We start from the raw sequence: 55,017 nt of genomic DNA on the forward strand, positions 1-55,017 counted from the left end.
ATCTTTTTGCGGTGAGTATGAGACAGCGACACGCCGACGCGACGGCGTGTCGCTGTCCCATACTCACCGCAGATCTCGGCGCCGCTCTGCCCGCATCCGCAGCCGCTCCGCCGTGGCCTCATCCGCGGGGAGAAACGCCTCCAGGTGGAGTTCGGCGAGGGTGATGTCCGTCGCGGTGGCGAAGGAGGTCAGTGTGGTGATGAGGCGTAGTTCGCCGTCTGCCGATGCCAGCCGCATGGGGACGGAGAAGCCGAGGTGGTCGGGGCTGATGGGGGTCTGGGGGACGTAGGCGGCCAGTTCGTCGGTGAACGCGTCGAGGCGGGGGTCCGGGCTGCGGCGGGCGCGGGCGCGGAGGTTTTCGATGACGTGGCGGCCCCACTCGGGGAAGTTGCGGACGCGGTGGGCCATCCCGTCCGGATGGAGCATGAGGCGGAGCATATTGACCGGGGGAACGAGCAGTTCGGGGGCCGCGCCCTCGGTGAAGACCTCGACGGCGTCATTGGCCGCCACCACGCGTCCGTACGGCGCGATGACGAGCGCCGGGTAGGGCAGGTGGCCGTGCAGGATCTGCTCAAGGGCCGTACGGACAGGCCGTAGCGCCGACTCGTCCAGGCCCGATTCGGCGAACACGGGGGCGTAACCCGCCTTGGCGAGCAGGTCGTTGCGTTCGCGGAGGGAGAGCCTGAGCGACTCGGCCAGCCGGATGAGGATCGCGCGGCCCGGCTGGGAGCGGCCGCTTTCGATGAAGCTCAGGTGGCGTTGGGTGGTGTCGGCCAGCGCGGCCAGTTCGAGTTGGCTGAGCCGGCGCGTCCGGCGCCAGCGTCTCAGCTCGGCGCCGACACCCGTTTGCTCGATTCTGCTGCTCACCCTCGTAGTTGTATCCGGAGGTCCTGGCAGGCGGCGATTCCCTCCAGGGAATTGCCGCGCGGCGGGCCGCCTCGCAGGATCGCTCGGCACAACCACTGAGCGACTGTGAAGGGCCGTTTGATGAAGAGCTACCACCTTGTTCCGGGCCATGGCCTCGCCGGGCTGACCGTCCAGGACCGGGACGAGCCCGAGCCGGGACGTGGACAGGTCGTGGTCAGGATGCGCGCGAACTCGATCGGTTTCCGCGATCTGATGGTGCTGGCCGACAACTATCCGCTGCCGATCACGCCCGGCGTGGTGCCCGGCTGTGAGGGAGCCGGGGAGGTCGTGGCCGTCGGCGAGGACGTGGGGCGGGTGAAGGCGGGCGACCGGGTGGCCGCCGCCGTCTTTCCGCGCTGGCACGACGGCCCGTTCCGGCGCGAGAACGCCGCACAGCTCGGCACCATGATCGACGGCATGCTGACCGAGTACGCGGTGCTGAGTGAGGACGGCGTCGTGCCCATCCCGGAGCATCTGTCGTACGAGGAGGCCGCGACGCTGCCGCTGGCGGCGGTGACCGCCTGGAACGCCCTGACCACGGGCGGCGCGCCGCGCCCCGGCTCGACCGTGTTGACCCTCGGCTCGGGAGCCGTCTCGCTGTTCACTCTGCGGTTCGCGAAGCTGGCCGGCGCCCGGGTGATCGTGACCACGTCCAGCGCGGCCAAGGCCGAGCGGCTGAGGGCGCTCGGGACCGATGAGGTGATCAACTACCGGGAGCGCCCGCAGTGGTGGCAGGACGTACGCGCTCTGACCGATGACCACGGCGCCGATCGGGTCGTCGATCCGTCGGGCCCGCTGGAGCAGTCGCTGAAGTCCGTCGCGGTCAGCGGCGAGGTGGCGCTCGTCGGCCGCTGGCTGTCCGGGGCCGAGGGGGCCAGGCCCCTCGACCCCGCGGTCCTGTTCGGCGCGGGCGCGGTGCTGCGGCGGGTCGCCACGGGGAGCCGGGCCCATTTCACCGAGCTGAACCGGGCGGTCGCGGCGCATCGGGTGCGTCCGGTGATCGACCGGGTGTTCCCGTTCGACGAGGTGCCGGATGCCTTCCGGTACGTCCAGTCGGGCGGCGGCTTCGGGAAGGTCGTCATCAGCCACGGCTGAGATCGGTCGGCGGACCCATTCGAGTGAACCGTCGTCCATGGGCGCCCGGGCCCGGCGGCGCGCCCGTACGGTCGCCGATATGAGTCTCGAACACGATCACGATCCAGGGCGAGACTCTGAGCGCCACACGAGCGATGTGCTCACTTTCATGTGCGACGCCCGCCCGCACCTGCAACGGGCCGCGAAGAAACCGAGCCGCCCGCGCTGTCGCCGCAGCCACCGCGAAGGATCAGTAGTGCCGCAGAAGAAGCGCCAGCCGCCGCAGCCGGGGACCGACAGGTACCTGTGCCCCGGCCCCGTGTCCGGAGTCCTCGGAGTCAAAAGGCATGTCATTGCCGAGGCGATGCGCCAGACCGGACGACAGCACCCGCTCACCGTCGCCGAAGCCAAGTCATGGCGCAACCATCCGGAAAAGGCCCCGGAGGCAGGCATAGCCGTACTGGCCGCCGTCGCTGCCGCCAAGGCGGAGCGGGAGCACAAGGAGCGCCAGGCGGACATCGAGTACGAGCACCGCATACTCAACCTCACCGAGAAGGTCAGCCGGCGTCTACTCGCCGGGGCGAAGCACTTCCGTAGCCCGGACGCCGAGCTGATCGCGCAGGACATGGCGTTCCGCGCCAGTAAGGAACTGTGCCGCGCACACACCGACGTATGCGGAGAGCTCAACCCCGAACTCCTCTCTGACCTGGACATTGCTGCTTTGCGGTGGGCTGGGATCGACCCGTGCGACCACTCCACGTGGATCGTGCACCGGGGAGACTGCCCGGAATGAGCGAGGTCCTGAGCGTCTCGGCCTCGCTCTCGCCTGCGGCCGAGCGTGCGGCCAAGATCGAGGCGGGGCTGATCGCGGCGGAAGAGGTGCTGGCGGAGATCGGTCCATGCACCTTGGATGAACTGGCGTGGGTGGACGCGTTCATGGACACGGTCACGCGGCCGGTCGCGAACGATGACGCCGACGCTGGCGCGGGGGGAAGTGACCGATGACCGTACTGCGGCGTGCGGCGTGCGGCGTGCGGCGTGCGGCGTGCGGTCAGCGCAGCGGGCGGAAGAACGCCCGTACGTCGCCGATCAGCAGCTCCGGCACCTCCATCGCCGCGAAGTGCCCGCCCGCCTCGAACTCCGACCAGTGCGTGATCGTGTGCTGTGGCTCCGCGAGGCGGCGGATGGCTCCGTCTCCGCGGAATACCGCCACACCGGTGGGGATCTTGGAGCGCTCCGGGGGTGTGCCCCACACCGACGCCGCCTCCTTGTAGAGCCGGGCGGCCGATCCGGCCGTATTCGTGAACCAATAGATCGAGACGTTGGTCAGCACGGCATCGCGGTCGAGCGCGTGCGGCTTGTCGCCGTGGGTGGCGAACCAGTCGAGGTTCCAGGCGAGTTGACCGGCGGGGGAGTCGGCGAGGCCGTAGGCCAGGGTCTGGGGGCGGGTGCCCTGGATGGCGGCGTAGCCGGACAGGTCGCGGTGCCAGCGCTGGGTCCCGGCAAGGCGGGTCTGCTCCGCGGGGGTGAGCCCCTCCAGTTGGGCGGGGTCGCCGGAGGGGATCGTCACCAGCGCGTTGACGTGCACGCCGATGACCTCGGACGGGGCCACCCGCGCCACCTCGGGGGAGATGAGCGAGCCGAAGTCGCCGCCCTGCGTCCCGTAGCGCTCATAGCCCAGGCGCCGCATCAGCTCGTGCCAGGCGGTGGCGATGCGGCGGATGCCCCAGCCGGGCTCGCGGGTCGGGCCGGAGAAAGCGAAGCCGGGGAGGGAGGGGATGACGAGGTGGAAGGCGTCGGCTGGGTCGCCGCCGTGGGCGCGGGGGTCGGTCAGCGGGCCGATGATCTCCGTGAACTCGGCGACCGAGCCGGGCCAGCCGTGGGTGATCAGCAGCGGCAGGGCGGCCGGCTCGGGGGAGCGGATGTGCAGGAAGTGCACCCGCTGCCCGTCGATGTCCGTGGTGAACTGCGGAAACGCGTTGAGCCGAGCCTCCTGCGCCCGCCAGTCGAATGCCCCGGCCCAGTATTCGGCCACCTCGCGTACGTAGTCGAGCGAAACGCCGTAGGACCAGCCGACGCCGGGCAGCTCATCGGGCCAGCGGGTGCGAGTCAGGCGCTCACGCAGGTCGTCGAGGTCGGGCTGGGGGATGGCGATGCGGTAGGGGTGGATGGCGGGGCGGGCGCCGCGTGCGGTGTCGTTCATGGGGCGCACCGTAGAGCTGGTTGCGGTCAGTCAGTGTCCCCATCGGTCCCGTGGCAGCGCTGACGGACCCTGACGGCGGCAGCACGACGGGCTTCGGGCCGGATCCACGGTGTCGACGTGGAGCGCCGACAGCCCCCTCGACGCCGCTCGCACACGGATGGCTGTCGTGCGGATGCGGTGTGTCATGTCATGGGATGTCATATGGGCCTAAGCCGGAACTCGGACCCGCTGGCCCTCGGGAGGCACCCATGCGCATCGCCGCGCGCGCTCGGTGTCTTCGGCGTGGATCGCGGGCCGTCTGTGTGCCGGTGGGCCCCGCCCTGCCGGTTTTCGGCCTGCTGGTCCTCGCTCTGGCCGCGACCGGCTGCGGCGGCGGCGACGCGCCCAAGGGCGTCGTACGGTCCTCCTGGGGTGACCCGCCGAACCCGTTGGAGCCGGCCAATATCAATGACGTCCAGGGCGGCAAGGTCCTGGACATGATCTTCCGGGGGCTCAAGCGGTACGACCCCGCGACCGGCGAGGCCAGGAACGCCGTCGCCGACCGGATCCAGTCGGCCGACCAGCGGACCTTCACTGTCACCATCAAGGACGGCTGGCGGTTCGGCAACGGCGAAAAGGTCACCGCCAAGTCCTTCGTGGACGCCTGGAACTACGGCGCGCTGCTCGACAACAAGCAGCGCAACGCGTACTTCTTCGAGTACATCCAGGGCTACGACAAGGTCCACCCGGCCACCGGCCGCCCCACCGCGAAGACGCTGTCCGGACTGCGGGTCAAGGGCGAGCGGACCTTCACGGTGAAGCTCACGCAGAAGTTCTCCAGCTGGCCCAAGACGCTCGGCTACAACGCCTACGCGCCGCTGCCCCGCGCCTTCTTCGACGACCACGCCGCCTGGCTGCGCAAACCCGTCGGCAACGGCCCGTACGAGGTGGTCTCGTACGCCAAGGGCTCGGTGATGAAGCTGCGCGCCCGCGATGGCTACCCGGGCCCCGACAAGCCCCGTAACAAGGGCGTCGAGCTGCGCGTCTACACCGACAGCAACACCGCCTACACCGATCTGCAGGCGGGCAATCTCGACCTGGTGGACGATGTGCCCGCCGCCCAGCTGAAGTTCGTCCGCTCCGACCTCGGGAGCCGGTACATCAACCAGCCCGCGGGCATCATCCAGACCCTCACCTTCCCGATGTACGACCGCCGCTGGCGGGGGCCGGGCTCGGCGAAGCTGCGGCGCGGTATCTCCATGGCGATCAACCGCCCGCAGATCACCGACCGGATCTTCCACGGCACCCGGACCCCGGCCACCGACTGGACCTCCCCCGTGCTGCGCCACCAGGGCGGCTACCGGCCGGGCCTGTGCGGCGACGCCTGCTCCTTCGACCCGGTACGGGCCAGGGCGCTGATCAAGGCGGGCGGCGGGCTGCCCGGCGGCCGGATGACCATCACGTACAACGCCGACACCGGTTCCCACAAGGACTGGGTCGACGCGGTCTGCAACAGCGTCAACAACGTGCTGCGCAGCGACCGGGCCTGCGTCGGCAGACCGGTGGGCACCTTCGCCGACTACCGCAACAAGATGGCCAACAAGCGGATGACCGGGCCGTTCCGGGCCGGCTGGCAGATGGACTACCCGCTGATCCAGAACTTCCTGCAGCCGCTGTACTACACCGACGCCTCCTCCAACGACGGCCACTGGAGCGACACCGCCTTCGACCGGCTCGTCGACCGGGCCAACGGCGAGTCGGGAGACGGAGCGGCCATCGCGGCCTTCCAGGACGCCGAGAAGATCCTCGCCACGCAGATGCCCGCCATCCCGCTGTGGTACCAGAACGGCAGCGCGGGCTACTCGTCGCGGCTCGCCGGTGTGGCCCTCAACCAGTTCAGCGTTCCGGTCTACGACCGGATCAAGGTCGGCTGAGCCATGGGCCGTCATGCGCTCCGGCGGCTGCTTCAGATGATCCCCGTGTTCCTGGGCACCACCTTCCTGATCTTCTTCATGGTGTACGCGCTGGGCGACCCCGTCGCAGCCCTCTTCGGCGACCGGGCCCCCGATCCGGCCACCGCCGCGCGCATCCGCAAGGACCTCTACCTCGACGAGCCGCTGTGGCAGCAGTACGCGCACTACATGGGGCAGGTCTTCAGCGGCCACTTCGGCACCGCCTTCGACGGCCGGCCCGTCACCGACCTGATGGCCGACGCCTTCCCCGTCACCCTCCGGCTCACCCTCGTCGCGGTGGTCTTCGAGATGGCCCTCGGGCTCACCCTCGGCGTCGCGACCGGGCTGCGGCGGGGGCGCGGCCTGGACACCTCGGTGCTGCTGCTGACCCTGGTCGTGGTCTCCGTCCCGACCTTCGTCAGCGGCTCGGTGCTGCAGTACGTGATCGGGGTGAAGTGGGGCTGGACCACGCCCTCGGTCGCGCCGGACGCGCCGCTGGGCCAGCTGGTGCTGCCGGGCGTCGTGCTGGGCCTGGTCTCCCTCGCGTACACCACCCGGCTCACCCGCACCTCCATCGTCGAGAACGCCCACGCCGACTATGTGCGCACCGCCGTCGCCAAGGGGCTGCCGCGCCGCCGGGTGATCGTCCGCCATCTGCTGCGCAACTCCCTGATCCCCGTGGTGACCTTCCTCGGCACCGATATCGGCGCGCTGATGGGCGGCGCCATCGTCACCGAGCGGATCTTCAACATCCACGGCGTGGGATACCAGCTCTACCAGGGCATCCTGCGCCAGAACTCCCCGACGGTCGTCGGCTTCGTGACCATCCTCGTGATCGTCTTCCTGCTGGCGAACCTGCTTGTCGACCTCCTCTACGCCGTGCTCGACCCGAGGATCCGGTATGCCTGAGCCGTTTGACACCCCCCAAGCCATCGCCCCGGCCGGCGGCGGCGCACAGGCCCTGGCCGCGACCGACACCCAGGCGCTGCGGGGCGCCCCCGCGCCCACGCCCGTGGTGCCCGCGGGGCGCCGCGGTCCGGGCCGCCCCGCCGGGCGGGCCGCGGCGCCGCGCGGGCTGTGGTCCGACGCCTGGCGGGACCTGCGCCGCAATCCGGTCTTCCTGGCCTCCGCCCTGGTCATCGTCTTCCTCGTACTGATCGCGATCTGGCCGCAGCTGATCACGGACGGCAATCCGTACCGCGGCGATCTGTCCAAGGCGCAGGACGGCCCGGCGCCCGGCCACCCCTTCGGCTACGACCTCCAGGGCCGCGACGTCTACACCCGCACCGTCTACGGGGCCCGCGCCTCCATCGCCGTCGGTATCTGCGCCACCACGGGCGCGGCCCTGCTCGGCAGCGTGCTGGGCGGGCTGGCCGGGTACTACGGCGGGTGGTGGGACACCCTGCTGTCGCGGATCGCCGATGTCTTCTTCGGCATCCCGATCCTGCTGGGCGGGCTGGTCTTCCTGTCCGTGGTCACCAGCGGTTCGGTGTGGCCGGTGGTCGGCTTCATCGTGCTGCTGGGCTGGCCACAGATCTCCCGTATCGCGCGCGGGGCCGTGCTGACCGCCAAACGGCACGACTACGTCCAGGCGGCGCGGGCGCTCGGCGCGAGCGACACCCGGACGCTGCTGCGGCATATCGCACCCAACGCCGTGGCCCCCGTGATCGTCGTCGCCACCATCGCGCTGGGTACGTACATCTCGCTGGAGGCCACGCTGTCCTTCCTCGGCGTGGGGCTCAAACCGCCGACCGTCTCCTGGGGGATCGACATCTCGTCCGCCTCCGTCCAGATCCGCAACGCCCCGCACATGCTGCTGTGGCCGGCCGGGGCGCTGAGCGTCACCGTGCTGGCGTTCATCATGCTCGGCGACGCGGTACGCGACGCGCTCGATCCGAAGCTGCGCTGAGGAGCGGGGAATGAGCCGCGCTGATGAGCAGCCCGCCGTACCGCGGCTGCTGGACGTACGGGATCTGCGGGTCGAGTTCCGCACCAGGGACGGCGTCACCGAGGCCGTGAGCGGGGTCGGCTACGGGGTGGACGCGGGCCGGACGCTCGCGGTGCTGGGCGAGTCGGGCTCGGGCAAGTCGGTGACCGCCCAGGCGATCATGGGCATCCTGGACTCGCCGCCCGCCTTTGTGACCGGCGGGCGGATCCTCTTCCAGGGGCGGGACCTGCTGGAGCTGGGCGAGGAGGAGCGCCGCCGGGTGCGCGGCGCCCGCATGGCGATGATCTTCCAGGACGCGCTCTCCGCGCTGAACCCCGTGGTGTCGGTGGGCGCCCAGCTCGCCGAGATGTACGAGGTGCACCAGGGGCTGTCGCGCCGTGCCGCGCGTGCCAGGGCCGTCGAGCTGATGGACCGGGTGCGCATTCCGGCGGCGAAGGAGCGGGTGGGCGACTATCCGCACCAGTTCTCCGGCGGTATGCGCCAGCGGATCATGATCGCCATGGCGCTGGCGCTGGAGCCGGACCTGATCATCGCGGACGAGCCGACGACCGCGCTGGATGTCACCGTCCAGGCCCAGGTGATGGACCTGCTCGCGGAGTTGCGGCGCGAGTACGACATGGGTCTGATCCTGATCACCCATGACCTGGGTGTGGTCGCCGATGTCGCCGACACCATCGTGGTGATGTACGCGGGCCGGATCGTCGAGACCGCGCCCGTACGCGACCTCTACCGCCGCCCGGCCCACCCGTACACCCGCGGGCTGCTGGACTCGGTGCCGCGCCTGGATGCCCGTTCCGAGGGCCGGGAGCTGTACGCGATCAAGGGCCTGCCGCCCGGTCCTGCGGACCTCCCGCCCGGCTGCCCCTTCACCCCGCGTTGCCCCCGCGCCCAGGACATCTGCCGCACCGAACGGCCGCCGCTGTACGAGGTGACGTACGGGGACGGGCCCGTGGGCCGGGCCAGCGCCTGCCACTTCTGGAAGGACGAGCTCGATGCCCGCGACGCCATCGCAGCCCCCTGAGCCCGCCCGCGAACCGGGCGAACCCGTCCTGGAGGTGCGCGACCTGGCCAAGCTCTATCCGCTCACCCAGGGCGTCGTCTTCAAGCGCCAGGTCGGCGCGGTCAAGGCCGTCGACGGCGTCTCCTTCGAGCTGCGGCGCGGCGAAACCCTGGGTGTCGTAGGCGAGTCCGGCTGCGGCAAGTCCACCCTCGCCCGGCTGCTGGTCAACCTGGAGCGGCCGACCGCGGGGGAGATCCGCTACCGGGGTGAGGACATCGCCAAGCTGTCGGGGAGGGCGCTGAAGGCCGTGCGGCGCAATATCCAGATGGTGTTCCAGGACCCGTACACCTCGCTGAATCCGCGGATGACGGTGGGCGACATCATCGGTGAGCCCTTCGAGATCCATCCGGAGGTGGCTCCGAAGGGGGACCGCCGCCGCAAGGTGCAGGAGCTGCTGGATGTGGTCGGGCTCAACCCCGAGTACATCAACCGCTATCCGCATCAGTTCTCCGGCGGTCAGCGCCAGCGCATCGGCATCGCGCGCGGTCTTGCCCTCAACCCGGAGATCATCATCTGCGACGAGCCGGTCTCCGCGCTGGATGTGTCGGTGCAGGCCCAGGTGGTCAATCTGCTGGCGCGGCTCCAGGAGGAGTTCGCCCTCTCCTACCTCTTCATCGCCCACGATCTGTCCGTCGTCCGCCATATCTCCGACCGGGTGGCGGTGATGTATCTGGGCCGCTTCGCCGAGCTCGGCACCGACACCGAGATCTACGACCACCCGACCCATCCGTACACCCAGGCCCTGCTGTCCGCGGTCCCGGTGCCCGATCCGGAGCCCCGCGAGGGCCGTGAGCGCATCCTCCTGGCCGGCGATGTCCCCTCCCCGGCCAACCCGCCCTCCGGGTGCCGCTTCCGCACCCGCTGCTGGAGGGCCGAGGACCGCTGCGCGGTGGAAGTGCCCCGGCTGGTGGTGCCCCCGGAGTTCCAGGTCCCGGGCGGCCCGGCCGCGCACCCCTCGGCCTGCCACTTCGCCGCGGAACGGCTGCCCGCGCCCAGCGGCTGACGACCCATCCTCCTGACCCCGCGCCGGGCACCTACGATCCCTCCATGCCATCGAACGATCTCCACCGCGCCACGGCGTTCCGGCTCTCCTTCGCGCGCCGCCAGGCCGCCGAGGTGAGGGAGGTGCCCGGCGGCTTCCTGGCGCTGGACGACGACTACGACCGCTCCCACGAACACAACCAACTCCACCTCGACGGGCCGGTGTCCCCCGCAGAGGTCCCCGCCCTCGCCGAGGCGGCCATGGCCACCCTGCCCCACCGCCACCTCACCATCCACGACGACGCTCTGGGCGCCGCCTGCGCGCCTCACCTCACCCGGGTCGGCTATGGCCACGGCATCGAGCTCGTCATGACCCACACGGGCCCTACCCCACCCGCCGCCCCGGCCCGCGCCGAGCCCCTGGACCTGCCGGCACTCGCCCCCGCGCTCGCCCGGCAACAGCGCCGCTGGATGCCGCACGCCGACGACGAGACGATCCGCCAGCTCGTGGAGCGGCGCACCGCCCGGCTGCGCGGGGCCGAGCGGGTGCAGTTCCTCGGCGTGTACGCCGCGGGCGGCGACCTGGCCTCCTGGGCCGACCTCTATCTGGCTCCCGGGGACGGCATCGCCCAGGTCGAGGACCTGGTCACCGCCGACCTCCATACCCGCCAGGGCCATGCGGACACGCTCCTGGCCGACGCCCTCCGCCGCTCCGCCGCCGCGGGCTGCACCCTCCGCTTCCTGGTCGCGGACGGCGACGACTGGCCCCGCCGTTGGTACGCTCGCCGGGGTTTCACGGTGGTGGGGCGCGTGCACACCTTCACTCGCTACACCGCATAGCCGGGCACGGAGGGCCAGCGGACCGTCAGCACCACCGACTCCTCCTCCGCGATCCAGGAGTGGTCGACTCCGCGCCCCCAGACGACGTAATCGCCCTGCTGTTCCAGGAGAACGCTGCGGCCGGGCAGCTCGACGCGGAAGCGGCCGCTGATGAGGACCAGGAGCGCGGTCCGCTCCTCGCCGCGCACCCACTCAGCTCGCTCGTCACCCGGAGGGTGCACGCCCCATTTGATCTCCACGGCATCGCTGTGGCGGGGATCGTCGGCGTCCTTGAAGTGCCCGAGGATCCACCCCCGGTCCAGTGCGGCGTCCTTGCCTGCGTTGCCCACGTACACGCTGTCGTTCACGCATGTGGACGCTAGCAGGGTTCAGTCCTTGTGGACCTCCTGGTGGATCTCCTCCGCCGCGATCAGCGCCGGGTCGAGGATCACATCCTGCTCGCGGGCCGCGATGCTGGGGGCCTCGGGGAAGTGGCAGGCGGACAGATGGCCCTCGTGGTTGCCTTCGAGGCGGATCAGCGGGGGCTCCTCCCGTGCGCACTTGTCCTGGGCCTTCCAGCAGCGGGTGCGGAAGCGGCAGCCGGAGGGCGGGTCGATGGGGGAGGGGACGTCGCCTGCGAGGCGGATGCGCTCGCGGCGCGCGGTGCCGCTCGCCTCGGAGGCCGCGGCCTCGCCGTCGTCGGGCTCCTCGGCCAGCAGGGCGGCCTCGGGGACCGCGGAGAGCAGGGCGTGGGTGTAGGGGTGGCGGGGGCGGAGGTAGATGGAGTCGCGGTCGCCGACCTCGACGATCTTGCCGAGGTACATGACCGCGACGCGCTGCGAGAAGTGGCGCACGACGGCGAGGTCATGGGCGATGAAGAGGAAGGCGATGCCCAGCTCGCGGCGGAGCTCCTGGAGGAGGTTGACGACCTGGGCCTGGATGGAGACGTCGAGCGCGGAGACCGGTTCATCGGCGATGATGAGCTTGGGTTCGAGGGCGAGCGCGCGGGCGACCCCGATGCGCTGGCGCTGGCCGCCGGAGAACTCATGGGGGAACCGGTTGTAGTGCTCGGGGTTCAGGCCCACGGTCTCCAGCAGCTCGCGCACCCGGGCCTCACGGCCGCCCGGCGGCTCGATGCCGTTGATCTCCATCGGCCCGGAGATGATCGCGCCCACCGTCTGCCGGGGGTTCAGCGAGGAGTACGGGTCCTGGAAGATCATCTGGATCTCGGAGCGGATCGGCGCCAGCTGTTTGCGGTCCGCGTGGGTGATGTCCTGGCCCTGGTAGCTGATGGTCCCCGCGGTGGGCTCCAGCAGCCGGGTCAGCAGGCGGCCGGTGGTGGACTTGCCGCAGCCGGACTCGCCGACCAGGCCGAAGCTCTCGCCCGACCGCACGGTCAGATCGATGCCGTCCACCGCCTGGACGGCCCCGACCTTCCGTCTGAAGGGGAAGCCGCCCATGATCGGGAAGTGCTTGGTCAGCTTCTCCGCGACCAGGAGGGGTTCCCCGGACGCGGCCGACGCGTTGCTGCTCATGGTCCGTGTCTCCTAGGCCAGCCGGGGCTTGATCTGCTCGATGAAGATGGTCCGCTTGCGGTCGGCGGCCAGATGGCAGGCCGCGCCCCGCCCGTCGGGCAGCGAGGGGCGCTCGGTGGCGCACCGGTCGCCGTCGACCTCCTGGGTGTGGGCGCAGCGCGGGTGGAAGGGGCAGCCGGGCGGTGGGGACAGCAGGCTGGGCGGGGCGCCGGGGATGGGGCTCAGCGGCTCGTCGACGGCGGAGTTCAGCCGCGGCATGGAGCCCAGCAGCCCCCAGGTGTACGGATGCTGGGGGGCCCGGAGCACTTCGCGGACCGTGCCGCGCTCCACGGCCCGGCCGGCGTACATGACCAGCAGATCGTCGGCGGTGTTGGCGACCACCCCCAGGTCGTGGGTGATGAGGATGATCGCGGAGCCGAACTCCTGCTGGAGGTCCTTGAGCAGGTCGAGGATCTGGGCCTGGACGGTGACGTCCAGGGCGGTGGTCGGCTCGTCGGCGATGAGCAGATCGGGGTCGCAGACCAGGGCCATGGCGATCATCGCGCGCTGCCGCATACCGCCGGAGAACTGGTGCGGATAGTCGCGCACCCGCAGCTTGGGGTTGGGGATGCCGACCTTCTCCAGCATTTCGACGGCGCGCCCCCACGCCTCGCGCTTGGAGGCCCCGGTGTGCTTGCGGTAGGGCTCGGCGATCTGGCGGCCGACGGTGTAGTACGGCGAGAGGGCGGTGAGCGAGTCCTGGAAGATCATCGCCATCTTGTTGCCGCGCAGCTTCTCCAAGGTGCGCTCGGGCGCCCCGGTCAGCTCCTGGCCGTCCAGCAGGATCTCGCCGCGGATCTCCGTGTTGCGCGGGTCGTGCAGCCCGAGGACGGCGAGGTTGGTGACGGACTTGCCGGAGCCGGACTCGCCGACGATGCCGAGGGTGCGCCCGCGCTCGAGGTTGAAGGAGAGGCCGTCCACGGCCTTCACGACGCCGTCCTCGGTGGCGAAGCGCACATACAGGTCGCGCACGGACAGGAAGGCGTCGCCCGCGGCGGGGGCCGGGGTGGCCTCGGACTTGGTCAGGGTGGTCACGTCGGTCGTACTCCTAGGCGAGGCGCACGCGCGGGTCGATGACGGCGTACAGCGCGTCGACGATGATGTTGGCGATGACGATCGCCGTGCAGCTGAAGAGCATCACGCCCATCAGCATCGGGAGGTCCTTCTCGGTCACCGACTCCACGGCGAGCCGGCCCAGGCCGTGCAGGGTGAAGGTGAACTCCGTGATCATCGCGCCGCCGAACAGTGAGCCCAGGTCGATGCCGACGATGGTGATGATCGGGGCGATCGCGCCGCGCCAGGCGTAGCGGAAGAAGACCGTACGCCCCGACATCCCCTTGGCCCGCGCGGTGCGCACATGCTCCTCGTTGAGCTGCTCGACCATCTGGGAGCGCGTCATACGGCTGTAGTTGGCGATGAAGATGATGGAGAGCACCAGCCAGGGCAGCAGCAGCCCGCTGAACCACTTGGCCGGATTCTCGGTGATCGGCGTGTACTCGGGCCGGTCGATCAGGCCCCAGGTGTCGACCAGCAGCCACAGCGCGATGACGCCGACGAAGTAGATCTGCAGCGAGTTGCCTATCAGCGACAGGGAGCTGAAGAACTTGTCGGTGAAGGTGCCGCGCTTGGCCGCCGCGATCATGCCGATGGACACCCCGATGATCAGGAACACGACGGCGCCGCCGACGGCGAGCGAGAGCGTCGTGGGGTAGCGGTCCAGGATGGTCTCCCAGACCGGCTGGGAGTTGCGGAAGGAGTAGCCGAAGCAGGGGGCCGGGCAGTGGCCGATCTCGAAGTCCCGGCCGGCGAAGATGCCGACCAGATAGTGCCAGTACTGCAGCGGGACGGGCTCGTCGAGGCCCAGGTTCTTGTTGATGAGGGCGATGGCGTCCGGGCCGCAGTTCTTGCCGCAGGCCAGCTGCGCCGGCTCGGAGGGCAGCGCGAAGAAGAGGAAGAACGTGATCGCGCTGATCAGGAGGATGATGACGATCGCGCCGAGAGAGCGGCGTACGAGGAAACGAAGCATGGCGTCGCGGGTCTTCCGGTACGGGCGCCTTGGGCGACCAGGGCGGATCGGACGGGCGGCGCTGTCCGCCACCCGCGGAGGGTGGCGGACAGCGTGCCCTGGGGGCTGATGGGGTAACCGACTGCTACTTCACATACACCGCGGTCGGGTCTGCGGTTCCGTACACCGAGTGGTACTTGATGCCGCCGAGGCCCGAACCCCAGATGTTCCACTGCCGGTTGTAGAAGAGCGGAACGGCCGGCACATCGTCGGTGAGGATCTTGTTGGCCAGCGTGACCCACTCACCCGACGCCTTCTCCACGTCCGTGATCTTCAGGATGCGGGCGATCTCGGAGTCGACCGTGCTGTTCTTGAGGTGCCAGTAGTTCTGCGAGCCGTCGGCGACGTTCTTGCTGTCGAACAGCGGCGGGACCACGGTCGAGCCGACCGGCCAGTCGGCGCCCCAGGAGGCGCGGTAGATGTCGAAGCCGTTGTCGACCTTGGCGATCTCGGTGGTGTAGTTGTTGGAGTCGATCTCCTTCTTCTCCACCTTGAACCCGGCCGCCTCCAGAGCCTTGACGACGACCACGGAGACGTTCTGGTACTCCGTGGTGTTGGGGTAGGCGTAGACGATCTCCTGCCCCTCCTTGCCCGCCTCCTTCAGCAGTTCCTTGGCCTTCTTGGTGTCGCCGCCCTCGTTCCCCTTCTTCGTCTTGCCGAAGGGGTCGAAGTTCTTCCACCCGGCGAGCGAGGGAGCCAGCAGGTTGCCCGCCACCTGCCCGGCCCGCTTGCCGCCGAACTGGCCGAGGATCTGGTCGTTGGGCATGGCGTAGGCGAGGGCCTGCCGGACCTTCTTGTCCTTGATCCGGTCCATGTTGATGGCCATGTAGTCGACGTACGGCTGCACCTCCAGGAAGGTGCGCGACTTGGCGCCCGCGTCCTTGGCGACCTCCTGGGCGGCCTCAACCGTGACCGCGTTGGTGAAGCTCATCGCCTGCTTGTCGCTGCCCCGCTCGGCCAGCAGCCGGCGGGCGGAGTCGGGTTCCTGGATGCCGAAGCGGATGTCGAACTTGTCCGGGTACTGGTGGCGGACCGCGTCCGTCTTCGGATCCCACTGCTCATTGCGCACCAGGGTCAGCGACTTGCCCGGGTTGAGCTTTTCGATCTTGTACGGGCCGGAGGAGACCGGGTGGTTGGTGTACTTGTCGGCGGTGTCCTTCTTGCCGTCGGAGGGCACCGCGCCGACGTTCGGCATGGCGACCGCGTACGGGGTGTCCGCGTGCGGCGCCTTGAAGTGGAAGACGATCGTCTTGTCGTTCGGGGTGTCGAGCACGTCCTTGGGCAGGTGCTTGCCCTTGTACGGGCCGTCCGGCAGCGCTTTGCGGAAGCTCTGGCCGTCGCCCGAGAGCCACTGCGGGATGTACAGCGGACCGTCGGTGGCCCACTTGGCGTAGAGCCGCTCGACGGACTGCCGGACATCGGCGGAGGTGATCGGGGACCCGTCCTCGAACTTGAGGTTGTCCTTGAGCGTGTACGTCCAGGTCTTACCGCCGTCCGAGGACTTGCCGGTGTCGGTGGCGAGGTCGCCGACCACCTTCACCCGGCCGTTGTCGTCGACCTTGTAGGTGGTCAGCGACCGGTTGTAGAGCATCTGGACGGTCAGCATGTCGCCGTAGTAGATCTGTGCCGGGTCGAGATAGGTGAAGGCGTCACGCTGCAGGACGTTGACCGTCCCGCCCTTCTTGGCGCCGGGCATGTCGGCCGCCGGGCCGGTGGAGTCGGTCGCGGTGCCGAGCGAGTAGTTCTCGGCCCTGGCCTTGTCGGGCTTGTTCTCGACGGGATCCTCCTCGTTGCCCCCGCCGCTGCTGCAGGCCGAGAGCACGAGGGCCCCGATCGCCAGAGAGACGGCCGCGCGCCGCCCTCTGCCCCGTGTGGATGAGGTCATGTGTCGTTGCACCTGCCTAGCGCTTAGTCTTCGGATCGAATGCGTCCCGGACCGAGTCCCCGAGCAGGTTGAAGGCCACCACGAAGATCACCATGGCCACGCCCGGGAAGAACATGTACGTGATGTCGTTCTGGTAGTGCCTGGCGCCGGTGGCGAACATCCGGCCCCAGTCGGGGGTCGGCTCGACGAGCCCGACTCCCAGGAAGGAGAGCCCGGCCTCGGCGGTCACGAAGGTCGGCAGCATCAGCGTCGACTGCACCAGGATCGGCGTCCACAGATTGGGCAGCAGCTCCTTGCGGATGATCCTCCACGGGGAGGCGCCGGTCACCTTCGCGGCCTCCACGAACTCCCGCTCGCGCAGGCTGAGCACTTGTCCGCGCAGCAGCCGCGCCAGGCCCATCCAGCCCAGCGCCCACTGGACCAGGATCAGGGTGATGACCCGTAGATAGGTGGGCGTCTCCTTCTCCGGATTGACGAAGAGCGAGTAGACGACGGGCGTGAAGGCCACGAACGAGAGCTGGGCCGGGAAGGCGAGCAGCAGATCGATGAAGCGGCCGAGGAAGTAGTCGGTCCTGCCGCCCATATAGCCGGCCGTGACGCCGACGAGGATGCCGGTGAGGGTGCACAGGAGGGTGACGGCGACCGCGATCAGCAGCGAGGTCCGTATGCCGTACAGGAGTTGGGTGAACACATCCCGGCCGAGCTGGGGCTGGAGGCCGAACCAGAACTCGCCGTCGATGCCCCCGTTGGGCTTGATGGGGTAGTAGAACTCGTTGAGCAGCCCGGGCCTGTCGAGTCCGTAAGTGGTGTACGGGTTCTTGCCGTACAGCCAGGCGATCACGGGCGCAAGTAAGGCGATCAGAAAGAAGAAGATCACGACGTAGGCCGAAATCACGCCTGTCTTGTCGCGTTTGAAGCGTCGCCACATCAACTGGCTGGGCGACCGCCCCACTAACGGCGCCCCCTGCTTGCCGACTTCGGCCGTCGGGACGGCATCCGGGCCGGGCGCGTTCGCCCCGGGCGCGGCGGCCTGGGAAGGACTCGTCATCGCGTAGCGCCCCCCGCACTGATCGCTGTGTCTGTTTCGCGCTGGTCTACTCGCGTCATGTCGTTCCCGTCCGCCGGTGGTCGTGCGCGGTTCGGGATGAGCGGACTTTCGCAACCGAATAACAGCTCAGTCAAGGGGCCAGCGGAAGCGGAAGGGGCGCTCGCGGCAACCTTGAGCGAACATTTTGCAGATCGAGGTCCCGGCGTGCTTGACAGAGATCACTGGATGGCGACAAAGGGTGAGCAAGGCGCATCAAACGCGTTAACACGCAAGCAACTTGGCCGACGCGATACCGATATACGGACGCGTCAGGCTGAACTGCGTACGGCCGTGCGGGTGCCGTAGACCGGCCGGGGCGCGCCATGTCGCCCCGGCCGGTCGCTTGTGTTTGCACATTGCCGGCGCCGGGACGGTTGATCAGGGGCCGGGGCGGGGCAAACCTACAGCCATGGGGCAGGGACGGATACTCAACCGCGGCGCGCGCACCTTCGGAGCGCTGGTATGCGCTGTTCTCGGGCTGATCTCACTGGCGTGGATCGTCCGGGACTTCAACAAGGCCGACGAGGCCAGCCATGTCTGGTGGACCTGGGCCGGGATACCGTACCGGCTCCCGGACAGCATCTTCGGCACATCCCTCGCCGATCCGGTCCTGCTCACCGTGTACGTGGCCGCCGGGATCGCGGCGCTGCGCTCGTCGGCCGCTGCCGGGGCGCTGGCCTCGGCCGCCGCCGCCACGGTCGCGCTGCGCCTGCCCAGCCTCTGGAATCTGCACGCCGACTGGATGCAGGGCATCCCCGACGGGCTGAAGACCCGCGCGCAGCTGAGCGCGTGGACGGCGGTCGTGCTCGGGGGCCTGCTGCTGGCCGTCGTCGCCGTCGGCCGGCGCCCGGCCGACGGGACCGCCCCCGACCACGCCGTCGCGCCCGCCGACAGCCCGCCCGGCCGGCCGAGGCCCGGGGTCGCCGTCACGGCGGCGCTGTTCCTGGGGGCCGTCGCGGTCGTCGAGGCCGCCTGGCAGATCTATGCGGCCCAGAAGCGGGGCTGGGACATCTACGAGCACCAGCTGACCGGCAAGTACATGCTCACCACGCTGCTCGCGCCGCCCGGGGCATGGGCGTCCTGGACGGTGATCGCACTGGCCCTGACGGCCGCCTTCGCGGCGCTCGGCCGGGCGCCGCTGGCCCGGCCGCTGGGGATGACGGCGGCCGCCCTGGTGCTGGGCGACGGGATCACCGCGGTCTCCGCGTACATCAAGTTCGACTACCTCGAGCACCTCGACGACCTGCCGACCGTGGGCGTGCTCCTGGTGCTGACCGCGTTCTTCGAGGGGATCGTCGGCCTGGTCGCGCTGATCGCGCTGGCGCAGCCCGCCGACCCCGCGGACGGCGTTCCGCTCGCCGGATGGGGTCAGCCCGCGGCTCAGCCGTACGGGGGCTACGGCGGGTACGGAGGCTACGGCGTGGCGGGCGGCGGGTACGGCGGCGCGGCGAGCGGCGGCTATGGGGCAACGGACGGCGGTTACGGCGGCGCGGCGGGCGGCGGTTACGGGCCGGCGGACGGTGGGTACGGCTACACCCCGCCGCCTCCCGCCCCGCCCACGGCCCCGCCCGGCCCGCCGCCCGCGACCCCGCCCGCCGCCCCGCCGCCCTCCTCGCCGCCTCCGCCGCCGCCCGGCTGGTAGGCGGACTCGTAGGCAGGCCCCGCTCAGCTCAGGCCGAGCGAGCGCCTGAGGAAGTCCACCTGGAGCAGGAGCAGGTTCTCGGCGACCTGTTCCTGCGGGGTCATATGGGTCACCCCGGACAGCGGCAGCACCTCGTGCGGACGGCCGGCCGCGAGAAGGGCCGAGGAGAGCCGCAGGGTGTGCGCGGCGACCACATTGTCGTCGGCCAGGCCATGGATGATCATCATCGGGCGGTGCGGCTCCGCCGCGCCGTACAGCCCCTCGTCGGTGACCAGCGAGTTGGCGGCGTAGACCGCCGGCTGCTCGTCGGGGTGGCCGAGATACCGCTCGGTGTAGTGGGTGTCGTACAGCCGCTGATCGGTCACCGGGGCGCCCACGACGCCCGCGTGGAAGACATCGGGGCGGCGCAGCACCGCGAGCCCCGCCAGAAGGCCGCCGTAGGACCAGCCGCGGATGGCGACTCGGGAGAGGTCGAGCGGATAGCGCTCGGCCAGCGCCGCCAGCGCGTCGACCTGGTCCTGAAGGCTCACGCCCGCCAGGTCGTCGCGGACGGCCTTCTCCCAGGCGGGGGAGCGGCCGGGGGTGCCGCGGCCGTCGGCGACGATCACCGCGAAGCCCTGGTCGGCGAACCACTGCGAGGTCAGATGGGCGTTGTGGGACGCCAGCACGCGCTGGCCGTGCGGGCCGCCGTAGGGGTCCATGAGGACGGGCAGCGGCCCGTCGTCCGCGGTGTGGCCGGCCGGCAGCAGCACGGCGCAGGGGATATGGCGCTCGCCCGCGTGGACCAGCTGCGGGCGGGCGGTGATGACGGGCCGCTCGACGTACGAGGCGATCTCGGCGAGGCGGTCGGCCGAGCCGTCGGCGGTGAGCCCGAACACCTCCACCGCCGCGCCGGGCCGGTCCGGTTCGGCGCACGCCAGGACGATCACCTCGCCGCCGCGCACCGCGGACCGCACGGCGGGGCCGGGCCGCTTGTCGACCGCCTCCCAGCCGCCCTGGTCGCCGCTGCCGCGGTACCACGCGCGGAAGACCCCGATATCGCCGGGCTGTTCGGGCAGTTCGGCGTCCGCGCCCGGCGAGGCGGAGAAGAGCACGTCCTCCTCACCGATGTCGAGGACCGCCCGGACGTGCAGCGCGCCCGAGGTCAGCTTGCGGTCGCCGACCATCAGCACCCGTGCGCCGCCCTCGTCCGCGATGCGCACGAGCCGCCCGTCCGGCGTCCACCCCGGTACACCAGGGAAAAGATCAAGCCAGACCGCGTCCTCGTCCACATGGACGGTACGGGTGCGCCCGGTGGCGGTGTCCACGGCCAGATAGACCTGGCTGCGCTGGTCGCGAGCCTGGACCAGCAGTAGCGGCGGGCCGTAGGACGACCAGTGCACCCGCGCGAGATACGGATAGCGCCGCCGGTCCCATGCGATCTCGGTACGGGACCCGTCCAGGCCCAGCAGCACCAGCCGCACCTCGGCGTTGTCGGTGCCCGCGGCCGGGTACGCGACCTCGGCGGGCTCCCGGTCGGGGTGCGCGGGGTCGGCGATCCACCAGCGCCGTACGGGTGCGTCGTCGACCCGGGCGACCAGCAGCGCATCGCTGTCCGGCGACCACCAGAAGCCGCGTGAGCGGTCCATCTCCTCGGCCGCGATGAACTCCGCGAGCCCATAGGTGACCGTCTCGCCCTCCGGTTCGGCCAGCGCCCGGTCGCCGTCTCCCGCGCCCCCGTGGAGTTCCGTCACGCGCAGCGCGCCCTGCGCCACATAGGCGATGCGGCGTCCGTCCGGAGACGGGCGCGGGTCGATCACCGGCCCGGGCACGGGGAGTTCGCGGGTTACGCCGGCGCGCAACTCGGAGGCGAACAGCCGGCCCGAGAGTGCGAAAGCGGCCAATTCGGCAGCCAAGTCGGTGGCGTAGCCGATGACGCCCCCAGAGCCCTCCCTGCTGCGCTCGCGGCGCGCCCGCTCCTCGGCGGACAACTGCTCGTCGGCGCCGCCGAGCAGGGCGGCCGGGTCGGCGGCCGGGTACTCCCGCCGCTCGGTCAGATCGTGCACCCACAGGAGGTTGGCGCGGTCGGTGCCGGAGCGCGAGCGCAGGAACACCACCCGCGAGTCGTCGGGCGCCACGACGAAGGCGCGCGGCGCCCCAAGGGTGAAGCGCTGGGTGCGGGCGTGCTGCCGAGGGAACGAGAGCTGTCCGGTCATAGGCCGAGCGTACGGCTCGGGCCCCGTTGCCGCGGGCATGTTCCGCCCGCGGCGGCCGCACAGATCAACTCGCCGAATGTGGCGAGAATCAGGCCAGATGACGAGGCCAATGGTGCGAACAGGCATGCGCCCCTGTCATGCTCCCGTGCACCGAGTCGTGCGCGCGGGCCCATAGTTATGATCGATTGCGCATAGTGGGTAGGCCCCCTGTGGCATGAATATGTTGTCCGTTCGAGCGCGTGTACCTGGAGGTGAGCCGCTGTGGCGCTCTCGATTTCGTTGGTCGTGCTGCTGCTGATCATCGTCTTCATGCTCGTCCAGAAGGCTGGGCTGAAGTCGGGGCACGCGGTCCTCTGTGTGCTGCTCGGCTTCTACCTCGCCAGTTCGTCGATCGCCCCGACGATCGACGACCTCACGACGAACGTGGCGAACATGATCGGGGACGTGGATCTCTGATGCATGGCTGACCCGCGGCTCCGGCCGCGGGGCTCGTAGGCTGTGCTCATGACCCCGGTCCTTCCCGCCCGTCGCCTGCTCCTGGTACATGCACATCCGGACGACGAGTCGATCAACAACGGCGCGACCATGGCCAAGTACGCCGCCGAAGGTGCGCAGGTCACGCTGGTGACCTGCACGCTCGGCGAGGAGGGCGAGATCATCCCGCCCGCCCTGGCGCACTTGGCCGCCGACCGCGACGATGCGCTCGGCCCGCACCGGATCGGCGAACTCGCCGTGGCGATGAAGGCGTTGGGGGTCAGCGATCACCGCTTCCTGGGCGGTGCGGGACGGTACCGCGACTCCGGGATGATGGGCGCGCCGCAGAATGACCGCCCGGAGTGCTTCTGGCGGGCGGAGGTGGACGACGCCGCCGCCCACCTGGTCGAGGTGGTCCGTGAGGTGCGCCCGCAGGTCCTGGTGACCTACGACCCGCACGGGGGCTACGGCCACCCCGACCACATCCAGGCGCACCGCGTCGCCATGCGCGCGGCGGAGCTCGCCGCGGAACCGGCCTACCGCCGGGACCTGGGCGATCCGCACCAGATCGGCAAGATCTACTGGAACTGCGTCCCGCGCTCGGAGCTCGAGGAGGGCTTCGCCCGGCTGCGCGCCCAGGGCGACGGGGCCCCCTTCCCGGGGATCGCCTCGGCCGGGGATGTGCCGGGCGTGGTCGACGACGCGCGGGTGACGGCGACGGTGGACGGCGCCGCGTACGCCGAGGCGAAGGCGGAGGCCATGCGCGCCCACACCACCCAGATCACGGTCGACGGGCCCTTCTTCGCACTCTCGAACGATCTGGGGCAGCCGCTGTCCGTCATGGAGCACTATCTGCTCATCAGAGGGCAGGCGGTCGCCGCTTCCGGCTCGGACCGGGGCCGTGAGGACGATCTGTTCGCGGGGGTGTCGGCGTGACGGCCGCGCGCCTGGGGGCGTATGCGCTGCTCGGCGTGGTGGGGGTGCTGGTCGCCGCCGCGGGCGCGCTGGTCCAAGCGGCCTGGTTCCCCGGCGGGTTGCTGCTCGCGCTGCTCGCGATCGGCGCGCTGTGCTACGGCGGGGCCAGGGCGACCGACACCCGGGCGGGCGGGGTGGTGCCCGCCGGGGCGTGGGTGATCTCCGTGTTGTTTCTCACCGTGAGCCGTCCCGAGGGGGACTTTCTTTTCGGCGCCGGAGCGGGCTCCTATGCTTTTCTTCTTGGCGGAATGTTCGCCGGTGTGATGTGCGCCACGATGCCGAAGGTGTCGCAACCGGGCAGCGGCCCGGCCCGACTTGGTAAGTGACGTCACGTTTTCGCCTGGGCGTCCGCCAGGATGACGGACCGTGCCCGCCGGTGTGCGGGATGTGCTGTTACAGCGGTCGTCAAGTGCCTGCCCGCGTGGCCCAGTAAGGTGGTGCCGCCGCCGAGCCGCCCGCGCGAGTCTGACGGGCGGCGGAGCTAACTGGGAGAACCTGCTTTGAGCCGTGAATCTGACAGTTCGTCCTCCGGGACCCGCAAGGGCAGTGGCGCCGCCGCGTACCCGCCCGGCACCCCGCCGTACGGATCCCGCCAGTACCCCTCGCCGAACCCGGCACAGGAGGCCCAGGGCTCCGGTGACGGCGAGGCGCGTGCCGCGGCCCAGCCGGAGGAACCCAAGACCGAGACCACGCTGACGACCCGGATCCGGATCAACATCCCCGGGTCGCGGCCCATCCCGCCGGTGGTCATGCGCACCCCGGTCGGCGAGGAGGGCGTGCCGAACCAGCGCTCCGCCGACGACCCCGAGGGGGCCGACGGCCCGGCCGGGCCCGACGCCGCCCCGGCGGGCCCGGGCGCGGCCGGACCGGCGCGGGGGGAGCACGGGGAGCCCCCGGCGAACAAGCCCGAGAGGAAGAAGGAGGACCGGACCAGCGACTGGTTCGCGCCTCGTAAGGGCAAGGGCAACACGACGACGGGGAGCACGCCGCAGCCCCCGGTGCCCCCGGCCGCCACGCCGCCCGCCCCCGGGCCTGCCGCGGGCGAGCCGTTCGGGGCCGAGCCCTTCGGGGCCGGGGCGTTCGCGCCCGATGCCTCCGCCGCGCCCTCGGCCGCGGAGACCACGCAGCCGTTCCCGGCCCCCGACTTCTCCGCCCCCGAGAGCCCGTTCTCCGCTCCGGAGAGCCCGTTCTCGGCTCCGGAGACCACGCAGCAGTTCCCCGCCCCGTCGCTGGGCGGCGGGGCGGGTGCCGACCTGCCGTACTTCACCGACACCCCGCACAGCGGCTTCCCCGGGGTGGCGGAGCCCAGCGGCCCGACGACCGGCCCGGTCACCGGCGAGATGCGGCTGCCCACGCGGGCCCCGGGCGCCACCCAGCCGCCGCTCGGCGGCGGCGCCGGGCTCGCCGGGCAGCCGCCCACCCCGCCGAACGGCTCGCCGCTGTTCGGCAGCCTCGGCGCCACCACCGGCGCGAGCCCCGTGCCGTCGGCCGGGCCGTTCGACGGCCTCGGCGGCAAGCCGGGCCTGGACTCCGCCGCGAACCCGCCGCTGTTCCGCGACCCCGACCCGACCCCGGGCGGGGGCGTGCCGGCCGAGCATGTCTCCGGAGAGACGCTGGTCAGCGGCATCCCCGTCGTCCCGCCCGCCGAGAACCGGCCCGGCTCGGCCTTCCCGCCCCCCGGGACCGGCTCCGCCGCGCCCGCCCCCTCCGATGAGGCCGGCGCTCCGGCGAGCAGCCCCAAGCCGCCCGCCGCCCCGGCGGCCGCCCGCCCCAAGAAGAAGGGGCGCTCCAAGCTGGTTCTGGTGGTCGGCGCGCTCGTCTTCGTCGGCGGCGTCGCGTACGGCGCGGGCCTGGTGATGAACCATGCCGACGTCCCGAACGGCACCACCGTCCTGGGTGTCGACATCGGCGGCACCTCCAAGGAGACGGCCGTCCAGAAGCTGGACACCGCGCTGGAGGGCCGCACCACCGCGCCGCTGAAGGTGTCCGTGGACGGCCAGCAGAAGCAGATCAAGCCGTCCGTCGCGGGCCTGACGCTGGACACCGAGGCCACGGTCCGCGGCGTCGCCGGCCGCGACTACAACCCGATCACCGTGATCGGCTCGCTGTTCGGCGGCACCCACCAGGCCGATCCCGTTGTCACGGTCGACGAGGAGAAGCTGAAGGACGCGCTGGTACGGCTCGCGGGCACCTCGGGCACGGCGCGCGAGGGCACGATCGAGTTCAAGCCCGGCAAGGCCGTCGCGGTGTACGGCAAGGCGGGCAAGGGGCTGGACGTCGACAAGGCGGTCGCGGCGGTGGACGAGGCGTTCCGGCAGCGGGCCGCCACGGGTGAGAACAAGGTCATCACCCTGCCCGTCGTCACCAAGCAGCCGCAGATCAGCAACGCCGAGGTCGACCGGAAGATGCGGACCTTCGCAAAGCCCGCGATGTCGGACTTCGTCAAGGTCCAGACGGACCCGGCGCGCTCGCTGCCGCTGAGCCCGCAGAACTCCCTGTGGAAGGTCCTGTCCGTGCGGGTGGTGGACGGCAAGCTGGTGGAGCACTACGACCTGAACGCTCTGAAGGAGCTGTACGGCGGCCTCTTCGACGGCGTGCTGATCCAGCGGGGCAACGGCAGCAAGCAGCCCGTCGCCCCGACGGACGTCGCGGTGGCGCTGGGCCAGGCGCTGAAGGGCAAGACCCCGGCCGAGCGGATCGGCATCATCGAGACCAACGGCAACTGAGCAAGGCGCGTACGGCCCCCGTCCGCCACCGGGCGGGGGCCGTCGTATGCCCGGCGACGTCGTACGCCTGGCGCCGGGCCCGGCGACCGGGTGCGCGGGCGTGGTGTGCCCGGCCCGGACCATGACATCTGTCATGCCGAGACCACGACCGCTGACACTGCCGGGACGAGCCGAGCTGGGCGAAGCTTGGGCCATGACCGCAACAACCGCTCAGTCCGCTCCCGGCACGGCCGCCGGATCCGGCCGCGCCGAGGCGTCGGCGTCCGCGCCGGTGGTCGCCTTCGAGAAGGTGAACAAGAGCTACGGCAGCGTGCGCGCCGTGGCCGATCTGGACCTCACGCTGCACCAGGGCGAGACCGTCGCGCTGCTCGGGCCCAACGGGGCGGGGAAGTCCTCGACCCTCGATCTGCTGCTGGGGCTGCGCACCCCCGACTCCGGCCTGGTCCGGATCTTCGGCACCACCCCGCGCCAGGCCATCGAGGGCGGCCGGGTGGGCGCGATGCTGCAGAGCGGCGGGCTGATGGATGAGGTCACGGTCCAGGAGCTGGTTCGGCTCGCCTGCGATCTGCACCCCCGGGCCCATCCGGTGCGGCAGGTGCTGGAGGAGGCGGGCATCACGGACATCGCCGACCGGAAGGTGAACAAGCTCTCGGGTGGCCAGGAGCAGCGGGTGCGCTTCGCGCTGGCCACCGCGGGCGCCTCCGACCTGATCGTGCTGGACGAGCCGACCACCGGCATGGACGTCTCGTCCCGGCAGACCTTCTGGGCCGCGATGCGGTCACAGGCGCGGCAGGGCCGCACCATCCTCTTCGCCACCCACTACCTCGAAGAGGCCGACGCGATAGCCGACCGCGTGATCGTGCTGCACCGCGGGCGGGTGCTCGCCGACGGCACGTCCGCGGAGATCAAGGCGATGGCCGGGGCCCGGCGGATCTCCTTCGAGCTCGGCGAGCCGGCCGATGAGGCGGCGCTGCGGGCACTGCCGGGCCTGACCGGGATCGAGATATCGGGGCGTACGGTCAGGATGCGGTCCAGCGACGCCGACGCGACGGTCCACGCGCTCTACGGCCTCGGGGTGTATCCGCGCGGTATCGAGGTCGCGGGCCTCGGCCTTGAGCAGGCGTTCCTCACCATCACCGACGCCGCGACCGCCGAGGAGGCGGGACGATGACCACCCTGATCAAGCTGGAGATCACGCGCGCCCTGCGCAACAAGAAGTTCATGTTCTTCACGGTCATCTACCCGTCGGCGCTGTTCCTGGTGATCGCGGGGACCAGTGACACCACCTCCCTGGTGCCGCACACCCATCTGACGATGCCGCTGTACTACATGGTGGCGATGGCCTCCTTCGGCTCGCTGACGGCTGTGCTGATGGGCAACAGCGAGCGCATAGCCAAGGAGCGCGAATCGGGCTGGGTGAGACAGCTGAGGCTCACCGCGCTGCCCGGGCGCGGCTATGTGATGGCCAAGATCGCCTCGGCGGCGGTGGCCACCCTGCCGGCGATCGTGGTCGTCTTCGTCGTGGCCGCGGCCGTCAAGGACGTGCGGCTCGACGCCGCGTGGCAGTGGCTCGCCCTGACCGGCGCGATATGGGCGGGTTCCCTGGTGTTCGCCGCGCTGGGCGTGGCCATCGGCTATCTGGCGTCCGGTGACGCCGTACGCCCGCTGACGATGATCATCTACTTTGGCCTCTCGATCCTCGGCGGGCTGTGGTCGCCGACGACCGCGTATCCCCAGTGGCTGCAGAACATATCCGACTATCTGCCCACTCATGCCTATGCCGCGCTCGGTCAGGCGATCGAGCTGGGCGGCGCGCCGCACACCAAGGACATCGCCCTCCTGGCCGGCTATCTGGTGCTCTTCGCGGGCGCGGCCGCCTGGCTGTACCGCAAGGACACCCGCAAGGCATGAGCGGCGCGGACGAGCGGCCTGCGGAGGGGAGCGGGCGTGAGGCGGCGAGCGGGCGGGCCGAGCGGTCCGGCGCCCGCTGGGTGGCATGGTGCCGGTCGCTGACGCGGGAGGACGATGTGCTGACCGGCATCGGGCGCGAGGTCAGCGATCGCAGACAGGCCCTGATCAGGCTGCTGTGGGTCGGCATCTGGATGGCGTATATGACGGGCCCGGTCGGTGATCTGCTGGACGGCGGCCACCGCCCCCTCGCCACGGCCCTGGGCTGCCTGGGGCTGCTGGCCTTTCTCACCGCTTATTGCCAGCTCCTGTTCCGCAATGCCGGTCGGCCCCTGGACCTCAGAAAGGCCGGCGTGGGGCTGGTCGCGATGGCCGCGCTGGCCGCCGCCCTCGCGCTGACGCTCGGCGACACCTGGCTGGTGCTCTTCGTCTATGTGTCGGTGGCCTGCGGGGCGGTGCTCCCGATCAGGGCCGCGCGGCTGGCGGTCCCGCTGGTCACTGTCGTCCTGATGCTCGTCGGCCTGACGGCCGGGGACGCCCCGCATCTGCTTGCCGTCCTGGGGATCCCCGCGCTGCTCGGGGGGTTCGCGATGAGCGGGGTGCGGCAGTTGGTCCGTACGACCAGGGCGCTGCGGGAGGCGCGGGCCACCGTCGCCCATCTCGCCGCCAACGAGGAGCGGCTGCGGCTCGCCCGCGATCTGCACGATCTGCTCGGCCACTCCCTGTCGCTGATCACGCTCAAGAGCGAGCTGGCCGGGCGGCTCCTCCCCGACCAGCCGGAGCAGGCCGGGCGGCAGGTCGCCGATATCGAGCGGGTCAGCCGCCAGGCGCTCGTCGATGCACGGGAGGCGGTCCGCGGGTTTCGCCGCCCGACCCTGGAGGCGGAGGCGGCCGGGGCCCGGATCGCGCTGACCGCCGCGGGCATGGCCGCCGATCTCGGCCGGACCGCCGACGGCCATCCGGACCTGCCGCCCGATGAGGAGGGGGTCCTGGCGTGGGCGCTGCGCGAGGGGATCACCAATGTGGTGCGGCACAGCGGGGCACGGCGCTGCACGGTGACGCTCATCGAGGCCGGTGACGAGCTCTGCCTGACCATCAGCGACGACGGCCGGGGCCCCGAAGGCCCGCCGGGCAACGGGCTGTCCGGGCTGGCCGAGCGGCTGCAACTGGCCGGCGGGCGGCTGGAGACCGGGACGGGCGAGCAGGGCGGGTTCGTGCTCCGCGCGTACGTCGCCCTCTCCCGCCGCGCCACCGCCTCCGAGCTCGCCTCGCCGACTCCCGGGTAGCGCCGCCGGACCGGGGCGGGGCTTCGGACCGGGGCGGGGCTGTCAGAGGCGCCGCTTACGCTGGGCCCATGAACGGAGCGACGGGGGAGCCGGCCGTGGTGCCGGGAGGTCGTATTCGGGTGCTTCTCGCCGAGGACCAGTCGATGGTGCGGGAGGCGCTGGCCGCGCTGCTCGGGCTGGAGGGCGACATAGAGGTCGTCGCCCAGGTGGCGCGCGGGGACGAGGTGATGGACGCGGCCCGGGAGCATCGGCCGGATGTGGCGCTGCTGGACATCGAGATGCCCGGTATGACGGGTCTCGACGCGGCAGCCGCGCTTCGCCCGGCGTTCCCGGGGCTCAGGATAGTGATCCTCACGACCTTCGGCCGCCCCGGCTATCTGCGCCGCGCCATGGAGTCCGGCGCCGATGCCTTCCTGGTCAAGGACGCCCCCGCCGCCCAGCTCGCGGACGCGGTGCGCCGGGTGCTGCGCGGCGAGCGGGTCATCGACCCGACGCTGGCGGCGGCCGCGCTCGTGGACGGGGTGTGCCCGCTGACCGAGCGGGAGCGGGAGGTGCTGCGGTCCTCGGCGGACGGCTCGACCAACGCGGAGCTGGCGCGCAGGCTGAACCTCTCGCAGGGCACGGTCCGCAACTACCTGTCCACGGTCATCCAGAAGACCGCCGCCCGCAACCGCGCCGACGCGGTGCGGATCGCCCGCGACAAGGGGTGGCTCTGACCGCTGCCGAAGGCCGTCCCGTCGTCCGCGGCCGTCCCGGTGCGGTGGCGGTTCCGGTTCGCGGCCGTCCCGGTGCGTTGGCTGACCTGACGCGGTGCGCTGCTCAGTTCAGCCTCGCCCGGGCGGCCCGCGCCCGGCGCCGTACGGCCTCCGCCGCGTTCGGCTCCATGGCGGCCACGACCTCCGCGTACTCTTCCATCTCCTTCGCGCCGGCCACGAAGTCCCCGCGCTCCACGAGCAGTTTGGCCCGCTCGTAGCGGAGCCGGGCCGGGTGGCTGGGCAGCAGCAGGGACAGCTCGACCGCCCACAGCTGGACATCCGTGCGCTCGGGACGGGCGGCGGCCCAGGCGCGGATGTTGTTCAGGATCCGCAGCACGATCTCCAGTGGAGTGGCCGGGGCCGCCACCGTCGCGGCCGACGGGACCCCCAGCGCCCCCGCCACCAGCAGCGCCGCGTCCTCGTCGGACAGCACCCGCCCGCCGTCGAAGGGATCCGCCAGCACATGATGCCCGTACGGATCGCCGAAGCCGACCACGAAGTGGCCCGGCAGCGCCACCCCGTACACCGGCGCGCCCGCCCGCCGCGCCACCTCCAGCCACACCACGGACAGCAGGATCGGCAGTCCGCGCCGTCGCCGCAGCACCTCGTGCAGCAGCGAGGACTCCAGTCGCCGGTAGTCGGCCGCCGAGCCGCGGAAGTCGAAGCGGTCGCCGAGCAGCCCGGCCAGCGCCGCGGCCCAGGCGCCGGGCCCGCCGGGGGAGTAGGGCACCAGACCGGCCAGCCGGTCGAGTTCGACCTGTACGGCGTCGATTCCGTCCTCGTCCAGCTCCGGGTCGGCCTCCTGAGCCACCAGCAGGCACAGCAGCGCCAGATCGGGGCGCTCCTCGCGGGCCGCCTCCGCGAAGCGCCGGCGCCGGGCCGGGGTGTCGTCTCTGCGTGGCATAGGTGCCTCGTACCCGATCAGCGGTGGTTCTCGTGGGGATGGTTCTCGTGGGGTGCGCGCCAGTGGTGGTAGCTGTGGTGTGTGCTGAAGCCCATGCCCTCGTAGAGCGCCCCGGCACCGTCATTGTCCGCCTCGACCTGCAGATACGCAGCCGAGGCGCCCTCCTCGAGGGCCTTGCGGGCGAGCCCCGTCATCACGGCGGTGGCCAGGCCCTGCCGGCGCAGCAGCGGATCGGTCTCCACGGCCGTGAACCCGGCCCAGCGGCCGTCCACCACGCACCGCCCGATCGCGGCCGGGACGCCTGAGGCGTCGTCTGCTGTCGTTATGGTCGCGAACCACACCGACGGGCCGCCCCGGAGCACCCGCAGCACCTCGGGGGAGGGGTCGCCGGAGGAGAAGCGCTGGTAGCGGGCCAGCCAGGCGTCGTCGATATCGCGGGAGAGGGCGACCCGGGAGACATCGGCGTCCTTGTCCGCGATGGGGGCGAGGGCGGCGATGCGTATGTCCACGGAGACCTCACGGACCCAGCCGTGCGCCGCGAGCTCCGCGGCCAGCAGCTCCTGTGTCCCCTCGGCGCCGGTGCTGACCTGGATATAGGCGGGCAGCCCGCGCTCGGCGTACCAGGCGGTCACCCGCCGCAGCGCGTCCTCGACCGGTACGCCCGGATCGCCGAGCGGCAGCGCGGAGTTGGCGCGCCGGGTGAAGCCGCCCGCCGCGCGCAGCTCCCACTCCCCGAGCCGTACGCTCTCCACCGGCGGCCAGGCGCGGGCGGCGGCCCGGTCCAGTTCGGCCGCGGTCGCCGCCGGGCCGCGGCGGCGGGCCGGGGCCGCGGGCACGACCTTGCCCGCCACCAGCGAGGATTCCGCGATGCGGACCTCCTCTCCGGTGCGCCGAGTGACGCACAGCACACCGTGTGTCCAGGATGTGAGCACGCCGACCACGTCCGTGAACCGCGCGCCGCTGTCGCCACCCTCGATCGTCAGCCTGACGGACACGCGTCTACCCACGTCAGACGGGGTAATCCGGACCTCAAATCGTCCGCCAGTGGTGAAATCCACAGCTCTGCCCGCCCCTCACGTGCGTCCGGTGCCCAAGAACGGAGATACTAGGTGCGGGCATCGACGACGCCGCGCTCCCGCGCGATAGCAGCCCTAAGAGGAGGAACGACAGCGTGACCTACGTCATCGCGCAGCCTTGTGTCGACCTGAAAGACAAGGCGTGCATCGAGGAGTGCCCCGTCGACTGCATCTACGAGGGCCAGCGGTCCTTGTACATCCACCCGGACGAGTGCGTCGACTGTGGGGCCTGTGAGCCGGTCTGCCCGGTCGAGGCGATCTTCTACGAGGACGACACTCCCGAGGAGTGGAAGGACTACTACAAGGCCAACGTCGAGTTCTTCGACGAGCTGGGCTCGCCCGGTGGCGCGAGCAAGCTGGGCCTGATCGAGCGTGACCACCCCTTCATCGCCGCCCTGCCCCCGCAGGAGCACGACGAGTGACCTCGCGGCGCGCGGGCGCGTTCTAGAAGACGCCCCAGCACCGCGCAGCCCTCGGTCCCGCATGCCACCACGGCCTGCGGGGCCGGGCTGTTTTTCCCAAGAAAGCGAGCCTGTTGTGCCACCCGTCTCCGCCCGTCTCCCCGTCTTCCCCTGGGACCGGCTCGAACCGTACAAGGCGACCGCCGCGGCGCATCCGGACGGCATCGTCGACCTGTCGGTCGGCACCCCCGTCGACCCGGTCCCCGAGCTGATCCGCACGGCGCTGACCGGCGCGGCCGACAGCCCCGGCTATCCCACTGTATGGGGCACCGCCGCGCTGCGGGACGCGCTGACCGGCTGGGTGGAGCGGCGGCTGGGCGCGACGGGCGTGGACCACACCCAGGTGCTGCCGGTGGTCGGCTCCAAGGAGCTGGTGGCGTCGCTGCCCACCCAGCTCGGCATCGGCCCCGGCGACCGGGTCGCCTTCCCGCGTCTCGCCTACCCGACGTACGAGGTGGGCGCGCGGCTGGCGGGCGCGGAGCCCGTGCCGTACGACGAGCCGACCGAGCTCGACCCCGCGGGGCTGAAGCTGCTGTGGCTCAACTCCCCGTCCAACCCGACCGGCCGGGTGCTGGACAAGGACGAACTGCGGACCGCGGTGGCCTGGGCGCGTGCGCACGGCGTGCTGCTGGCCAGCGACGAGTGCTACCTGGAGCTCGGCTGGGACGCCGACCCGGTGTCCGTACTGCACCCCGAGGTCTCCGGCGGCAGCTTCGAGGGTTTGGTGGCGGTGCACTCGCTCTCCAAGCGCTCCAACCTGGCGGGCTACCGCGCGGCGTTCCTCGCCGGTGACGCGGCGGTGCTCGGCGAGCTGCTGCAGATCCGCAAGCACGGCGGGATGATGGTGCCCGCGCCCGTCCAGGCCGCCACCGTCGCCGCGCTGGGCGACGACGCGCACGTGGCCGAGCAGCGCGAGCGCTACGCCCGCCGCCGGGCCGAGCTGCGCGAGGCGCTCGAAGGGTGCGGCTTCCGCATCGAGCACAGCGAGGCGTCGCTGTACCTGTGGGCGACGCGGGACGAGCCGTGCTGGGAAACCGTCGGCGCGCTCGCCGAACTGGGCATCCTGGTGGCGCCGGGCGACTTCTACGGCGTGGCGGGGGAGCGGAACGTACGGGTCGCGTTCACCGCCACCGACGAGCGGGTGGCGGCGGCGGTCCAGCGGCTGGGCGGCGGTCCGCCCAGGCGCTGAGCGCGCGGCTGCACGGCCACGCGGCCACACGGACAGGCGACGGGCCCGGGGAGCGGATGCTCCCCGGGCCCGGGTGTTTCGCGCGTGGCTCGGCGAGTGAGCCGAAGGGGCGCGCCGCTGTCGAAAGGGAGAGCGCGCGCAGTCCCCGAGGTACGAGGGGGCGAGCACGGTCGACCGTCGACAGTGGCTGTAGCGCCCCGGAGGCGAACCGAGCCTCAAAAAGAGGGGGGCTGCTTTCAGCCGCCGAGGATCGGCAGGCCCTTGACCGACAGGCCGTCGGTCAGGGAGTTGGTGGGCAGCGTGCTCGGGGCGGCCGGGATGGCCTGGGCGGGCTCGCCGGCCGCGGCCTTTCCAGCGGCGGCCTTGGCCGCCTTCCTGGCCTTGCCGGCCTTGCCCGTGACAGCCTTGCCGACCTTTCCGGCGACGGCCTTGCCGCGGCTCGGGGCGGCGTGGCGGCCCTTGCTCCCCTTGGCCTTGGCCTTGGTCTCGGGCATGGTCTTGTCGGCCACCGCCTTGCCGCGGTCGCCCTTGTCGGCCTTCGCCGCCCCCACCTTTCCGGTCACCTTTCCGGACTTGCCGGCGACCGACTTCGCCCCGGAGGCCGCCTTGCCGGAGGCCGCCCTGGCCTCGGAGGTGGCCTTGCCCGCAGCGGCCTTGTCCGCGGGCCGGGCGACCGGAGCGGTCTGTTCCGGGCCCCGGAGGGCACGCGTGACGGTCCCGCCGGCCTTGCCGCCGACCTCGCCCGCCGCGCTTCCGACGTGCTGCGAGGCGGCGTCCGCGAGGCTGCCGACCGCGGCGGTGTCGAGCGCGCTCAGCCCGCCCAGCTTGGGGGCCTGCGTCAGGGACAGGTCCGCTGCACTCGCGGCGCCGGCGGCACCGACCACGGGAGCGGCGCCCGCTGCGACCAGCAGCGCGGTCCGGGCGATCCGACGCGTGAGGGGGAGGGACATGATGCTCCTTTGACGGAGGGACATTTGGCGTGGATGTCCGGCAGTCGGACGCAGTGAATACCGCGTGAGAAGCAGGAAGGTTGCGGTGCATCAAGGTAAAGAATTGGCAATGCATCGCATAATCCGTTTCGGATGTGAGCGAGCATCTGTAAATGTCACCGGACCCATTCTGACCCGCCGTCACCAGCGGTGATCTGCCGCGTTATCGGGCGATGGCGATACGAACTTCCGGTCCGGAGTCCTCGTCGGTGGTATGCCAGCCGGCCCGCAAATTCCCTGCGGTCCATACGTGGTTGCCGTAAGAAACGCGTTCGATGCGCAACTCGTCCGAGTGGGCCACCGCCCAATAGGCCAATTCCCAGCCGTTACGCTCCGCCCCGCCGCGGGCCCGGGTCGCCCCGGTCGACACCCGCACCGTATGCGCGGTCGCGGCGCGCCCGCCGCCCTGCCCCGCCGGCCGTACCGCCGCCGCCACCTCGGCGCCGAACTCCCGCTTCAACTCCGCCCGGACCCGCGCCGGATCGCCCGGAACCCCGTCGTCCGGCGGGCCGGGGCAGGAGAAGGCGGCCGCGGAACGCCCGGTCAGCGCACCGGTCAACACCACGGCCTCGGTCTCGTGCTTCGCGTACGCCTGCGGGTAACCGCTGTACTGCACCCGCTGGGCGGCCACCGTGAGCGGGAGCCGCGAGTAGCCGGGGACCTTCACCAGGTGGTCGTAGAACCGCCCTGTGGCGTAGACCGGATCCTGGATCTGCCGCGCGGTGCCCCAGCCCTGTGAGGGCCGTTGCTGGAAGAGCCCCAGTGAATCCCGGTCGCCACGGCGGATGTTGCGCAGCCCCGACTCCTGAAGTGCGGTGGCCAGCGCGATGGTGACGGCCCGCTCCGGCAGCCCCCGGGAGGCGGCCACGGCCTCGATCGTGGCCGCGTTCCCCGCCTGTTCGGGGGTGAGCGCCAGATACTCGCCCTCCGCCCGTACGAAGCAGCGGGGCGGGCCCCAGCCGCCGGACGCGATGTGCGCCGCCACATATCCGACGAGGGCCAGCAGTACGGCGCAGGCGATCGCGGCGCGTGTCCGACGGGCACGGCTGGCGAGGACGGGCAGGGGCACGGCGCACACGTTACTTGAGGGCCGCCCGACCCCGGACCGACATGTGTCAAGAGGCACGTCACCGGCCCGGGAGGCCCCGCCACCACCGCCCTGCCCGGCCGCCGCACCACCGCCCCGCCCGGCCACCGTCGCCACCGCCCCGCCACTGCCCGGCCGCCGTCGACGAGGACGGGCTAGGGTCGGTTGCATGGCACATCCCGCACTTGATCTGTCCCTGGACGCCGCCCGGCTCACCGCCCAGCTCGTCGACTTCCCCTCGGTCAGCGGCGACGAGAAGGCGCTCGCCGACGCCGTCGAGGAGGCGCTGCGCGCCCTGCCGCATCTGACCGTCGACCGCGACGGAGACGCCATCGTGGCCCGGACGAACCTGGGGCGGGCGGAGCGGGTGGTGCTCGCGGGACATATCGACACCGTGCCGATCGCCGACAACGTCCCCTCCCGGCTCGACGGTGAAGGCGTGCTGTGGGGCTGCGGCACCTCCGATATGAAGTCCGGCGTGGCCGTACAGCTGCGCGTCGCCCAGGCCGTGCCCGACCCGGGCCGCGATCTGACCTTCGTCTTCTACGACCACGAAGAGGTCGCCCTCGAGCTCAACGGGCTGCGCCGGCTCGCCGAGCGGCACCCCGAGTGGCTGGCCGCCGACTTCGCGGTGCTGCTGGAGCCCACCGACGGCAAGGTCGAGGCCGGCTGCCAGGGCACCCTGCGGGTGCGGGTCACCACCAGCGGCAGGCGCGCCCACTCCGCGCGCAGCTGGCTCGGCGAGAACGCCATCCACAAGGCCGCGCCCGTCCTCGACCGGCTGGTCGGCTATCAGCCGCGCCGCGTGGACATCGACGGGCTCACGTACCGTGAAGGTCTCAACGCGGTGCGTATCGAGGGCGGCCACGCGGGCAACGTCATCCCGGACTTCTGCGCCGTGACCGTCAACTACCGGTTCGCCCCCGACCGCTCCGAGGCCGAGGCGCTCGCGCATGTGCGCGAGCTCTTCGACGGATTCGAGGTGGAGGCCACGGACAGCGCGCCCGGCGCGCTGCCGGGCCTGTCCCACCCGGCCGCGGCCGCTTTCGTCGAGTCGATCGGCACGGAGCCGGCCCCCAAGGACGCCTGGACGGACGTCGCCTTCTTCTCGGCCCTCGGCGTGCCCGCGATCAACTACGGCCCGGGCGATCCGCTCCTCGCCCACACCCGCGAGGAGCATGTGAACACCGCGGCGGTGCTGGAGGCCGAGCAGCGGCTGCGGGCCTGGCTGACCGCCTGACCGCCCTTTTAGGGCCCATTTGAGGGCTCGGTTCCGACTTGGCTGACGCGCCGAATCCAGGGGCCTACGCTGAACGACAGATCTGCGGCTGTTCGGAGGCAGATCGTGGCGAAGGGAGCACACATGGGCAACGCCGAGGACGAGCGGACGCTGCAGGAGCAGCGCGAGGGCCCGGTCGTGCGCCGACGCCAGCAGATGCGGCCCGGCACGACCGACCAGCGGCTGCTGGACAGCCAGGGAGCGACCCACTGGGTGCACGAGGACCCGTTCCGGGTGCTGCGCATCCAGTCGGAGTTCGTCGAGGGCTTCGGCGCGCTCGCCGACCTCGGCCGGGCGGTCAGCGTCTTCGGGTCCGCCCGTACGCCGGAGGGGTCGCCGGAGTACGAGGCGGGGGTGCGGATCGGGCGGGCCCTCGCGGAGGCGGGGTTCGCGGTGATCACGGGCGGCGGCCCGGGGGCGATGGAGGCGGCGAACAAGGGCGCGTGCGAGGCGGGCGGGGTCTCCGTCGGGCTCGGCATCGAGCTGCCGTACGAGCAGGGCCTCAACCCGTATGTCGACATCGGTGTGAACTTCCGCTACTTCTTCGTCCGCAAGACGATGTTCGTGAAGTACGCGCAGGGGTTCGTGGTGCTGCCCGGCGGGGTCGGCACCCTGGACGAGTTCTTCGAGGCGCTGACCCTCGTGCAGACCAAGAAGGTGACCCGCTTCCCGATCGTCCTCTACGGCAGCGCCTACTGGCAGGGCCTGGTGGCCTGGCTGAAGGACACGCTCGTCGCGCAGGGCAAGGCGAGCCCGATGGACCTGGAGCTGTTCCGCCTCACGGACGACGTGGACGAGGTGGTCGAGCTGATGACGAAGGAGTCCGGCGGCTGACCCACCGGCCGATCCGCCGGGTCACCCGTCGGCCGACTCCTCGGCCGACCCGCGTCGCCCGGGGCCCGTCGCCCGTCGCCCGGCGCCGTCAGGCCACGCCGCGCCGGGCGACCGCCGGGGGCCGGTGACCGGCGATGGAGGACACCATGTCCAGCACCTGGCGGGTCTCGGCCACCTCGTGCACCCGGTAGACCCGCGCGCCGAGCCAGGCCGAGATCGCGGTCGTCGCGAGGGTGCCCAGCAACCGCTCCTTGACCGGCCGGTCCAGCGTCTCGCCCACGAAGTCCTTGTTGGACAGCGAGACCAGCACGGGCCAGCCGGTCTCCGCCAGCTCGCCGAGCCGCCGGGTCGCCTCCAGCGAGTGCCGGGTGTTCTTGCCGAAGTCGTGGCCCGGGTCGATCATGATCGACTCGCGCTCCACGCCCAGCTCGACGGCGCGCCGCGCGAGCTCCAGCGTGACCCGCAGGATGTCGGCCACCACATCGTCGTACGCGACCCGGTGCGGCCTGGTGCGCGGCTGGGCGCCGCCCGCGTGGGTGCACACCAGACCGGCGCCGTACCGGGCCGCGACCTCGGCCAGCTTGGGGTCGACCCCGCCCCATGCGTCGTTGAGCAGATCCGCGCCCGCCTCGCAGACCGCCTCGCCGACCTCGTGGCGCCAGGTGTCCACGCTGATCACCACGTCGGGATGGCGCCGGCGCACCTCGGCCACGAAGCCCACCGTGCGGCGCACCTCCTCGGCGGCGCTCACCTCGTCGCCGGGACCGGCCTTCACCCCGCCGATGTCGACGATGGCGGCGCCCTCCGCCACCGCCTGTTCGACACGGTCCAGGGCGGGCCCGTCGTGGAAGGTGGCCCCCCGGTCGTAGAAGGAGTCCGGCGTCCGGTTCACGATCGCCATGATCACTTGTTCGTTCCCGCCGAACTCACGCCGTCCGAGCCGTAGCATCCGCACTTCCTCTCGCTTCCTCCCCAGAGGGGCTGCGAGCGACGATAACTGTCGGTGGGGCATGGCACGATCGAGGCAGACTGGTAGGACGTACGCGCGCACCCGGGGAGACGATCGTCGTGTTTTGGTTCTTGCTGATCGCGCTGGTCGTGGTGGTCGGCGCGGTCACGGTCGCGGTCGTCGGAGGTGGCGACGGCGGCGCGCTGGCCGAGGCGCCCCCCGACCGGCTCGATGACGCGCTGCCCGCCGACCGGCCGCTGGGCCGTGCCGATGTGGAGGCCCTGCGCATCCCGATGACCGTGCGGGGCTACCGCATGGCCGATGTCGACGATGTGCTGGGCCGGCTCGGCGCCGAGCTCGCCGAGCGCGACGCCCGGATCGCCGAGCTGGAGACGGCCCTGGCCGGGGCGCAGGCGTCGGCCCACGGCGGGCCCGGGCTGCTGCAGCAGCCCGGCGGTCTCCCGCCGCACGACATCGCCCCGCCGGGCCTGCCGCCGCATGACATCGCGGCGCCCGGTATCCCGCGCGATCTGCCGCCGCCCGGGCTGCCTGCCCACGACCTGCCTGCCCACGGCCTGTCCCCGCACCCGTACGACCCGCACCCGTACGACCCGCCCCCGCAGTATCCGCCCGCGCCGGACGTCCCGCCGCGCGGGCCGGAAGGGGAGGGCGCATGAGTGAGCGAGCAGTGACGAGGGAAGCCCGCGCGTGGGAGCGTGCCGGGACTGAGCGGGAGGGAGGGGCATGAGTGCCGGGGAAGTGGTGCTGGGGCCGGACGGGCTGCTGCGCTGCCCATGGGGCGGGCTGGAGACCGAGAGCATGGCCGACTACCGCGTCTACCACGACACCGAATGGGGCCGCCCGGTCCATGGTGACGACGCCCTGTTCGAGCGGATCTCCCTGGAGGCGTTCCAGTCCGGTCTGTCCTGGCTGACGATCCTGCGCCGCCGCGAGGGCTTCCGTGCCGCGTTCGCCGGGTTCAAGATCGCGGCGGTCGCGGAGTTCACGGAATCGGATGAGCAGCGGCTGCTCGGCGACTCCCGCATCATCCGCAACCGGGCCAAGATCTCGGCCGTCGTGTCGAACGCGCGGGTGGCCGCCGAGCTGGCGCCGGGCGAGCTGGACAAGCTGATCTGGTCCCACGCTCCGAACGCGGTCGGCCGCCCGGCGCCGCGGACCTTCGAGGACATCGCCCCGATCACCCCGGAGTCGACGGCGCTGTCCCGCGACCTCAAGAAGCGCGGCTTCCGTTTCGTCGGACCGACCACGGCCTATGCCCTGATGCAGGCGTGCGGCCTGGTCAATGACCACCTGGCCGACTGCCACGTCCGGGGCGCCTGACCCGGTTCAGCGGCCGGTGAAGTGGGGCTTCTGCTTCTTGACGAAGGCGTCCACCGCGGCCAGGTGGTCCTCCGAGGCGCCCGCGCGCCGCTGGAGCTCCTCCTCCTTGGCCAGCGCCTCGGTCAGGCCGTGCCCGGCCGCGTAGGCGAGGGATTCCTTGATCGCCGCGTAGGCCGCGGTCGGGCCCTCCGCCAGTTGCCGGGCCACCGCAGCAGCCTGGGCAGCCAGCTCCGCGGCCGGGACGACCTTGTTCGCGATGCCCAGGTCGTAGGCATCCTGAGCGCTGATCGAGCGCGGGAAGAGCAGGAGGTCGGCGGCGCGGCCGTGGCCGATCAGCCGCTGCAGGGTCCAGGAGACGCCGGAGTCGGCGGTGAGGGCGACCCCGGCGAAAGAGGTGTTGAACGAGGCGGTGTCGGCGACGAGGCGGTAGTCGGCGGCGAACGCGAAGCCCGCGCCCGCGCCCGCCGCGACCCCGTTGACCGCGGCGACGACCGGCTTCGGCATTCCGGCGATCGCGGTCACGATCGGGTTGTAGTGCAGCCCGACGGTGCTCATGGTCGAGCCCTCGCCCTCCCCCGCCCGGTCGGCCGCCAGCAGCTCGATGTGCTCCTTGAGGTCCTGGCCCACGCAGAAGGCGCGGCCGGTGCCGATGAGCAGCACGGCCCGTACGGCCGGGTCCCCGGCGGTCTGGAGCAGGGCGTCGCGCAGGGCGACCTTGGTGGCGATGTTGAGCGCGTTCATGGCGTCGGGACGATTGAGGGTGATCGTCGCGACGCCGTCGGTCAGCTCGTAGAGCACGGTGTCGGCCATGGCGGGTCCTCCGGTGCGGCTGGGGCGCGGCTCGGGTGGCGCCGCATCGGCGGCCCGGTACGGGCCCCGGCGCGGCGGTCAGCGCTCAGCATGCCGAAAGATCGGCGCGACCGACATGTGACCTGCGTCAAAGAATCTGGTGCTTCGTGAACCGCCGCCGGGACGCGCCCCGGGCATCGGCGCCCGTACGGTATCGCGACCCCTCCCCGAATTGGGTGGTTTTGGGCGAGCGGGTTGTGCAGGGGTTGCCGACTGATGTTGGTCATCGGGTCGTGCCATGCGGGATAATGACAAGGAAGCAACGTGTTCGATGCCGGTGACACCTGGGTTGTCGGCTGCGATGAGCTGGTTTCAGGAAGGGGAACGAGCATGGCGGCCATGAAGCCGCGGACGGGCGACGGCCCGCTCGAGGTGACCAAGGAGGGGCGGGGCATCGTCATGCGCGTTCCGCTCGAAGGCGGCGGTCGGCTCGTCGTCGAGCTGACACCGGACGAGGCCGACGCGCTCGGCGACGCTCTGAAGAAGGTTGTCGGCTGAAGCCATCGGTCCCACCACCACCCGTGTGCCGCCCCGGCGGCCGGTATGGACATATACCGGCCGCCGGGGCGGTGCTTTGATTTCGAGGCCCCGCCTGGTCTCTGCCCGTCCCCGCGTACAGCCGCGTACAGCCGTGGCTGGCCGCGCTTGACCGCTAGCCGCGCTTGACCGCGCAGAGCAGCCCGTCGCCCACGGGCAGCAGGGACGACTGGAGCACGGTGGACTCCCGTACGGTGCGCAGCAGCTCGCGCAGGCGCAGTACTTCGGCCGGCTGCACCGCGGAGTCCACGGTCCGTCCGTTCGCGAAGACGCCCTCGAAGCAGACCAGTCCGCCGGGGCGCAGCAGGCGCAACGATTCACCGAGGTAGTCGAGGCACTCGGAGCGGTCGCCGTCGCAGAACACCAAGTCGTAGCCGCCGTCGGCGAGCCGCGGCAGGACGTCCAGCGCCCGCCCGGGGATGAAGCGCGCCCGGTTCCCGGTGAAGCCGGCGGCGCGGAACGCCTGCCGGGCGAACTGCTGCATCTCCGGTTCGGAGTCCACGGTGGTCAGCACTCCGTCCGGCCGCATGCCGTTCAGCAGGTGGATGCCCGAGACCCCGGTCCCGGTGCCGATCTCGGCGACGGCCTTGGCGTCCGCGGCGGCGGCGAGCAGGCGCAGCGCCGCGCCCGTGCCGGACGACACCGAGCGCATCCCCGCCTCCCGGGCCCGGTCACGGGCCCAGCGCAGGGCTGCGTCCTCGGCGACGAACGCATCGGCGAACGCCCAGCTCGTCTGCCGGTTGGCGGTAATGGCCCTCTCCTGTCCCCGTAGTTGACGCAAGCGTGACTGTAGCCGCTGCGCCCGGGAACCCGCAGATGGGACCGGGCGTTGGAAGGGGAGGGGGGGAGCATATGGATCGCGAACAAATGCAGGTCAAAAATGCTTATCCGGAGCTAACGGGCGAGGTGGATATGGTAGGGGCTCTACTGGACACCACCAGAGCCGACAGGGGAGGTGCGGCTGCGGCCGGTGACCGGAGAGTGCTTAGGCGCTTTCGCAGGTCAGCGGGCGAGCCGAAATCCGTGACCAACATTGCTGACCGTCCTCGTTCCGTCGATACCGCTACGACCGCGACCTTCGCCACCGACGCGGACGCTCCGGCGTGGACACCTCCTACCTGGGAGGAGATCGTCAGCACGCACAGTGCACGGGTCTACCGCCTCGCGTATCGCCTCACCGGCAATCAGCACGACGCCGAGGATCTGACCCAAGAGGTCTTCGTCCGGGTCTTCCGCTCGCTGTCCACCTACAGCCCCGGGACCTTCGAGGGGTGGCTGCACCGCATCACCACCAACCTCTTCCTCGACATGGTCCGCCGCCGCCAGCGCATCCGCTTCGACGCGCTCGGTGAGGACGCGGCCGAGCGGCTGCCCAGCCGTGAGCCCTCTCCCCAGCAGCATTTCAACGACACGCACTTCGACGCCGATGTGCAGCAGGCCCTCGACACCCTCGCGCCTGAGTTCCGCGCGGCCGTCGTGCTCTGCGATATCGAGGGGCTGTCGTACGAGGAGATCGCCGCGACCCTCGGTGTGAAGCTCGGCACGGTGCGCAGCCGGATCCACCGTGGTCGCTCGCATCTGCGCAAGGCCCTCAAGCACCGCTCGCCCGAGGCCCGGGCCGAGCAGCGCACGGTGACGGCGGTGCCCCACCCCGCCGCCGCGCCCCGGTTGAGCGGGGAGGTCGGAATCGCGTGACCCGGTCAGGCGGTCAGTCCCCCGCCGAGCAGCATCTCGGCGACCGCCTTGCAGCTCTGGTCGATGGCGAGCTGGGGCACGACGCGCGTGAGCGTGTGCTCGCACACCTCGCGACGTGCTGCAAGTGCAAGGCGGAGGCCGACGCTCAGCGGCGGCTGAAAAATGTATTCGCGCAGACGGCGCCTCCCGCTCCCTCGGAGGGCTTTCTCGCGCGGCTCCAGGGCCTGCCGGGCCTGTCGGCGGACGATACCGACGGCGGCGGTGGCGACAGCTCGCCGTTCGGCGGCTCGAGCGTCTTCGGCGTCCCGGACACCCGGGGCGTCCGTGGCGTGCACGAGGCACGGGAGCAGGCGTTTGCGTTTTTGCCCACAAGCCGGGCGGTGAGCCCGGCCGCCTCGTCCGCCGCCGTCCCGCGTGAGCGCGGGTTCCGGATCCATGAGGTCGGTCGCCCCGCCCCGCGCCGGCGGTTCGCCTTCGCGGCCGCGGGAGCGGTGTCGCTGGCCGCGTTCGCGCTCGGCGCCGCGCTTCCGCTGGACGCGGCGGTCGACTCGCCCGGCAGCCAGGCGGAGGGCTCGGACAGCGCGGTGAGCCCGGTCGGCGTGAGTTCCGCGGTCGAGGAGACCGAGACCATGGGGTTGCGCGAGCGCACCCGCCGTGAGGTGGGGCTGCTGGATGTGGCCGCTCCGGTGGACACGACCTCCCCGAGTACGACGCACTCCCGGACCCTCAGCGAGGCCTCCGGCGGCGTCCCGGATCCGCTGATCCAGCCCATCCTGGCGGCCACCCGGCTGCTGCGCGCCGCCGCGGCCACGCCCGCGCCGACCCAGATGGCGGACCCCTCCCAGCCGGCGACTCGGACCCCGCCGTACCACGGATTCAGCGCGCCCCCGAAGTAGCGGGGGCCGACGGGCGGCGCGCCCTGGCCCGGCGGCGGGGCGGTGCGGGGCGGCTCGTGGCGTACGCACTGCGCGGGCGTCGGCGGACCTGATTGAATCGGCTACCGGGCAGCGCCACCCGGTGGCGGTGGCGGCTGTCCCGAGGCGGCGCAGTCCGCGCCGTGTCGCGGGAAACCTGGGGAGATCATGGACGAGGGTAAGGCCACCGGGCCCAAGCCGAAGTGGTGGAGCCGCCCGGACGCGCGGCTCGGTCGCCGTTCTTCATCCGAGGCCGATGCGCAGCCCGCGGGAGACACCACGGCGGGGGATCCGACGGCGGCGGTGGGCGCGGCCGACGGCGGCGTCGGGCGCGCGCCGGGCACAGCTGACGGAGCGTCGGCCGCCGCGGCGCCGGGCGATACGGTGCCGGGCGATACGGGGGCGGTTGACTCGGTGCCGGGCGACGTGATGGCCGCCGGGGCCGAGGCCGGACCGGCGCCCATGGCCCAAGCCCCCATAGACAATGCTGCCGGTGACGGTGTGTCGGACCAGCCGCCGTCACCCGCGGCCGGCGTCCACAGCGGCGATGGCGAGGGTGGCGGGGACGGAGCCGCGGCGGGAGCCGAGTCCGGTGCCGAGGGCGGACAGACCGCCCATCCGCTGCACGCCCCCGACCCGTACAGCACCCCGCCCTATGGCGGTCCCGGCCCCTGGGCGCCCGCCCCTCCTGTGCAGCGGCCCATGCCGACCCCGGCCCATGGCACCACCCTTCCGCCCGGCATCCACCCCGGCGCGACCCCCGCGCACGGCACCCAGGTGCCGCCCGCGGCGGCCCAGGCCGTGCCGCCACCCGGGATGACCCCGGCCCACGGCACCCAGCTGCCCCCGGCCGCGATGGCCCCGGCCGGGATGACTCCGGCCCACGGCACCCAGCTTCCGCCGGGCACGCAGCTCCCGCCGGGCGCGCAGGCGGACCCGGCCGCCGCCACCGCCCAGCTGCCGCAGCAGTCCGGGCAGCCCCTGCAGTCCCAGGCGGGGCAGGCCGCGCAGTGGCAGCACTACGACCCGTGGACCTCGGCCCCGGACGTGCCGCGGAAGCCCTCGCGCCGCCGCGGACTGGTCGGGGCCGTGCTGATCGCGCTGATCGCGGGCTGCCTCGGCGGCGGTATCGGCGCGTATCTGGAGCATGAGCGCACCACCGAGGACAGCGCGGTGCACCTCCCGCAGGCGTCGGCCGACCAGGGGGCCGTCGACCCGGACAGCGTCTCGGGCATCGCCGCGCGGGCGCTGCCGGGCGTGGTGACCATCCATGTCAGCGGCGGTACGGAGCAGGCCACCGGCACCGGCTTCGTGCTCGACGGGCAGGGCCATATCCTCACCAACAACCACGTCGTGGAGCCCGCCGGTTCGGGCGGCGCCATATCGGTGACGTTCAGCGGCGGCGAGGTGGCGGACGCCAAGGTGATCGGCCGGGACAGTGGCTACGACCTGGCGGTCATCAAGGTCGACGGTGTCTCAGGACTGCATCCGCTGGCCCTCGGCAACTCCGACTCCGTGCGCGTCGGCGACCCCGTCGTGGCGATCGGCGCGCCGTACGACCTGGCGGGCACCGTGACCTCCGGGATCATCAGCGCCAAGGAGCGCCCCATCACCGCGGGCGGTGAGCAGGAGGACGGCAGCGATGTCAGCTATGTCGACGCGCTCCAGACCGACGCCCCGATAAACCCGGGCAACTCCGGCGGCCCGCTGGTGGATTCCAAGGCGCGGGTCATCGGCATCAACAGCGCGATCCGCGCGGCCGACGACGGTTCGGGGCTCGGCGGCAGCCAAGGCGGCAGCATCGGCCTGGGCTTCGCGATCCCGATCAACCAGGGCAAGCGGGTCGCCGAGGAGCTGATCAACACCGGCAAGGCCACCCACCCTGTGATTGGTGTCACGCTCGACATGGAGTACGCGGGGGACGGCGCCCGGGTGCACGCCCGGGGCGCCGACGGCCCGCCGGTCAACCCGGGTGGCCCGGGTGACAAGGCCGGGATCAAGGCCGGCGACATCGTCACGGAGGTGGACGGCGTACGGGTGCACAGCGGCCAGGAGTTGATCGTCAAGATCCGCAGCCACCGCCCCGGCGACCGGCTCCGGCTGACGCTGCGCCGGGACGGCCGGGAGCGGACGGTGGAGCTGACGCTCGGTTCGGCCAGCGGCAGCAGCTGACACGCCCGGCTGGTGACGCCGGGGGCACCTTCCAGCCAGCTGGGGGAGGGGGATGTCAGGAGGCACCTCCCAGCGGTAGCCGGGGGAGGGAGACGCCCGATGTTGGTCCGGGCGTCTCCCTCCCTGCCCCTGCCGACAGGTACCGTGTTCAGTGGCCTGGACCGTGGCCACAGACGTCCCTAGGAGCTGCAAGGTGTTCTTCGACATAGGACCCCTCGAGCTGATCGCGCTCGTCATCCTTGCGGTGCTCGTCTTCGGCCCGGAGAAGCTTCCGAAGGTCATCCAGGATGTGTCGCGGTTCATACGCAAGGTGAGGGAGTTCTCCGACAACGCCAAGGAGGACATCCGCTCCGAGCTGGGCCCGGAGTTCAAGGACTTCGAGTTCGAGGACCTGAACCCGAAGAATTTCGTCCGCAAGCATGTGCTCGACTCGGACGACATGGGCCTCAAGGAGATCCGTAACGGCTTCGACCTCCGCAAGGAGATGGCCGAGGTCGCGGACGCGGTGAACGGCCGGGAGAGTGACGCCGCACACGGCTCTTCCGGTTCTTCCCCGACCTCGAAGTCCGGCGGCGGATCCGGCTCCGACAGCGGCTCCAGCACCCCTGACCTGCTGCGCAAGCGCGAAGAGCCGGGGCGCGAGGAGCGTCCGCCTTTCGACTCCGACGCCACTTGATCCCCCCGTATGCCCGGCCTGGTTGACCCGTATGGCTATCCTCCCTTTGTCCGGGGTGAGGTCGCCTGAGGGGGGCGGGCCGCCCACGACGCAGGGCAACGAGGAGGCTCCGCGCAGATGGAGACGACGAGTCGGCTAGGGGAGCAAGGGGTGGCTGGTACAGCGGGCGCGTCCGCCGAGGACGCCGCGTCGGCCGCTCAAGGGATCCCCGCGGACGCTCGGCGGAGGGTCGACGGCTATCTGCTGGCCGCCTTCCCGTGGTACGGCCTTGACGAGGCGTTCACGGGGCGGCGCCGGCTGATGCAGGTGGGCGCGGCCGCGGACGGCACGGTCGAGCACGGCTCCACCGGGCACGGCGACGAGCCGTCGCTGCGCGCCGAGACCGAGCCGGACCAGCAGCGCTTCGCGGTCGTGGTGACCGTGGCCAGCCGCCCGGTGCGGGACAGCGCGGACGGTACGGGCGTGCTGGAGGCCACCTCGGTCGCCTCGGCGGCCTGGCTGGCCGGGTCCGGCCTGCTGTCGTCGACCTGGCCGACGCGTATGGAGCGCGCGCTGCGCCAGGACTGGCTGGACCAGCAGACCGCGATCGCCTGGGAGCTCGCGGACGACCTCGACGGCCCGGGCTGGTCGCAGCTGTCGCTGCCGGTGGACGGGGTGCCGACCGACTTCCACTACCGCGAGTCCGAGTACGGCTGGGTGCTGGCCGGATCGGCCCGCGAGGGCGTGCACATCGGCGCGTACGGGCGCGGGATGAGCGCGTACGGGCTGGGCTTCGCGGTGATCAAGGACATCACCGCGTACGAGTAGCCGAGACCAGGCAGCTGCCGAGGCAGAACAGCCGGACAGCAGGCAGCACGAAAAGACCGGGCGGCCCCCCTGAGGAGGCCGCCCGCAGCTCTTCGCGCCCGCTCGCCGAGCCCGCTCAAGGCCCGCTCAGAACTTGTTGCGCGGTGTGATGCCCAGCGACATACCCGCCAGCCCGCGCTGCCGCCCCCCGAGCTTGCCCGCGATGGCCCGCAGCGCGCTGCCCGCCGGGGAGTCGGGGTCGGTCAGCACGACCGGCTTCCCCTCGTCGCCGCCCTCGCGCAGCCGCACATCGATCGGGATGGCGCCGAGCACCGGCACCGTGGCGCCGGTGGCCCGGGTCAGGCCGTCGGCGACCGTCTGGCCGCCGCCCGTACCGAAGACGTCGACCATCTCGTCGCAGTGCGGACAGGGCAGTCCGGACATGTTCTCGACCACGCCGACGATCTTCTGATGGGTCTGGACCGCGATCGAGCCCGCCCGCTCGGCGACCTCGGCGGCAGCCATCTGCGGCGTGGTGACGACCAGGATCTCGGCGTTGGGCACGAGCTGGGCCACGGAGATCGCGATATCGCCGGTGCCCGGCGGCAGGTCGAGCAGCAGTACGTCCAGGTCGCCCCAGTAGACATCGGCGAGGAACTGCTGGAGCGCGCGGTGCAGCATCGGCCCGCGCCACACCACCGGTGCGTTGCCCGGGGTGAACATGCCGATCGAGATGACCTTCACGCCGTTGGCCGACGGCGGCATGATCATGTTCTCCACCTGGGTGGGGGTGCCGTCGGCGCCCAGCATGCGCGGCACCGAGTGGCCGTAGATGTCGGCGTCCACGACGCCGACCTTCAGACCGTCGGCGGCCATCGCCGCGGCCAGGTTGACCGTCACCGACGACTTGCCGACGCCGCCCTTGCCGGACGCCACCGCGTACACCCGGGTCAGCGAGCCCGGCTTGGCGAAGGGCACCTCGCGCTCGGCCTGGCCGCCGCGCAGCGAGGTGGCCAGCTCGCGCCGCTGCTCGTCGCTCATCACATCCAGCTCGACGGTGACGCCGGCCACGCCCGCGACCCTGGACACCGCCTCCTGCACTCGGGCGGTGATCGTCTCGCGCATGGGACAGCCGGAGACCGTGAGGTAGACCGCCACCGCGACCGTGCCGTCCGCCGCGATCTCGACGGATTTGACCATGCCGAGGTCCGTGATCGGCTTGTGGATCTCCGGGTCGTTGACCGTCGCGAGTGCGGCGCGCACCGCGTCCTCGGTCGGTGTGGGGGCAGTGTCGGTAGCCATACGGAGATGGTACGGCGCACCGGGTACTGGGCGGTAAGGGCGGTCAGCGATCGCGTTCGTCACGCGGGGCCGGGGACGGGGCGGGAGAGGGGGCCGGGGACGGGGCAGCGCGTCCCTTGGTGCCCTCCCGCTCCACCTCCCTGATCAGATCCTGGAACTCGGAGCGGATCCAGTCGCGGGTCGCCACCTCGCCCATGCCCATCCGCAGCGCGGCGATCTCCCGGGCCAGGAACTCGGTGTCGGCGATGGAGCGCTCGTCCCGGGCGCGGTCCTGCTCCAGGGTGACCCGGTCGCGGTCGGACTGCCGGTACTGGGAGAGCAGGATCAGCGGGGCCGAGTAGGAGGCCTGCAGCGAGAGCATCAGCGTCAGGAAGATGAACGGGAAGGAGTCGAACCGCAGCCGCGCCGGGGCCAGGATGTTCCAGCCGAGCCATAGGGCGACGAAGACCGTCATCCAGACGATGAAACGGCCGGTCCCCAGGAAGCGGGCGATCCGCTCCGACGCCCTGCCGAACGCCTCCGGGTCCCACCGCGGCAGCCGGAAGCGGCGGCGCTCCCTGGGCCGGTCGAGCCGGGTTCCCTCACCGGCCATCGGGGACCTCCGGCCAGCCGCCACGGACCGCGGGCCGGCTTCCGGGGACCGTCGGCGGGCCTCCGGAGACCGTGGGCGCGGCCATGCCGTACAGCTCCCGCTCCCGCCAGTCGGGCGGCAGCAGGTGGTCGAGCACATCGTCGACCGTCACCGCGCCGAGCAGCGAACCGCTCTCGTCCACGACCGGCGCCGTGACCAGGTTGTACGTGGCCAGATAGCTGGTCACCCCGGGCAGCAGGGCCTCGGGCCGCAGCGGCTGGAGATCGGTGTCGACGACCGAGGCGACGAGCGTGTACGGCGGCTCCCGCAGCAGCCGCTGGAAGTGCACCAGGCCCAGATAGCGGCCGGTCGGCGTCTCGTCCGGCGGCCGGCACACATACACCTGCGCGGCGAGCGCGGGGGTCAGATCCCGGTTGCGTACGCGCGCGAGGGCGTCCGCGACCGTCGCGTCCGGGCGCAGCACGATCGGGTCGGGCGTCATCAGCCCGCCCGCCGAGCCCTCCTCGTACGACATCAGCCGCCGCATGTCCGCCGCGTCGCGCGGCCGCATCAGGGCCAGCAGCCGCTCCTTGTCCTCCTCGGGGAGCTCGGAGAGCAGATCGGCCGCGTCGTCCGGGGCCATCGCCTCCAGGACGTCGGCCGCGCGCTCCTCCTGGAGCTTGCCGAGGATTTCGACCTGGTCGTCGTCCGGCAGCTCCTCCAGGACATCGGCGAGCCGTTCGTCGTCCAGCGCCGCCGCCACTTCGCCGCGCCGCTTCTCCGAGAGGTGGTGCAGCACATTGGCGAGGTCGGCGGGGCGCAGCTGTTCGAAGGTGGCCAGCAGATTCTCCGCGCCCTGCCCCTGCTCCTCGAGGGAGAAGCCGGTGACCGCGGACCAGTCGACGGTCAGCGTCTCCCCGCGCCGCCGCAGCGCGCCCGACCTGCCGCGCCGTACGAAGACCTTGTCGATCTGCCAGTCCCGGCGCGCGGGCAGCTGCGCCATGGCCACGTCGAGGACCGTGACCTCCTCGCCCGTCTCCACCATCCGTACGGTGCGGTCCAGCAGCTCGCCGAGCACCAGGGTCTCGGTCGGGCGCTGCTCGAAGCGCCGCATGTTGACCACGCCCGTGGTGATGACCTGGCCGGACTCGACGCTGGTCACCCGGGTCATGGGCAGGAAGATCCGGCGGCGGGTGACCACTTCGACCACCAGACCCAGCAGGCGCGGCGGTCGGCCGCCCAGGCGCAGCATGGCCACCAGATCGCGGACCCGGCCCACCTGATCGCCGTTGGGGTCGAAGACGGGAACACCCGCGAGGTGCGAGACGAACACCCTGGGGGCGCCTGCGGGCATGTCATGCGCCTCCCTGTGTCGTGGGCTCTTCTGCCAGTGCAAATGCCGGTTTCAAAGCTGTATGCGCTCGTATATGACTATTGCTTTGAATGCCTGGTTCAGGCTAGCGCGCCCGGCCCTGCCCTGCCGCCGGGGCGGGACCCCTGGACGGCACCGGTACGCTGCCCCTGCATCGGCTTCAGGAGGCAGAGCAGACGTGCGCACCCGGAACCCAGCTGTCGTGGCGGCGATGTGCGCGGGGTTGGCCGCGGCGCTCGCCGGATGTGGCGGCGACGGCGGCGGCGAGGACCCCGACGCGGGCACCAACGGCGTGGGCAAGCTCCCCGCCGCGAAGATCGAGGCCAGAACCCAGAAGGCCGCCGGGGACGCCGAGGCGGTACGTCTGGCCGGCGAGCTCGTCACCAAGGGGCGCACCTACAAGGTCGATATGCGGCTCAAGGCGGACGGCGGCACCGGCCAGGTCTCCACCGAGGGCAGCACCTTCCAGCTGCTGCGCGTCGGCAAGGCCCTCTACCTCAAGGCCGACGCGGGCTTTTGGACGCACAAGAGCGAGAGCGGTGAGGGCGGCGGCAGCGGGCAGAGCGGGGGCGGACAGAGCGCGGGCGACGCGGCCGCCGCGAAAAAGCTCGACGACAAGTACGTGAAGATCCCGGCCGGGGACCCCTCGTACAAACAGCTCAGCGGGCTGACGGACAAGACCCTGCTGCTCGACGGGCTGCTCGGCCTGCACGGAAAGATCTCCACGGGCGACCGCGGCAAGGTCGACGGCGTACGGACCATCCGGATCCGCGGCGGCGAGGGCAGCGGCGGGGCGCTCGACGTGTCGTTGGAGGGCACGCCGTATCCGCTGCGGCTGGAGCGGGCGGGCCGCGCGGGCGTGATCCGGCTCGCCGACTGGGACAAGGACTTCACGCTGGCCGCGCCGGACAAGGGCGATGTCGTGGACTACGGACAGCAGATCCCCAGCGGTACGTAACGCCCCAGCGGTACGTAGCGCCTCAGCGGTGCGTACCGCTCAGCGGCCCTTGCGCGAGCGGCCCCGGCGGGCGAGCAGCTTGGGGAGGCCGGCGGGCATCGGGTGGCGGGTGGTGGCCGGGCTCGGCGGCGGGGGCGCGGCCAGGGAGCCGGACGGCAGCTCCTCGACCGGGGCCGACGTCGGCTCCAGGCGCAGCACCCGGCACTCACGGGCCCAGCGCTCGGCGATCCGATCGGAGTCCGGGGCGTTCAGCCGCTTGCCCTTCAGCTCGTCGACGGCGGCCGTCCACGCCTCGCCGCCGGGCGCGAGTTCGGCCACCCGGGCGGGCCAGGTGACGAGCCGTCCGCCCTTGTCCTTGCTGCGCACGGTGACGGTGGCGGCGCCGCCGTCCACCAGACCGAGGTCGCTCAGGGGCTGCTCCCCGGGGCCGTCCCCGACCAGACAGACCGCGCCCTCGTGCCATACGTGCCACAGCGCCCGCTCGGCGACGGCCTGGGCGCCGGCCGCGCCACGGACCCAGACGAGGGCGGACTTCTTGGCCGCTTCCTCGATGAGGGCGCGGTCCAACGGGGTCTGCGTCATGCCGACAGCCTATGGCCCGGTGGGACGACCGCCGTACGGACGGCCGTCCCACCAGATGGGCGGACAGTTCCGAAGGGTCCTCATGCCTCTTACCCTGAGGCGGTGTCCAATGCCAGTTCCAGCCGCTCCGGGACCTCCGCCGGTGTCGGTCCGGCCGGTCCGGCCGGACCCGTAGCCCCTGTCCCGCAGACACCCGCCGTCCACCCCGCCGCCACCCTCGATGTGGCGCTGCTGGCGCTCGCCGTCGCCTCGGTCTCGTTCTCCGCGCCCCTGGTCGCCGCGACGGCGGCCCCGGCCCTGGCCGTCGCGTTCTGGCGCAACGCCATGGCCGTCGGCGCGCTGACCCCCTTCGCGCTGCTGCGCCATCGGCGGGAGCTGCGCGGGATGGGGCGCGGCGGGGTGCTGCTGTCCGTCGGGGCGGGGGCGCTGCTCGCGCTGCACTTCGGGGCGTGGCTGCCCAGCCTGCATATGACCTCCGTCGCCTCGTCGACCGCGCTCGTCACCACGACCCCGATCTGGACCGCGCTGCTGCTGCGGCTGCGCGGGCAGCGCCCGTCCGGCCTGGTCTGGGCGGGTATGTCGGTCGCCCTCCTCGGCGTGCTGCTGCTGACCGGGGTCGATCTGTCGCTGTCCACGCGCGCGCTCGCGGGCGACGCGCTCGCGCTGGTGGGCGGCATCGCGGGCGCGGGGTATGTGGTGCTCGGCGCCGAGGTGCGGCGGACGGTGAGCACGACGGCGTACACGTACGTCTGCTACGGCACCACCAGCGTGCTTCTGCTGATCACCTGCCTGGCCTCCGGTACGGCCCTGGGCGGCTACAGCGGCGCGACCTGGCTGAAGCTGGCCGTGCTGACGGTCACCGCGCAGCTGCTGGGGCACTCGCTCATCAACCGCGTGGTGAAGGGCCTGGGGCCGTCCATCACCTCGACCTCGCTGCTGCTCGAGACGCCGGGCGCGGCCCTGATCGCCGCCCTCTGGCTGGGGCAGATGCCGCATGCGGTCGCCTACCCGGCGCTCGGGGTGATCCTCGTCGGCCTGGCGCTGGTGGTGCTGGCGGACCGCAGAAAGCCCGGCTGAGTCCCGGCTGAGGGCTGCTCAGAGCCAGCCGTTGCGCTTGAAGCCGCGGTGGATGACGAAGCAGATCGAGACCGTGACGACGAGCATCGCCGGGTAGCCGAACTTCCAGCGCAGCTCCGGCATGTAGTCGAAGTTCATACCGTAGATCCCGGCGATCATCGTGGGCACGGCGAAGATCGCCGCCCAGGACGTGATCTTGCGCATGTCCTCGTTCTGGGCCACGGTGGCCTGCGCCAGATTGGCCTGGAGGATCGAGTTGAGCAGGTCGTCGAAGGCCAGCACCTGCTCACTGACCCGCGCCAGGTGGTCCGCGACGTCCCGGAAGTACTTCTGGATGTCCGGGTCCACCACCCGCATCGGCCGCTCGCTCAGCAGCTGCATCGGCCGCAGCAACGGCGAGACGGCCCGCTTGAACTCCAGCACCTCACGCTTGAGCTGGTAGATCCGCCCCGCGTCGCCGCCCCGCCGGGAGCTGGCCGCCGAGAAGACGTCGATCTCGACCTCGTCGATATCGTCCTGGACCGCGTCGGCGACCGCGAGATAGCCGTCCACGACCTGGTCGGCGATCGCGTGCAGCACCGCCGAGGGGCCCTTGGCCAGCAGCTCGGGGTCCTCCTGGAGGCGGTGGCGCAGCGCGCGCAGCGAGCCCTGGCCGCCGTGCCGGACGGTCACGATGAAGTTCCGGCCGGTGAAGCACATGACCTCGCCGGTCTCGACGACCTCGCTGGTGGCGGTGAGCTCCGCGTGCTCGACGTAGTGGATCGTCTTGAAGACGGTGAACAGGGAGTCGTCGTATCGCTCCAGCTTCGGCCGCTGGTGCGCCTGGACCGCGTCCTCCACGGCCAGCGGGTGGAGTCCGAACTCCTGTGCGATTCCGGCGAACTCGCGCTCGGTCGGCTCGTGCAGCCCGATCCAGGCGAAGCCGCCCTCGGCGCGCACGCGCTTCATGGCCTCGGCCGGGCTGCAGTGGTCGCTGACCCGCCGCCCGTCGCGGTAGACGGCGCAGTCGATCACCGCGCTGGAGACGGAGGGGTCGCGGGTGGTGTCGTAGTTGCTGGTGGCGCGGGGGCGGCGCAGGGCGGGGCGGACGGCTGCGCGCAGGTCACGGATCATCGACATGACGGGCTCCTTCACGGGCAGGCCGTCAGCGACGGGCGCGCGGCGCAGCGCGGCCCGGAAGGTGGACGTACGGGCTTCGGTGGCCGTACGTCCGCAAAGCGGGCGGCACTCCGTGCGATGGCGCTGACGGAACTTCGCGGTAGAAAAGAGACAAAGCGTTACGAAGGCGCTCTACCGTCAAGTGCCCTGGCTGCGAATCGACTTCACGTGTTTCACCGCGGAGCGGTGGGGTACGGAAGGTTTCAGATCAAGAACAGCCGCATACCGAGGGGAAGAGGACGGGAGAACTGTCGGTACTGCACGGTCGACTAGGATCCACCGCAGCCCCACCTCCTCCGGTCGGTCCCCCTTGAGGGACGACGTATAACTCCCTGGGCAGGCGCCAAGGCTATCAGCCGTCTGAACCGATAAGTCGCCGCTTTGCCTGTTCGATACGCGATCTATGCTCGCCGCATGTCAGACGTTCTTCAGCTGGTCGAGGCCCGATTGCGGACGGCGCTCGGCGAGCCTGACGCCCGCGCCGCCGTGACCTTCGTCGGCACGGACCGCATCGAGGTGCTGCGCTTCCGCGACGCGGACGTCGTGCGTTACGCCACACTCGGCATGGCCGACCGGCCGATGACCGACCCGACCGCCGTCGTCGCCGACCCGCTGCGCGGCCCGCGCGCCGAGCTGGTGCTGACGGTGCGAATCGGCGGCGCGGCCGTGGGCCCCGGACTGCCCGTACTCGACGAGGTGCTGCGCCCGCTCGCCGTCCTCGCCGCGTCCCCCCAGGTGGAGGGCGTGGTGGTGGCGCCGGGCGCA

General features: G+C 71.7%; 54 protein-coding genes (1 of these 54 only partly in view). 33 read left to right on the plus strand and 21 right to left on the minus strand.

Features of this window, described 5'->3' with window-relative positions; genetic code table 11:
• Window positions 1-63: 63 nt before the first annotated feature.
• Entirely contained in the window at window positions 64-867 is an 804-nt protein-coding gene (locus tag ACWDSL_RS16045; protein WP_450485717.1) for an MmyB family transcriptional regulator, read from the minus strand.
• Window positions 868-987: 120 nt separating this feature from the next.
• Between ACWDSL_RS16045 and ACWDSL_RS16050 the strand changes: the two genes are divergently transcribed.
• The 3 genes from ACWDSL_RS16050 to ACWDSL_RS16060 all read left to right on the plus strand — a co-directional run bounded on the left by ACWDSL_RS16050 (window position 988) and on the right by ACWDSL_RS16060 (window position 2,985).
• The gene (locus ACWDSL_RS16050; protein WP_450485719.1) at window positions 988-2,001 is read left to right on the plus strand and encodes a zinc-dependent alcohol dehydrogenase family protein; all 1,014 of its coding nucleotides are present in this window, start codon (window positions 988-990) and stop codon (window positions 1,999-2,001) included.
• A 79-nt stretch (window positions 2,002-2,080) separates the two neighbouring features.
• Complete coding sequence (locus ACWDSL_RS16055; RefSeq protein WP_450485721.1) at window positions 2,081-2,773, plus strand: hypothetical protein; 693 nt, start codon at window positions 2,081-2,083, stop codon at window positions 2,771-2,773.
• Window positions 2,770-2,985: a hypothetical protein gene (locus ACWDSL_RS16060; RefSeq protein WP_450485723.1), complete on the plus strand. Its 216-nt coding sequence runs from the start codon at window positions 2,770-2,772 to the stop codon at window positions 2,983-2,985. The genes ACWDSL_RS16055 and ACWDSL_RS16060 overlap by 4 nt, the downstream gene beginning before the upstream one ends.
• Before the next feature lie 46 nt (window positions 2,986-3,031).
• Here the strand turns inward: ACWDSL_RS16060 and ACWDSL_RS16065 are convergent, their stop codons facing one another.
• The gene (locus ACWDSL_RS16065) at window positions 3,032-4,183 is read right to left on the minus strand and encodes an epoxide hydrolase family protein (protein WP_450485724.1); all 1,152 of its coding nucleotides are present in this window, start codon (window positions 4,181-4,183) and stop codon (window positions 3,032-3,034) included.
• A 248-nt stretch (window positions 4,184-4,431) separates the two neighbouring features.
• On the opposite strand from ACWDSL_RS16065, the gene ACWDSL_RS16070 reads away from it, so the two are divergent.
• The 6 genes from ACWDSL_RS16070 to ACWDSL_RS16095 are packed head-to-tail and all read left to right on the plus strand — an operon-like array spanning window position 4,432 to window position 10,943.
• The gene (locus tag ACWDSL_RS16070) at window positions 4,432-6,096 is read left to right on the plus strand and encodes a peptide ABC transporter substrate-binding protein (protein ID WP_450485726.1); all 1,665 of its coding nucleotides are present in this window, start codon (window positions 4,432-4,434) and stop codon (window positions 6,094-6,096) included.
• A gap of 3 nt (window positions 6,097-6,099) precedes the next feature.
• Window positions 6,100-7,023 (plus strand): ABC transporter permease, encoded by a 924-nt coding sequence (locus ACWDSL_RS16075; protein WP_450485728.1) that lies wholly within the window; start codon window positions 6,100-6,102, stop codon window positions 7,021-7,023.
• The gene (locus ACWDSL_RS16080; protein ID WP_450485730.1) at window positions 7,016-8,023 is read left to right on the plus strand and encodes an ABC transporter permease; all 1,008 of its coding nucleotides are present in this window, start codon (window positions 7,016-7,018) and stop codon (window positions 8,021-8,023) included. The genes ACWDSL_RS16075 and ACWDSL_RS16080 overlap by 8 nt, the downstream gene beginning before the upstream one ends.
• 10 nt (window positions 8,024-8,033) lie before the next feature.
• Window positions 8,034-9,083, plus strand: a complete 1,050-nt coding sequence (locus ACWDSL_RS16085) for an ABC transporter ATP-binding protein (RefSeq protein WP_450485732.1) — start codon at window positions 8,034-8,036, stop codon at window positions 9,081-9,083.
• Window positions 9,055-10,125, plus strand: a complete 1,071-nt coding sequence (locus ACWDSL_RS16090; RefSeq protein WP_450485734.1) for an ABC transporter ATP-binding protein — start codon at window positions 9,055-9,057, stop codon at window positions 10,123-10,125. The genes ACWDSL_RS16085 and ACWDSL_RS16090 overlap by 29 nt, the downstream gene beginning before the upstream one ends.
• Before the next feature lie 44 nt (window positions 10,126-10,169).
• Window positions 10,170-10,943: a GNAT family N-acetyltransferase gene (locus ACWDSL_RS16095; RefSeq protein WP_450485736.1), complete on the plus strand. Its 774-nt coding sequence runs from the start codon at window positions 10,170-10,172 to the stop codon at window positions 10,941-10,943.
• On the opposite strand, the gene ACWDSL_RS16100 is transcribed toward ACWDSL_RS16095, so the two are convergent.
• The 6 genes from ACWDSL_RS16100 to ACWDSL_RS16125 form a co-directional block, all read right to left on the minus strand.
• A complete protein-coding gene (locus ACWDSL_RS16100; protein ID WP_450485738.1) occupies window positions 10,931-11,290 on the minus strand; it encodes a signal peptidase I in 360 nt (119 codons plus the stop codon). The two genes, ACWDSL_RS16095 and ACWDSL_RS16100, sit on opposite strands and share 13 nt — an antisense overlap.
• Before the next feature lie 21 nt (window positions 11,291-11,311).
• On the minus strand, window positions 11,312-12,457 hold the full coding sequence (locus ACWDSL_RS16105; RefSeq protein WP_450485740.1) for an ABC transporter ATP-binding protein: 1,146 nt from the start codon (window positions 12,455-12,457) through the stop codon (window positions 11,312-11,314).
• 12 nt (window positions 12,458-12,469) lie between these two features.
• Entirely contained in the window at window positions 12,470-13,531 is a 1,062-nt protein-coding gene (locus ACWDSL_RS16110; protein WP_450485742.1) for an ABC transporter ATP-binding protein, read from the minus strand.
• A gap of 13 nt (window positions 13,532-13,544) precedes the next feature.
• Window positions 13,545-14,522: an ABC transporter permease gene (locus tag ACWDSL_RS16115; RefSeq protein ID WP_450485744.1), complete on the minus strand. Its 978-nt coding sequence runs from the start codon at window positions 14,520-14,522 to the stop codon at window positions 13,545-13,547.
• 124 nt (window positions 14,523-14,646) lie between these two features.
• Entirely contained in the window at window positions 14,647-16,446 is a 1,800-nt protein-coding gene (locus ACWDSL_RS16120) for an ABC transporter substrate-binding protein (protein ID WP_450485746.1), read from the minus strand.
• Window positions 16,447-16,462: 16 nt separating this feature from the next.
• Window positions 16,463-17,494 (minus strand): ABC transporter permease, encoded by a 1,032-nt coding sequence (locus ACWDSL_RS16125; protein ID WP_450485748.1) that lies wholly within the window; start codon window positions 17,492-17,494, stop codon window positions 16,463-16,465.
• Between the two features lie 448 nt (window positions 17,495-17,942).
• Here ACWDSL_RS16125 and ACWDSL_RS16130 point away from each other — a divergent pair, with 448 nt between their 5' ends.
• On the plus strand, window positions 17,943-19,175 hold the full coding sequence (locus ACWDSL_RS16130) for a hypothetical protein (protein WP_450485750.1): 1,233 nt from the start codon (window positions 17,943-17,945) through the stop codon (window positions 19,173-19,175).
• Window positions 19,176-19,198: 23 nt separating this feature from the next.
• Here ACWDSL_RS16130 and ACWDSL_RS16135 read toward each other — a convergent pair whose 3' ends face one another.
• Entirely contained in the window at window positions 19,199-21,370 is a 2,172-nt protein-coding gene (locus ACWDSL_RS16135; RefSeq protein ID WP_450485752.1) for a prolyl oligopeptidase family serine peptidase, read from the minus strand.
• 261 nt (window positions 21,371-21,631) lie between these two features.
• Between ACWDSL_RS16135 and ACWDSL_RS16140 the strand changes: the two genes are divergently transcribed.
• The 8 genes from ACWDSL_RS16140 (at window position 21,632) to ACWDSL_RS16175 (ending at window position 29,455) form a co-directional block, all read left to right on the plus strand.
• On the plus strand, window positions 21,632-21,826 hold the full coding sequence (locus tag ACWDSL_RS16140; protein ID WP_014176694.1) for a hypothetical protein: 195 nt from the start codon (window positions 21,632-21,634) through the stop codon (window positions 21,824-21,826).
• Between the two features lie 48 nt (window positions 21,827-21,874).
• The gene (gene mshB, locus ACWDSL_RS16145; RefSeq protein WP_450485754.1) at window positions 21,875-22,780 is read left to right on the plus strand and encodes an N-acetyl-1-D-myo-inositol-2-amino-2-deoxy-alpha-D-glucopyranoside deacetylase; all 906 of its coding nucleotides are present in this window, start codon (window positions 21,875-21,877) and stop codon (window positions 22,778-22,780) included.
• Window positions 22,777-23,145 carry a DUF6113 family protein gene (locus ACWDSL_RS16150; protein WP_450485756.1) on the plus strand — a complete coding sequence of 123 codons (369 nt, stop codon included), beginning with the start codon at window positions 22,777-22,779 and terminating at the stop codon, window positions 23,143-23,145. The genes mshB and ACWDSL_RS16150 overlap by 4 nt, the downstream gene beginning before the upstream one ends.
• Before the next feature lie 174 nt (window positions 23,146-23,319).
• The gene (locus ACWDSL_RS16155; protein ID WP_450485758.1) at window positions 23,320-25,545 is read left to right on the plus strand and encodes a hypothetical protein; all 2,226 of its coding nucleotides are present in this window, start codon (window positions 23,320-23,322) and stop codon (window positions 25,543-25,545) included.
• A 193-nt stretch (window positions 25,546-25,738) separates the two neighbouring features.
• Complete coding sequence (locus ACWDSL_RS16160) at window positions 25,739-26,716, plus strand: ABC transporter ATP-binding protein (RefSeq protein WP_450485760.1); 978 nt, start codon at window positions 25,739-25,741, stop codon at window positions 26,714-26,716.
• Window positions 26,713-27,456 (plus strand): ABC transporter permease, encoded by a 744-nt coding sequence (locus ACWDSL_RS16165; protein ID WP_450485762.1) that lies wholly within the window; start codon window positions 26,713-26,715, stop codon window positions 27,454-27,456. The genes ACWDSL_RS16160 and ACWDSL_RS16165 overlap by 4 nt, the downstream gene beginning before the upstream one ends.
• The gene (locus ACWDSL_RS16170; RefSeq protein ID WP_450485764.1) at window positions 27,453-28,739 is read left to right on the plus strand and encodes a sensor histidine kinase; all 1,287 of its coding nucleotides are present in this window, start codon (window positions 27,453-27,455) and stop codon (window positions 28,737-28,739) included. The genes ACWDSL_RS16165 and ACWDSL_RS16170 overlap by 4 nt, the downstream gene beginning before the upstream one ends.
• Before the next feature lie 68 nt (window positions 28,740-28,807).
• The gene (locus tag ACWDSL_RS16175; protein WP_450485766.1) at window positions 28,808-29,455 is read left to right on the plus strand and encodes a response regulator; all 648 of its coding nucleotides are present in this window, start codon (window positions 28,808-28,810) and stop codon (window positions 29,453-29,455) included.
• Window positions 29,456-29,558: 103 nt separating this feature from the next.
• On the opposite strand, the gene ACWDSL_RS16180 is transcribed toward ACWDSL_RS16175, so the two are convergent.
• The gene (locus tag ACWDSL_RS16180; RefSeq protein ID WP_450485768.1) at window positions 29,559-30,398 is read right to left on the minus strand and encodes a transglutaminase family protein; all 840 of its coding nucleotides are present in this window, start codon (window positions 30,396-30,398) and stop codon (window positions 29,559-29,561) included.
• 17 nt (window positions 30,399-30,415) lie between these two features.
• Window positions 30,416-31,456 carry a GNAT family N-acetyltransferase gene (locus tag ACWDSL_RS16185; protein ID WP_450485770.1) on the minus strand — a complete coding sequence of 347 codons (1,041 nt, stop codon included), beginning with the start codon at window positions 31,454-31,456 and terminating at the stop codon, window positions 30,416-30,418.
• 113 nt (window positions 31,457-31,569) lie between these two features.
• Between ACWDSL_RS16185 and fdxA the strand changes: the two genes are divergently transcribed.
• Window positions 31,570-31,896 (plus strand): ferredoxin, encoded by a 327-nt coding sequence (gene fdxA, locus ACWDSL_RS16190; protein WP_014054705.1) that lies wholly within the window; start codon window positions 31,570-31,572, stop codon window positions 31,894-31,896.
• Window positions 31,897-32,011: 115 nt separating this feature from the next.
• Window positions 32,012-33,124 (plus strand): succinyldiaminopimelate transaminase, encoded by a 1,113-nt coding sequence (gene dapC, locus ACWDSL_RS16195; RefSeq protein ID WP_450485772.1) that lies wholly within the window; start codon window positions 32,012-32,014, stop codon window positions 33,122-33,124.
• 236 nt (window positions 33,125-33,360) lie between these two features.
• Here the strand turns inward: dapC and ACWDSL_RS16200 are convergent, their stop codons facing one another.
• Window positions 33,361-34,074: a hypothetical protein gene (locus ACWDSL_RS16200; protein ID WP_450485774.1), complete on the minus strand. Its 714-nt coding sequence runs from the start codon at window positions 34,072-34,074 to the stop codon at window positions 33,361-33,363.
• A 202-nt stretch (window positions 34,075-34,276) separates the two neighbouring features.
• A complete protein-coding gene (locus tag ACWDSL_RS16205) occupies window positions 34,277-35,182 on the minus strand; it encodes a hypothetical protein (RefSeq protein ID WP_450485776.1) in 906 nt (301 codons plus the stop codon).
• Window positions 35,183-35,369: 187 nt separating this feature from the next.
• On the opposite strand from ACWDSL_RS16205, the gene dapE reads away from it, so the two are divergent.
• Window positions 35,370-36,440: a succinyl-diaminopimelate desuccinylase gene (gene dapE, locus ACWDSL_RS16210; protein WP_450485777.1), complete on the plus strand. Its 1,071-nt coding sequence runs from the start codon at window positions 35,370-35,372 to the stop codon at window positions 36,438-36,440.
• A gap of 123 nt (window positions 36,441-36,563) precedes the next feature.
• A complete protein-coding gene (locus ACWDSL_RS16215) occupies window positions 36,564-37,313 on the plus strand; it encodes an LOG family protein (protein ID WP_450485779.1) in 750 nt (249 codons plus the stop codon).
• 88 nt (window positions 37,314-37,401) lie between these two features.
• Here the strand turns inward: ACWDSL_RS16215 and folP are convergent, their stop codons facing one another.
• Window positions 37,402-38,262 (minus strand): dihydropteroate synthase, encoded by an 861-nt coding sequence (gene folP, locus ACWDSL_RS16220; protein ID WP_450485781.1) that lies wholly within the window; start codon window positions 38,260-38,262, stop codon window positions 37,402-37,404.
• A gap of 119 nt (window positions 38,263-38,381) precedes the next feature.
• On the opposite strand from folP, the gene ACWDSL_RS16225 reads away from it, so the two are divergent.
• Complete coding sequence (locus ACWDSL_RS16225; RefSeq protein ID WP_450485783.1) at window positions 38,382-38,939, plus strand: cell division protein DivIVA; 558 nt, start codon at window positions 38,382-38,384, stop codon at window positions 38,937-38,939.
• Between the two features lie 67 nt (window positions 38,940-39,006).
• Complete coding sequence (locus ACWDSL_RS16230) at window positions 39,007-39,603, plus strand: DNA-3-methyladenine glycosylase I (protein ID WP_450485785.1); 597 nt, start codon at window positions 39,007-39,009, stop codon at window positions 39,601-39,603.
• Window positions 39,604-39,609: 6 nt separating this feature from the next.
• On the opposite strand, the gene chcB is transcribed toward ACWDSL_RS16230, so the two are convergent.
• Complete coding sequence (chcB, locus tag ACWDSL_RS16235; RefSeq protein ID WP_450485787.1) at window positions 39,610-40,413, minus strand: 2-cyclohexenylcarbonyl CoA isomerase; 804 nt, start codon at window positions 40,411-40,413, stop codon at window positions 39,610-39,612.
• A gap of 369 nt (window positions 40,414-40,782) precedes the next feature.
• On the opposite strand from chcB, the gene ACWDSL_RS16240 reads away from it, so the two are divergent.
• Complete coding sequence (locus ACWDSL_RS16240) at window positions 40,783-40,950, plus strand: DUF3117 domain-containing protein (RefSeq protein WP_003966491.1); 168 nt, start codon at window positions 40,783-40,785, stop codon at window positions 40,948-40,950.
• Between the two features lie 154 nt (window positions 40,951-41,104).
• Here ACWDSL_RS16240 and ACWDSL_RS16245 read toward each other — a convergent pair whose 3' ends face one another.
• Window positions 41,105-41,770 (minus strand): O-methyltransferase, encoded by a 666-nt coding sequence (locus tag ACWDSL_RS16245; RefSeq protein ID WP_089504983.1) that lies wholly within the window; start codon window positions 41,768-41,770, stop codon window positions 41,105-41,107.
• A 131-nt stretch (window positions 41,771-41,901) separates the two neighbouring features.
• Here ACWDSL_RS16245 and sigE point away from each other — a divergent pair, with 131 nt between their 5' ends.
• The 5 genes from sigE (at window position 41,902) to ACWDSL_RS16270 (ending at window position 47,253) form a co-directional block, all read left to right on the plus strand.
• A complete protein-coding gene (gene sigE, locus ACWDSL_RS16250) occupies window positions 41,902-42,684 on the plus strand; it encodes an RNA polymerase sigma factor SigE (RefSeq protein ID WP_450485789.1) in 783 nt (260 codons plus the stop codon).
• Window positions 42,681-43,580, plus strand: a complete 900-nt coding sequence (locus ACWDSL_RS16255; protein ID WP_450485791.1) for an anti-sigma factor family protein — start codon at window positions 42,681-42,683, stop codon at window positions 43,578-43,580. The genes sigE and ACWDSL_RS16255 overlap by 4 nt, the downstream gene beginning before the upstream one ends.
• A gap of 186 nt (window positions 43,581-43,766) precedes the next feature.
• Window positions 43,767-45,770 (plus strand): trypsin-like peptidase domain-containing protein, encoded by a 2,004-nt coding sequence (locus ACWDSL_RS16260; RefSeq protein WP_450485793.1) that lies wholly within the window; start codon window positions 43,767-43,769, stop codon window positions 45,768-45,770.
• Window positions 45,771-45,963: 193 nt separating this feature from the next.
• Window positions 45,964-46,446, plus strand: a complete 483-nt coding sequence (locus tag ACWDSL_RS16265) for a sec-independent translocase (protein ID WP_385620544.1) — start codon at window positions 45,964-45,966, stop codon at window positions 46,444-46,446.
• A 117-nt stretch (window positions 46,447-46,563) separates the two neighbouring features.
• Window positions 46,564-47,253 carry a hypothetical protein gene (locus ACWDSL_RS16270; RefSeq protein WP_450485795.1) on the plus strand — a complete coding sequence of 230 codons (690 nt, stop codon included), beginning with the start codon at window positions 46,564-46,566 and terminating at the stop codon, window positions 47,251-47,253.
• Between the two features lie 126 nt (window positions 47,254-47,379).
• Here ACWDSL_RS16270 and ACWDSL_RS16275 read toward each other — a convergent pair whose 3' ends face one another.
• The 3 genes from ACWDSL_RS16275 to ACWDSL_RS16285 are packed head-to-tail and all read right to left on the minus strand — an operon-like array spanning window position 47,380 to window position 50,459.
• Window positions 47,380-48,534: an Mrp/NBP35 family ATP-binding protein gene (locus ACWDSL_RS16275; protein WP_450485797.1), complete on the minus strand. Its 1,155-nt coding sequence runs from the start codon at window positions 48,532-48,534 to the stop codon at window positions 47,380-47,382.
• 43 nt (window positions 48,535-48,577) lie between these two features.
• Window positions 48,578-49,126, minus strand: a complete 549-nt coding sequence (locus ACWDSL_RS16280; RefSeq protein WP_450485799.1) for a DUF1003 domain-containing protein — start codon at window positions 49,124-49,126, stop codon at window positions 48,578-48,580.
• Complete coding sequence (locus ACWDSL_RS16285; RefSeq protein ID WP_450485801.1) at window positions 49,116-50,459, minus strand: magnesium transporter MgtE N-terminal domain-containing protein; 1,344 nt, start codon at window positions 50,457-50,459, stop codon at window positions 49,116-49,118. Before ACWDSL_RS16285 ends, ACWDSL_RS16280 begins: the two co-directional genes overlap by 11 nt.
• A gap of 196 nt (window positions 50,460-50,655) precedes the next feature.
• On the opposite strand from ACWDSL_RS16285, the gene ACWDSL_RS16290 reads away from it, so the two are divergent.
• Window positions 50,656-51,435 carry a hypothetical protein gene (locus ACWDSL_RS16290; RefSeq protein ID WP_450485803.1) on the plus strand — a complete coding sequence of 260 codons (780 nt, stop codon included), beginning with the start codon at window positions 50,656-50,658 and terminating at the stop codon, window positions 51,433-51,435.
• 39 nt (window positions 51,436-51,474) lie between these two features.
• On the opposite strand, the gene ACWDSL_RS16295 is transcribed toward ACWDSL_RS16290, so the two are convergent.
• Window positions 51,475-52,017 carry a hypothetical protein gene (locus ACWDSL_RS16295; RefSeq protein ID WP_450485805.1) on the minus strand — a complete coding sequence of 181 codons (543 nt, stop codon included), beginning with the start codon at window positions 52,015-52,017 and terminating at the stop codon, window positions 51,475-51,477.
• 102 nt (window positions 52,018-52,119) lie between these two features.
• On the opposite strand from ACWDSL_RS16295, the gene ACWDSL_RS16300 reads away from it, so the two are divergent.
• Window positions 52,120-53,094 (plus strand): DMT family transporter, encoded by a 975-nt coding sequence (locus ACWDSL_RS16300; protein ID WP_450485807.1) that lies wholly within the window; start codon window positions 52,120-52,122, stop codon window positions 53,092-53,094.
• Window positions 53,095-53,112: 18 nt separating this feature from the next.
• On the opposite strand, the gene ACWDSL_RS16305 is transcribed toward ACWDSL_RS16300, so the two are convergent.
• Window positions 53,113-54,213, minus strand: coding sequence for a magnesium and cobalt transport protein CorA (locus ACWDSL_RS16305; protein WP_450485809.1), 1,101 nt, complete (start codon window positions 54,211-54,213; stop codon window positions 53,113-53,115).
• Between the two features lie 453 nt (window positions 54,214-54,666).
• On the opposite strand from ACWDSL_RS16305, the gene ACWDSL_RS16310 reads away from it, so the two are divergent.
• On the plus strand, window positions 54,667-55,017 hold the 5' portion of the coding sequence (locus ACWDSL_RS16310; RefSeq protein ID WP_450485810.1) for a suppressor of fused domain protein. 258 nt of this gene lie beyond the right edge of the window; the window shows 351 of its 609 coding nt (coding positions 1-351); its start codon is at window positions 54,667-54,669; its stop codon lies off the right edge, out of view.

Source organism: Streptomyces sp. NPDC000941, from assembly GCF_053599555.1.

Excerpts from the sequence above, each read along its gene's own strand:
- ACWDSL_RS16240 (WP_003966491.1), top strand. The coding sequence starts at position 40,783 with ATGGCGGCCATGAAGCCGCGGACGGGCGACGGCCCGCTCGAGGTGACC.
- mshB (WP_450485754.1), top strand. The coding sequence starts at position 21,875 with ATGACCCCGGTCCTTCCCGCCCGTCGCCTGCTCCTGGTACATGCACAT.
- ACWDSL_RS16075 (WP_450485728.1), top strand. The coding sequence starts at position 6,100 with ATGGGCCGTCATGCGCTCCGGCGGCTGCTTCAGATGATCCCCGTGTTC.
- ACWDSL_RS16215 (WP_450485779.1), top strand. The coding sequence starts at position 36,564 with ATGGGCAACGCCGAGGACGAGCGGACGCTGCAGGAGCAGCGCGAGGGC.
- ACWDSL_RS16280 (WP_450485799.1), bottom strand. The coding sequence starts at position 49,126 with ATGGCCGGTGAGGGAACCCGGCTCGACCGGCCCAGGGAGCGCCGCCGC.
- ACWDSL_RS16135 (WP_450485752.1), bottom strand. The coding sequence starts at position 21,370 with ATGACCGGACAGCTCTCGTTCCCTCGGCAGCACGCCCGCACCCAGCGC.
- ACWDSL_RS16085 (WP_450485732.1), top strand. The coding sequence starts at position 8,034 with ATGAGCCGCGCTGATGAGCAGCCCGCCGTACCGCGGCTGCTGGACGTA.
- ACWDSL_RS16230 (WP_450485785.1), top strand. The coding sequence starts at position 39,007 with ATGAGTGCCGGGGAAGTGGTGCTGGGGCCGGACGGGCTGCTGCGCTGC.
- ACWDSL_RS16060 (WP_450485723.1), top strand. The coding sequence starts at position 2,770 with ATGAGCGAGGTCCTGAGCGTCTCGGCCTCGCTCTCGCCTGCGGCCGAG.
- ACWDSL_RS16070 (WP_450485726.1), top strand. The coding sequence starts at position 4,432 with ATGCGCATCGCCGCGCGCGCTCGGTGTCTTCGGCGTGGATCGCGGGCC.
- ACWDSL_RS16130 (WP_450485750.1), top strand. The coding sequence starts at position 17,943 with ATGGGGCAGGGACGGATACTCAACCGCGGCGCGCGCACCTTCGGAGCG.
- ACWDSL_RS16305 (WP_450485809.1), bottom strand. The coding sequence starts at position 54,213 with ATGTCGATGATCCGTGACCTGCGCGCAGCCGTCCGCCCCGCCCTGCGC.
- ACWDSL_RS16090 (WP_450485734.1), top strand. The coding sequence starts at position 9,055 with ATGCCCGCGACGCCATCGCAGCCCCCTGAGCCCGCCCGCGAACCGGGC.
- ACWDSL_RS16055 (WP_450485721.1), top strand. The coding sequence starts at position 2,081 with ATGAGTCTCGAACACGATCACGATCCAGGGCGAGACTCTGAGCGCCAC.
- ACWDSL_RS16050 (WP_450485719.1), top strand. The coding sequence starts at position 988 with ATGAAGAGCTACCACCTTGTTCCGGGCCATGGCCTCGCCGGGCTGACC.
- ACWDSL_RS16115 (WP_450485744.1), bottom strand. The coding sequence starts at position 14,522 with ATGCTTCGTTTCCTCGTACGCCGCTCTCTCGGCGCGATCGTCATCATC.
- ACWDSL_RS16200 (WP_450485774.1), bottom strand. The coding sequence starts at position 34,074 with ATGTCCCTCCCCCTCACGCGTCGGATCGCCCGGACCGCGCTGCTGGTC.
- ACWDSL_RS16120 (WP_450485746.1), bottom strand. The coding sequence starts at position 16,446 with ATGACCTCATCCACACGGGGCAGAGGGCGGCGCGCGGCCGTCTCTCTG.
- ACWDSL_RS16175 (WP_450485766.1), top strand. The coding sequence starts at position 28,808 with ATGAACGGAGCGACGGGGGAGCCGGCCGTGGTGCCGGGAGGTCGTATT.
- folP (WP_450485781.1), bottom strand. The coding sequence starts at position 38,262 with ATGCTACGGCTCGGACGGCGTGAGTTCGGCGGGAACGAACAAGTGATC.
- ACWDSL_RS16105 (WP_450485740.1), bottom strand. The coding sequence starts at position 12,457 with ATGAGCAGCAACGCGTCGGCCGCGTCCGGGGAACCCCTCCTGGTCGCG.
- ACWDSL_RS16080 (WP_450485730.1), top strand. The coding sequence starts at position 7,016 with ATGCCTGAGCCGTTTGACACCCCCCAAGCCATCGCCCCGGCCGGCGGC.
- ACWDSL_RS16260 (WP_450485793.1), top strand. The coding sequence starts at position 43,767 with ATGGACGAGGGTAAGGCCACCGGGCCCAAGCCGAAGTGGTGGAGCCGC.
- ACWDSL_RS16295 (WP_450485805.1), bottom strand. The coding sequence starts at position 52,017 with ATGACGCAGACCCCGTTGGACCGCGCCCTCATCGAGGAAGCGGCCAAG.
- ACWDSL_RS16065 (WP_450485724.1), bottom strand. The coding sequence starts at position 4,183 with ATGAACGACACCGCACGCGGCGCCCGCCCCGCCATCCACCCCTACCGC.
- ACWDSL_RS16170 (WP_450485764.1), top strand. The coding sequence starts at position 27,453 with ATGAGCGGCGCGGACGAGCGGCCTGCGGAGGGGAGCGGGCGTGAGGCG.
- sigE (WP_450485789.1), top strand. The coding sequence starts at position 41,902 with ATGGTAGGGGCTCTACTGGACACCACCAGAGCCGACAGGGGAGGTGCG.
- ACWDSL_RS16275 (WP_450485797.1), bottom strand. The coding sequence starts at position 48,534 with ATGGCTACCGACACTGCCCCCACACCGACCGAGGACGCGGTGCGCGCC.
- chcB (WP_450485787.1), bottom strand. The coding sequence starts at position 40,413 with ATGGCCGACACCGTGCTCTACGAGCTGACCGACGGCGTCGCGACGATC.
- ACWDSL_RS16270 (WP_450485795.1), top strand. The coding sequence starts at position 46,564 with ATGGAGACGACGAGTCGGCTAGGGGAGCAAGGGGTGGCTGGTACAGCG.
- ACWDSL_RS16160 (WP_450485760.1), top strand. The coding sequence starts at position 25,739 with ATGACCGCAACAACCGCTCAGTCCGCTCCCGGCACGGCCGCCGGATCC.
- ACWDSL_RS16165 (WP_450485762.1), top strand. The coding sequence starts at position 26,713 with ATGACCACCCTGATCAAGCTGGAGATCACGCGCGCCCTGCGCAACAAG.
- ACWDSL_RS16095 (WP_450485736.1), top strand. The coding sequence starts at position 10,170 with ATGCCATCGAACGATCTCCACCGCGCCACGGCGTTCCGGCTCTCCTTC.
- dapE (WP_450485777.1), top strand. The coding sequence starts at position 35,370 with ATGGCACATCCCGCACTTGATCTGTCCCTGGACGCCGCCCGGCTCACC.
- ACWDSL_RS16285 (WP_450485801.1), bottom strand. The coding sequence starts at position 50,459 with ATGCCCGCAGGCGCCCCCAGGGTGTTCGTCTCGCACCTCGCGGGTGTT.
- ACWDSL_RS16125 (WP_450485748.1), bottom strand. The coding sequence starts at position 17,494 with ATGACGAGTCCTTCCCAGGCCGCCGCGCCCGGGGCGAACGCGCCCGGC.
- ACWDSL_RS16180 (WP_450485768.1), bottom strand. The coding sequence starts at position 30,398 with ATGCCACGCAGAGACGACACCCCGGCCCGGCGCCGGCGCTTCGCGGAG.